Origin of the sequence: Lysinibacillus sp. NPDC059133 (genome assembly GCF_042755925.1) — a bacterium.
Lineage (GTDB): Bacteria > Bacillota > Bacilli > Bacillales_A > Planococcaceae > Lysinibacillus.
In genome coordinates this window covers 1-57,671 of sequence record NZ_JBHZDH010000004.1, presented here as the reverse complement: position 1 = coordinate 57,671, position 57,671 = coordinate 1, and the positions used below count along the sequence as shown (strand labels likewise).

The 57,671-nt window shown below is 35.3% G+C and carries 52 protein-coding genes, 3 pseudogenes and 3 riboswitches (1 of these 58 running past the window's edge); of the genes and pseudogenes, 9 read left to right on the top strand and 46 right to left on the bottom strand.

What is annotated here, in order from left to right; all coding sequences use genetic code 11:
- The 14 genes and pseudogenes from ACFXN8_RS03595 to ACFXN8_RS03530 all read right to left on the bottom strand — a co-directional run.
- Positions 1-306, bottom strand: partial view of a GntR family transcriptional regulator gene (locus tag ACFXN8_RS03595; protein WP_376070266.1) — the 5' portion only. 87 nt of this gene lie to the left of the window's left edge; the window shows 306 of its 393 coding nt (coding positions 1-306); it begins with the start codon at positions 304-306; the stop codon falls past the left edge of the window.
- 1,036 nt (positions 307-1,342) lie between these two features.
- A complete protein-coding gene (locus ACFXN8_RS03590) occupies positions 1,343-1,687 on the bottom strand; it encodes a hypothetical protein (protein ID WP_376070263.1) in 345 nt (114 codons plus the stop codon).
- A 390-nt stretch (positions 1,688-2,077) separates the two neighbouring features.
- Positions 2,078-2,554, bottom strand: a complete 477-nt coding sequence (locus ACFXN8_RS03585) for a GNAT family N-acetyltransferase (protein ID WP_386842845.1) — start codon at positions 2,552-2,554, stop codon at positions 2,078-2,080.
- Between the two features lie 134 nt (positions 2,555-2,688).
- Positions 2,689-2,988: pseudogene (locus tag ACFXN8_RS03580) on the bottom strand (FAD-dependent oxidoreductase); the annotation flags it as partial.
- A 110-nt stretch (positions 2,989-3,098) separates the two neighbouring features.
- Complete coding sequence (locus ACFXN8_RS03575; protein ID WP_386842843.1) at positions 3,099-3,320, bottom strand: hypothetical protein; 222 nt, start codon at positions 3,318-3,320, stop codon at positions 3,099-3,101.
- 11 nt (positions 3,321-3,331) lie between these two features.
- Positions 3,332-4,135, bottom strand: coding sequence for an arsenite methyltransferase (locus ACFXN8_RS03570; protein WP_386842841.1), 804 nt, complete (start codon positions 4,133-4,135; stop codon positions 3,332-3,334).
- A 13-nt stretch (positions 4,136-4,148) separates the two neighbouring features.
- Positions 4,149-4,430, bottom strand: a complete 282-nt coding sequence (locus ACFXN8_RS03565) for a Fe-S cluster assembly protein HesB (protein WP_376070251.1) — start codon at positions 4,428-4,430, stop codon at positions 4,149-4,151.
- A complete protein-coding gene (arsA, locus tag ACFXN8_RS03560; protein ID WP_386842839.1) occupies positions 4,427-6,196 on the bottom strand; it encodes an arsenical pump-driving ATPase in 1,770 nt (589 codons plus the stop codon). The genes ACFXN8_RS03565 and arsA overlap by 4 nt, the downstream gene beginning before the upstream one ends.
- Positions 6,197-6,198: 2 nt before the next feature.
- Positions 6,199-6,558: an arsenite efflux transporter metallochaperone ArsD gene (gene arsD, locus ACFXN8_RS03555; RefSeq protein WP_376070245.1), complete on the bottom strand. Its 360-nt coding sequence runs from the start codon at positions 6,556-6,558 to the stop codon at positions 6,199-6,201.
- Between the two features lies 1 nt (position 6,559).
- Positions 6,560-6,979, bottom strand: coding sequence for an arsenate reductase (thioredoxin) (gene arsC, locus ACFXN8_RS03550; RefSeq protein WP_386842837.1), 420 nt, complete (start codon positions 6,977-6,979; stop codon positions 6,560-6,562).
- A gap of 21 nt (positions 6,980-7,000) precedes the next feature.
- Positions 7,001-8,059: an ACR3 family arsenite efflux transporter gene (gene arsB / locus ACFXN8_RS03545; RefSeq protein WP_386842835.1), complete on the bottom strand. Its 1,059-nt coding sequence runs from the start codon at positions 8,057-8,059 to the stop codon at positions 7,001-7,003.
- Complete coding sequence (locus ACFXN8_RS03540; protein WP_376070240.1) at positions 8,052-8,378, bottom strand: ArsR/SmtB family transcription factor; 327 nt, start codon at positions 8,376-8,378, stop codon at positions 8,052-8,054. Before ACFXN8_RS03540 ends, arsB begins: the two co-directional genes overlap by 8 nt.
- Positions 8,379-9,527: 1,149 nt before the next feature.
- Positions 9,528-11,684: an ATP-dependent helicase gene (locus ACFXN8_RS03535; RefSeq protein WP_386842832.1), complete on the bottom strand. Its 2,157-nt coding sequence runs from the start codon at positions 11,682-11,684 to the stop codon at positions 9,528-9,530.
- A 223-nt stretch (positions 11,685-11,907) separates the two neighbouring features.
- Complete coding sequence (locus ACFXN8_RS03530) at positions 11,908-12,096, bottom strand: GntR family transcriptional regulator (protein ID WP_386842830.1); 189 nt, start codon at positions 12,094-12,096, stop codon at positions 11,908-11,910.
- A 235-nt stretch (positions 12,097-12,331) separates the two neighbouring features.
- Between ACFXN8_RS03530 and ACFXN8_RS03525 the strand changes: the two genes are divergently transcribed.
- Positions 12,332-12,955, top strand: a complete 624-nt coding sequence (locus ACFXN8_RS03525) for an FMN-binding negative transcriptional regulator (protein ID WP_386842828.1) — start codon at positions 12,332-12,334, stop codon at positions 12,953-12,955.
- 52 nt (positions 12,956-13,007) lie between these two features.
- Here the strand turns inward: ACFXN8_RS03525 and paiA are convergent, their stop codons facing one another.
- The 5 genes from paiA to ACFXN8_RS03500 form a co-directional block, all read right to left on the bottom strand.
- Complete coding sequence (paiA, locus tag ACFXN8_RS03520; protein ID WP_386842826.1) at positions 13,008-13,526, bottom strand: spermidine/spermine N(1)-acetyltransferase; 519 nt, start codon at positions 13,524-13,526, stop codon at positions 13,008-13,010.
- An 81-nt stretch (positions 13,527-13,607) separates the two neighbouring features.
- The gene (locus tag ACFXN8_RS03515; protein ID WP_386842824.1) at positions 13,608-14,426 is read right to left on the bottom strand and encodes an SPL family radical SAM protein; all 819 of its coding nucleotides are present in this window, start codon (positions 14,424-14,426) and stop codon (positions 13,608-13,610) included.
- Positions 14,427-14,456: 30 nt separating this feature from the next.
- Entirely contained in the window at positions 14,457-14,990 is a 534-nt protein-coding gene (adaB, locus tag ACFXN8_RS03510) for a methylated-DNA--[protein]-cysteine S-methyltransferase (protein ID WP_386842822.1), read from the bottom strand.
- Positions 14,974-15,609 carry a bifunctional transcriptional activator/DNA repair enzyme AdaA gene (locus tag ACFXN8_RS03505; RefSeq protein WP_386842820.1) on the bottom strand — a complete coding sequence of 212 codons (636 nt, stop codon included), beginning with the start codon at positions 15,607-15,609 and terminating at the stop codon, positions 14,974-14,976. Before ACFXN8_RS03505 ends, adaB begins: the two co-directional genes overlap by 17 nt.
- A gap of 241 nt (positions 15,610-15,850) precedes the next feature.
- Positions 15,851-16,558 carry a 2OG-Fe(II) oxygenase gene (locus ACFXN8_RS03500; RefSeq protein WP_386842818.1) on the bottom strand — a complete coding sequence of 236 codons (708 nt, stop codon included), beginning with the start codon at positions 16,556-16,558 and terminating at the stop codon, positions 15,851-15,853.
- 169 nt (positions 16,559-16,727) lie between these two features.
- On the opposite strand from ACFXN8_RS03500, the gene ACFXN8_RS03495 reads away from it, so the two are divergent.
- Entirely contained in the window at positions 16,728-17,639 is a 912-nt protein-coding gene (locus ACFXN8_RS03495) for a DNA glycosylase (RefSeq protein ID WP_386842816.1), read from the top strand.
- Positions 17,640-17,968: 329 nt separating this feature from the next.
- Here ACFXN8_RS03495 and add read toward each other — a convergent pair whose 3' ends face one another.
- The 5 genes from add to ACFXN8_RS03470 form a co-directional block, all read right to left on the bottom strand.
- Entirely contained in the window at positions 17,969-18,961 is a 993-nt protein-coding gene (add, locus tag ACFXN8_RS03490; protein ID WP_376070214.1) for an adenosine deaminase, read from the bottom strand.
- A gap of 65 nt (positions 18,962-19,026) precedes the next feature.
- Positions 19,027-19,125: riboswitch (purine riboswitch) on the bottom strand.
- A 207-nt stretch (positions 19,126-19,332) separates the two neighbouring features.
- On the bottom strand, positions 19,333-20,703 hold the full coding sequence (locus ACFXN8_RS03485; protein ID WP_386842814.1) for a sensor histidine kinase: 1,371 nt from the start codon (positions 20,701-20,703) through the stop codon (positions 19,333-19,335).
- Entirely contained in the window at positions 20,681-21,388 is a 708-nt protein-coding gene (locus ACFXN8_RS03480) for a response regulator transcription factor (RefSeq protein ID WP_483869450.1), read from the bottom strand. The genes ACFXN8_RS03485 and ACFXN8_RS03480 overlap by 23 nt, the downstream gene beginning before the upstream one ends.
- A 38-nt stretch (positions 21,389-21,426) precedes the next feature.
- Positions 21,427-22,008 (bottom strand): hypothetical protein, encoded by a 582-nt coding sequence (locus tag ACFXN8_RS03475; RefSeq protein ID WP_386842812.1) that lies wholly within the window; start codon positions 22,006-22,008, stop codon positions 21,427-21,429.
- A gap of 193 nt (positions 22,009-22,201) precedes the next feature.
- Positions 22,202-22,711 carry a DedA family protein gene (locus ACFXN8_RS03470; RefSeq protein ID WP_386842810.1) on the bottom strand — a complete coding sequence of 170 codons (510 nt, stop codon included), beginning with the start codon at positions 22,709-22,711 and terminating at the stop codon, positions 22,202-22,204.
- Between the two features lie 466 nt (positions 22,712-23,177).
- Here ACFXN8_RS03470 and ACFXN8_RS03465 point away from each other — a divergent pair, with 466 nt between their 5' ends.
- Positions 23,178-24,401, top strand: coding sequence for a COG4705 family protein (locus ACFXN8_RS03465; protein WP_386842808.1), 1,224 nt, complete (start codon positions 23,178-23,180; stop codon positions 24,399-24,401).
- Between the two features lie 54 nt (positions 24,402-24,455).
- On the opposite strand, the gene ACFXN8_RS03460 is transcribed toward ACFXN8_RS03465, so the two are convergent.
- Both ACFXN8_RS03460 and ACFXN8_RS03455 read right to left on the bottom strand, forming a co-directional pair.
- On the bottom strand, positions 24,456-25,151 hold the full coding sequence (locus ACFXN8_RS03460) for a copper amine oxidase N-terminal domain-containing protein (protein ID WP_376070199.1): 696 nt from the start codon (positions 25,149-25,151) through the stop codon (positions 24,456-24,458).
- Positions 25,152-25,425: 274 nt separating this feature from the next.
- Positions 25,426-25,662, bottom strand: coding sequence for a GNAT family N-acetyltransferase (locus ACFXN8_RS03455; RefSeq protein ID WP_386842805.1), 237 nt, complete (start codon positions 25,660-25,662; stop codon positions 25,426-25,428).
- Positions 25,663-25,762: 100 nt separating this feature from the next.
- Between ACFXN8_RS03455 and ACFXN8_RS03450 the strand changes: the two genes are divergently transcribed.
- Positions 25,763-26,521, top strand: a complete 759-nt coding sequence (locus ACFXN8_RS03450; protein WP_376070195.1) for a DUF3888 domain-containing protein — start codon at positions 25,763-25,765, stop codon at positions 26,519-26,521.
- A 106-nt stretch (positions 26,522-26,627) separates the two neighbouring features.
- Here ACFXN8_RS03450 and ACFXN8_RS03445 read toward each other — a convergent pair.
- From ACFXN8_RS03445 to ACFXN8_RS03430, 4 genes and pseudogenes are all read right to left on the bottom strand, one after another.
- Positions 26,628-26,948, bottom strand: a pseudogene (locus ACFXN8_RS03445) (enoyl-CoA hydratase/isomerase family protein); the annotation flags it as partial.
- 187 nt (positions 26,949-27,135) lie between these two features.
- The gene (locus tag ACFXN8_RS03440; protein WP_386842803.1) at positions 27,136-27,984 is read right to left on the bottom strand and encodes a copper amine oxidase N-terminal domain-containing protein; all 849 of its coding nucleotides are present in this window, start codon (positions 27,982-27,984) and stop codon (positions 27,136-27,138) included.
- A gap of 805 nt (positions 27,985-28,789) precedes the next feature.
- Positions 28,790-29,113, bottom strand: coding sequence for a hypothetical protein (locus ACFXN8_RS03435; protein WP_386842801.1), 324 nt, complete (start codon positions 29,111-29,113; stop codon positions 28,790-28,792).
- Positions 29,110-29,250 carry a hypothetical protein gene (locus ACFXN8_RS03430; protein ID WP_386842799.1) on the bottom strand — a complete coding sequence of 47 codons (141 nt, stop codon included), beginning with the start codon at positions 29,248-29,250 and terminating at the stop codon, positions 29,110-29,112. Before ACFXN8_RS03430 ends, ACFXN8_RS03435 begins: the two co-directional genes overlap by 4 nt.
- A 330-nt stretch (positions 29,251-29,580) precedes the next feature.
- Here ACFXN8_RS03430 and ACFXN8_RS03425 point away from each other — a divergent pair, with 330 nt between their 5' ends.
- A complete protein-coding gene (locus ACFXN8_RS03425) occupies positions 29,581-29,790 on the top strand; it encodes an RNA polymerase subunit sigma (RefSeq protein ID WP_386842797.1) in 210 nt (69 codons plus the stop codon).
- 1,177 nt (positions 29,791-30,967) lie between these two features.
- Here the strand turns inward: ACFXN8_RS03425 and ACFXN8_RS03420 are convergent.
- From ACFXN8_RS03420 to ACFXN8_RS03395, 6 genes are all read right to left on the bottom strand, one after another.
- Positions 30,968-31,687 carry a hypothetical protein gene (locus ACFXN8_RS03420; protein ID WP_386842795.1) on the bottom strand — a complete coding sequence of 240 codons (720 nt, stop codon included), beginning with the start codon at positions 31,685-31,687 and terminating at the stop codon, positions 30,968-30,970.
- Entirely contained in the window at positions 31,684-32,559 is an 876-nt protein-coding gene (locus tag ACFXN8_RS03415; protein ID WP_386842793.1) for an ATP-binding cassette domain-containing protein, read from the bottom strand. The genes ACFXN8_RS03420 and ACFXN8_RS03415 overlap by 4 nt, the downstream gene beginning before the upstream one ends.
- 836 nt (positions 32,560-33,395) lie before the next feature.
- Entirely contained in the window at positions 33,396-34,301 is a 906-nt protein-coding gene (locus tag ACFXN8_RS03410) for a cation diffusion facilitator family transporter (protein ID WP_386842791.1), read from the bottom strand.
- A 468-nt stretch (positions 34,302-34,769) separates the two neighbouring features.
- Positions 34,770-35,141 carry a hypothetical protein gene (locus ACFXN8_RS03405; protein ID WP_376070169.1) on the bottom strand — a complete coding sequence of 124 codons (372 nt, stop codon included), beginning with the start codon at positions 35,139-35,141 and terminating at the stop codon, positions 34,770-34,772.
- Between the two features lie 241 nt (positions 35,142-35,382).
- The gene (locus ACFXN8_RS03400) at positions 35,383-35,838 is read right to left on the bottom strand and encodes a hypothetical protein (protein ID WP_386842789.1); all 456 of its coding nucleotides are present in this window, start codon (positions 35,836-35,838) and stop codon (positions 35,383-35,385) included.
- Positions 35,839-36,133: 295 nt separating this feature from the next.
- Positions 36,134-37,639 (bottom strand): thiol-activated cytolysin family protein, encoded by a 1,506-nt coding sequence (locus ACFXN8_RS03395; protein WP_386842947.1) that lies wholly within the window; start codon positions 37,637-37,639, stop codon positions 36,134-36,136.
- A gap of 210 nt (positions 37,640-37,849) precedes the next feature.
- Between ACFXN8_RS03395 and ACFXN8_RS03390 the strand changes: the two are divergent.
- Both ACFXN8_RS03390 and ACFXN8_RS03385 read left to right on the top strand, forming a co-directional pair.
- Positions 37,850-38,043: pseudogene (locus ACFXN8_RS03390) on the top strand (hypothetical protein).
- A 286-nt stretch (positions 38,044-38,329) separates the two neighbouring features.
- Positions 38,330-39,280, top strand: coding sequence for a LysR family transcriptional regulator (locus ACFXN8_RS03385; RefSeq protein ID WP_376070164.1), 951 nt, complete (start codon positions 38,330-38,332; stop codon positions 39,278-39,280).
- Between the two features lie 93 nt (positions 39,281-39,373).
- Here ACFXN8_RS03385 and scpC read toward each other — a convergent pair whose 3' ends face one another.
- Together scpC and ACFXN8_RS03375 are read right to left on the bottom strand one after the other, a co-directional pair.
- The gene (gene scpC / locus ACFXN8_RS03380; RefSeq protein WP_386842786.1) at positions 39,374-40,879 is read right to left on the bottom strand and encodes a succinyl-CoA:acetate CoA-transferase ScpC; all 1,506 of its coding nucleotides are present in this window, start codon (positions 40,877-40,879) and stop codon (positions 39,374-39,376) included.
- A gap of 32 nt (positions 40,880-40,911) precedes the next feature.
- A complete protein-coding gene (locus tag ACFXN8_RS03375; protein WP_386842784.1) occupies positions 40,912-41,547 on the bottom strand; it encodes an HD domain-containing protein in 636 nt (211 codons plus the stop codon).
- Positions 41,548-42,151: 604 nt separating this feature from the next.
- Here ACFXN8_RS03375 and ACFXN8_RS03370 point away from each other — a divergent pair.
- Entirely contained in the window at positions 42,152-43,057 is a 906-nt protein-coding gene (locus tag ACFXN8_RS03370) for a C40 family peptidase (protein WP_386842782.1), read from the top strand.
- 473 nt (positions 43,058-43,530) lie between these two features.
- On the opposite strand, the gene ACFXN8_RS03365 is transcribed toward ACFXN8_RS03370, so the two are convergent.
- From ACFXN8_RS03365 to metE, 6 genes are all read right to left on the bottom strand, one after another.
- A complete protein-coding gene (locus ACFXN8_RS03365; protein WP_386842780.1) occupies positions 43,531-43,686 on the bottom strand; it encodes a hypothetical protein in 156 nt (51 codons plus the stop codon).
- A 57-nt stretch (positions 43,687-43,743) separates the two neighbouring features.
- Entirely contained in the window at positions 43,744-44,661 is a 918-nt protein-coding gene (prpB, locus tag ACFXN8_RS03360) for a methylisocitrate lyase (protein WP_386842778.1), read from the bottom strand.
- Between the two features lie 22 nt (positions 44,662-44,683).
- The gene (prpD, locus tag ACFXN8_RS03355) at positions 44,684-46,117 is read right to left on the bottom strand and encodes a 2-methylcitrate dehydratase (protein ID WP_386842776.1); all 1,434 of its coding nucleotides are present in this window, start codon (positions 46,115-46,117) and stop codon (positions 44,684-44,686) included.
- A 98-nt stretch (positions 46,118-46,215) separates the two neighbouring features.
- Positions 46,216-47,337, bottom strand: a complete 1,122-nt coding sequence (gene mmgD, locus ACFXN8_RS03350) for a citrate synthase (RefSeq protein ID WP_386842774.1) — start codon at positions 47,335-47,337, stop codon at positions 46,216-46,218.
- Between the two features lie 191 nt (positions 47,338-47,528).
- A riboswitch (cobalamin riboswitch) is annotated at positions 47,529-47,723 on the bottom strand.
- Between the two features lie 1,246 nt (positions 47,724-48,969).
- The gene (locus ACFXN8_RS03345; protein WP_386842772.1) at positions 48,970-49,491 is read right to left on the bottom strand and encodes a GNAT family N-acetyltransferase; all 522 of its coding nucleotides are present in this window, start codon (positions 49,489-49,491) and stop codon (positions 48,970-48,972) included.
- A 300-nt stretch (positions 49,492-49,791) separates the two neighbouring features.
- Positions 49,792-52,089: a 5-methyltetrahydropteroyltriglutamate--homocysteine S-methyltransferase gene (gene metE / locus ACFXN8_RS03340; protein WP_386842770.1), complete on the bottom strand. Its 2,298-nt coding sequence runs from the start codon at positions 52,087-52,089 to the stop codon at positions 49,792-49,794.
- 175 nt (positions 52,090-52,264) lie between these two features.
- Positions 52,265-52,443, bottom strand: a riboswitch (cobalamin riboswitch).
- A 638-nt stretch (positions 52,444-53,081) separates the two neighbouring features.
- On the opposite strand from metE, the gene ACFXN8_RS03335 reads away from it, so the two are divergent.
- Entirely contained in the window at positions 53,082-53,186 is a 105-nt protein-coding gene (locus ACFXN8_RS03335; protein WP_376070147.1) for a YjcZ family sporulation protein, read from the top strand.
- A gap of 296 nt (positions 53,187-53,482) precedes the next feature.
- On the opposite strand, the gene ACFXN8_RS03330 is transcribed toward ACFXN8_RS03335, so the two are convergent.
- Together ACFXN8_RS03330 and ACFXN8_RS03325 are read right to left on the bottom strand one after the other, a co-directional pair.
- Positions 53,483-54,193, bottom strand: coding sequence for a Dph6-related ATP pyrophosphatase (locus tag ACFXN8_RS03330; protein WP_386842767.1), 711 nt, complete (start codon positions 54,191-54,193; stop codon positions 53,483-53,485).
- A 110-nt stretch (positions 54,194-54,303) separates the two neighbouring features.
- Positions 54,304-57,477 carry an ATP-binding cassette domain-containing protein gene (locus tag ACFXN8_RS03325; RefSeq protein ID WP_386842765.1) on the bottom strand — a complete coding sequence of 1,058 codons (3,174 nt, stop codon included), beginning with the start codon at positions 57,475-57,477 and terminating at the stop codon, positions 54,304-54,306.
- Positions 57,478-57,671: the final 194 nt, after the last annotated feature.

Genomic DNA, 57,671 nt, shown 5'->3' with positions numbered 1-57,671 from the left:
CTCTGCAATTAGGGGATGTAATATTTCTTTCATTTCTTCCTGAAAAGATACATCTGCCTTTGGAATTCCCTCTGGATTAACCACAACTCCTTTTTGACGATGATTTATAATAAATCCTTTTTGTTCTAGCTCTTTATACGCTTTGTTCACCGTGTGTAAATTGATTCCTATATCTGCTGCTAATGAACGAACAGATGGTAATCGTTCACCTGGAACAAGCTCCTGCTTTGCAATACCTGCAATAATACGATGGATAAGCTGTATATAAATTGGTATTTTAGACTCAAACTCTAAATGAATAATCAAAGGAATCCGCCCTCCTCTCTGTATAATGTATGTTATATTTGTAATATAACATACATTACCAATATATCAAAGAATTTTAATAAAAAAACCTTAACTGTTTTTATATGACAGTTAAGGGCTCTTTTTCATTGTATTAGGAATCATTATTATTAATATAAACAGTTATTAATAATAAAAGAAAGCTGTCATTTTGATCAATCTTTATTCAAAACGACACCTTTTTATATACAGTAAAGTCAAGGGTTTAGAGTAATTAATAATCAAACTTTTTTCTAAACCAACAGGTATAGGTTAGTATGGCTAGCGAAGAAGGTCGATGAACTATGGCCATAGAGCCCATCCGTTAGTCTGACTCCAACGATATTTACGCCTTTCTATCAAGTAATAGATACTGCTGAATTAAACCTTCCTATTAAACAAAATTCAGGAGAAAAGAGCTTATTAAATTGTGCTGAATTGGTACAGATATTTTACTGGAAGCCTGAAACGATAGGACAGATTATCTTTAACTATTGGAATTAATTGCAGTAGGAACTCCATAATATCTGGAGTTCCTACATTTTACTTAAAAATCAACATTATTATTTAACACAGCCTGTTTTAAAAAAAGTTGATAAGGAGAAATACTCCATATCAACTTTTTATCCTTTGTTAAGATAAGGTATCAACTAGCTTAGTTTGTTCACACTTATGAATAACTTTTATGAATATTGGACAAATCTACATTAAACGATAATTAGCATTATTTAAACGAATAATCCCCTTTTGAACGATAAAATATGGGAAACATCCGATAATTAGAAAGTTGTGACCAATGTATTTATATTATGTAAACTAAAATTATTTTGCGTGGAGGAGGGCTTAGATACATGAAATCCCCCCATAATTTTTCGACTTGTATATGGACAAAAATCTACATACACTTTGGACAAGAATGTCCAGACAACTAAAATTACTATTGAGGAGAGGATAAAAGAAATCAATAAATATCAAAAAGCATAAGCTTTTTACGCCTACGCTTTTTCAAAAATTAATGTTAAGACAACATCGTTATTCTTTTACAAGCTATTTTTGCTGCTGGAATTTCAACACCAGCACCAAGTGCTGCATCTACTGATTCTCCCCAAGAACCACTGCTAGCCTTTATTTCTTTCCCTGCTGTCAAAACTCCCTCTGCTACAATTTCAACACAATCATAATAGTCTGGATTAGGATTACTTTCAAGATACTGTGCAGCTAATTCGTCTGCTTTCTTTTGTATTGAAAGTCGACCTTGTTCAGCCAATGAACTAAAAATACTCTCAGCTTGCCCACCAAAATGTACTATTTCGTCGTTAATGTCTCGACCAGTACGATGTGTTTCTCCCATTTCAGATGACATATTTAGTCCTCCCAATCCTTGAAATCTGAACTTTTTAAGTTCACAAATATTTTATCCAACTGAGATTGATCTTATCCATCAACAACTATTTCTTTTTGTTTAATGACTTTTCGGGTGTCCGTAGATTCATGTCCACGTACAATCTTTTATTTGTTGTGACAAGTTCCTCAATAATTTGTCGTGAACCGTTTATCGATTTTTTGAACGATAATTATCTTCGTTTAAACGAATTATCAATTTTTGTAAATTATCAGAGGTGTTATTTATGTTAATCAATGCTATTATCGATGAGTTTCTTCTGAAATACACTTGTTGACTACGAATATGATCTGAACAGCTTTTGCCTTACTATAGTCGTCACATAATCAATTATTTGACCAAATGATATTACTAAGGCACTTGTTCGTCGGTATCATGCCATTTCCCATGTAACTGAGCAATTTGTTCTTTCATACCAACTATTCTAAAACCCATCTTTTTATGTAATTGAATACTTGAAGCATTGATTGCAAAAATAGATGATTGAAGTGTCCAAAAATCTTGTTTTTCACTATCTTCAATTAGTGATTTAAACAACTTAGAGGCAATGCCTTTTCCTTTACTATTATTCGATAAATGAATACTTACTTCACCAACTCCAGAATACACAGCGCGTGTAGAGACAGGTGAAATGGCAATCCAACCAACCACTCTATTGTGTTCTTCTGCTACAAAGCGCAAAGCAGCATGATGTCCTTCATCCCATACTCGTTCACTTGGAACTTCCGTTTGAAAGGTAGCCATACCAGTATCGATTCCTTCTGGATAGATCTTTAATACCTCTTTTAAATCTTTTTGTGCCATTTTACGAATAAGTAATGTGATCATACAATTTTCCCCTTACTATTTTGAAAAGGACTGTTAGCAAAAGCTAACAGTCGAATAATTAACAACATGTATTTGATTTATTAAGATTACTACTGCATACGCCTGTTTCTGGTAGCTCTAATTCCATACGTTGCGAAATCAGTTTCCCCAAGTAAAGCTTTCGCAGCTTTATTGATGTTATATCGCCACGGAGAAAATAGTGTAACATGACCCCAAGTATGAATATTATGAGCTATTTCACTCCCAGCCTCTAGTAAAATAAAGGACTGATTTTGTTCCACTAAATGAGCAGCTGCAGCTAACCCAATTGGACCACCACCAATTATTACAGTAGGTAGTTCCTTATTTAAATCACTAAAAGTCTCTTGTACCTCATTGTTTTTAGCAGTAGTACAGCAAGAACCATTTTGTTTAATTACGTTAAGTGTTTTCATAAATTAATTCCTTCTTCTCTATAAAATTTTGGAACATAAGCATTTTCTTATATATAGTGTATTTTTTACGTCTAGCATTAAGCTAGACGTAATTTAATTTGATGCAACTATCAAACTTCATTTTCACACAATTTTTTCTCTATTTCTTTTGTAGCTTTTTCGAATTGGAACCATGTTGAATCGTCATAGCGTTCTTTATCTCCTTTAAAGAAGAAATCATAAGCAAATAATTCAGCCTGAGGTAATGTATATTCTCTACTTTTCATAATTAGAGTCAAATAAGAAATGAAATATTCTTTGGTTAACAAACTTGCATGATTAACGGTCATCATTGTTCATCTTTTTATTTAACGGCCTGAATAATAGCTGAGACAATATAATTTTCTAATTCATAATTAGGTTCCCATTCACGGATAAATTCTTTTGAATCATCTTTTGGCTCAATTGAGATATTTGTAAAGCCTGCATCTACTAAAAGCGCTTCGTATTCTTCAATCGAAATTGCCCCAGAGATACAACCAGAATATAAATTCATATCTGTTAAATAACTTTCTGGTAAGGCTGCTGTTAACACAACATCTGAAATCGCTAAACGACCACCTGTTTTTAAAATACGATAGGCTTCTTTAAGTACCTGTTGTTTGTTTGGTGAAAGATTGATCACACAATTTGAAATGATAATATCAGCTGTATGATCCGCAACAGGCATATGTTCAATTTCACCTAAACGAAATTCTACATTTTCAAAACCCGGTTTTTCTGCGTTCCGACGTGCCTTAGAAATCATTTCAGGTGTCATATCAATACCAATTACCTGACCTTCTTTCCCTACCTTTGGTGCAGCTAGGAAGCAATCGAAACCTCCACCAGAACCTAAATCGACAACAGTTTCTCCATGCTTAAAATCCGCGATAGCTTGTGGATTGCCACAGCTAAGCCCCATATTGGCTCCGTCAGGAATAGAAGCTAGCTCTTCCTTTGTATAGCCCATTTTTTGCGAAATTTCTTCAATGGAAATATTTTGATTATCATCTGGATTACAACAGCTAGAGGCTGGTGTACAGCATCCTTGTGTGCTGTTTAATTTCAAGGCTACTTTCGCATAATTTTCACGTACATTTGCACGAATATCATCTTCTCTTTTCATTTAAAACCCCACCTTAGCAAGATTTTGGTGAATATCCTACTAACACTAAACCTAGTTCACCATTTTCTTCTTCTGCATGAATTGTGACTTCTGTTAATTGAGGGGCAATATCAGGATGAATGGCAACTTCGATCCCTTCAATTGTCTCTACAGCATCTTCATTTGTTGGTGCTTCTAAGCCCACACCTAAATTAACACCACAGCATCCTGGGATGCCGAAGAAACGCAGTGTTTTCACCTCAGAATCAGCTAATACTTGCTCTAAATAATTTTTACCTTCTGGACTCATTTTCATTTGATGTTCTCTCCTTTAAGTTCATGTAAACCTTTTGTTCCTACTGGTGGTGTTTTTACCCATGGGATTGCCACGAATTGATTGTTGCTGATGGATTTGATTTCTTCTAACCATTTTGTTTCGGCCTGTTGTTTTTGTATTAATGTTGGACTTGTTGTTTTGATAGATGAAAATGTCTGATTGACAACCCACCAACCAACAGATAAACCAGCTCGCTGTAAATCTTCCTGTAAACGTGTTGCTTCAAAAACAGGTGTTGCTTCAGGCAGTGTTACGATTGCTACACTTGTATAACTTGCATCACGTAATCGTGGTAACAGGTTTGAAACAGCTGGAGGGATGTCACCTTGCGAACGGCTTATTTCACGATGATAAGCTTCTGTCGCATCTAATAACAACAACGTATGACCCGTCGGAGCTGTATCAATAATAATGACTTCATCTTGATGATTTTCTACAACATTGGCAAACGCTCGGAATACTGCGATTTCTTCTGTACAAGGAGAAGCCAAGTCTTCTTTGACAAATGCTAAACCTTCTTCATTCATCGTTTCACTGGCCTTTGCAAGCACTTCTGCCTTATAGTTTGAAACTTCTACTTTCGGATCAATACGACTAACCGTTACATTTTTAACTTTGTCATCTCCGAATGTCCAATTTAGATGAGCGGCTGGATCTGTTGTAGTTAAATGCACATGCACGCCCTCTTCTGCTAATCGTAGGGCAATATACGAAGCAACTGTAGTTTTACCAACACCACCTTTACCCATCGTGAAAATAAGCTTTGGTTTTCGTTCTAAATAATGAGTAATCATTTCCTCTACTTCTGGAATTGTAATACCTTTTTCTGGTTCATTTTCATGTGTGATAACCTGATCTGTCATCCATGCTTGCATACGCTCCATATTTGATAATGAGTAAGGTACAAACGGTAAGTAGTATTGTTCAAATTGTTTTAACTCTTTAGGAATCATCTCTAATGCTTCAGTTTGGCGTGCAATGAATGCTTTCTCCATTTCATCATTTGAATTAAGATCTTTCATATAGCCATTAACTAGTAAGATCTGGTTTTGAATGCCGATTTCGAACAGTTCATGAGATGCACGTGCTGCCTCTTTTAAAGGATTTACATCAGGACGTGTCACAAGCATTAGTGTCGTTTGATCGGCACTTTTTAAACGTTCAACAGCCTCTTTATAGATTTCACGTTGAGGCTCTAGTCCTTTTAATGGACCTAAACACGAAGTACCAGTAGTGTTATCATCTAAAAATGTAGACCATGCAGAAGGTAGTTGTAATAGACGTAATGTATGCCCTGTTGGAGCTGTATCAAACACGATTGTGTCGAAGCTTTCAATCATTGAACTATTTGTCAATAGTGTTGCAAATTCATTAAATGCAGCAATTTCAACTGTACATGCACCTGAAAGTTGTTCCTCCATGTTTTGTATTACAACATCAGGCAGTTTTCCTCGGTACGGGCCAACCATTTGCTCTTTATAATGTTGTGCTGCCTGTTCAGGATCTAAATTTAATGCAAATAAATTGTCTATACCTTCAATTTTTGTTGGGGTATTAGAAAGTGTTTGACCGAAAATATCTTGTAAGTTGGATGCTGGGTCCGTACTAATTAGCAGCACCTTTTTTCCCTCATCTGCAATGGCTATTGATAAACTACAAGCTACAGACGTTTTTCCAACGCCCCCTTTCCCTGTGAAAAAGAGGAAAGGAGTATCCGGGAATTGACTTCTTGTAAAGCGTTCCATTTTTACGCATCTCCTTTTAGTGATATGCGTACTTTTGGTTTTTGTACTAGTTCTTCTTCTGAAAGTCCTGACCACTGTGAAAATTGTTCATTTGTAGGGTATTTCCCTTTACAAAGTAGTTCTCCATCTACAAACGTTGCAGGCAGTGCATCCATTCCTTCTGACATTAGAAGCTGATTGATGGCTTCATTTTCTACAAAGGCATTTGGTTCATTTGTTAAATTAAATCGTTCAGCTTCTATATCTGTTTTCTTTAAATTATTCATTACAAATGACATACGTAATAACTCTGGGTCAATAGATGGTCCACATAATCCTGTAGAACAGCACATTGCTTGCTCATAAATATGAATTTTTTTCATTTTATTTCGACTCCTCTGCTACAAATTGTTCAATACGTTTGCCAATAACATCACGCACGTGTTGGAAAACTGCCCACTTTTCTTCTTCTGTACCTGACGCTTTCGCTGGATCTTCAAAGCCCCAATGCTCACGACGAACGTGAGGTGGCGTCATCGGACATTTATCTGCTGCATCTCCGCAAAGAGTAACGACTAGTGTTGCATTGTTTAATGTCTCAAAATCAATTAGATCCGATGTATGATTCGAAATATCAACTCCTACCTCAGCCATAGCTTTGATAGCTTTCGGATTTACACCATGTGCTTCAATACCAGCACTTTTAACTGTCCAATCTGTAGGCAATAATTTTCTTGCCCACCCTTCAGCCATTTGACTACGGCAAGAGTTCCCTGTACATAAGAAATAAAGTGTGTTTGTCATATTAAGTGCTCCTTATAATTCTTATAATTTAATAGTTTTAAAATATTTCTTTTGCCATCGTAGAGCAACCCATACAAGTCCAATGAGTACCGGTACTTCAACAAGTGGACCAATGACAGCGGCAAAAGCTACTCCACTATGAAGTCCAAAAACACCTACAGCTACAGCAATTGCTAATTCAAAGTTATTACTAGCGGCTGTAAACGACAGGGCGGCTGTGACAGGATAGGACGCCCCTGCTTTACGTGAAGAGAAGAATGAAACAGCAAACATCACAACAAAGTAAATAAATAATGGGATAGCGATTCGTACAACATCGAGTGGTAATTCGACTAATTTTTCACCCTTTAATGCAAACATCATCACAATGGTGAAAAGCAGTGCAATTAAAGTAAGTGGAGAAATCTTAGGTAAGAATTTTTCTTCATACCACTGCTTCCCTTTTGTTTTGATGCCGATCCATCGTGTTAGAATTCCGGCAGCAAATGGTATCCCTAAGTAAATAAGTACGCTTTTCGTAATTTCCCACATTGAAATGGCCACATTGAAATTCTCTAAACCAAACCAACCAGGTAGTACATTTAAGAAAAAGTAGGCAAAAATCGAATACGTTAAGATTTGAAAAATGGAGTTAAATGCAACTAGACCAGCAACATATTCACGATCTCCACGCGCTAAATCATTCCACACGATTACCATTGCAATACATCGAGCTAAACCAATCATAATGAGCCCTGCCATATATTCTGGATAATCTCTTAAGAAGATGATCGCTAAAAAGAACATTAAAAACGGACCCAATAGCCAGTTTTGGAATAGTGACAGTAAGAGAACCTTCCAATCCTTAAATACACGCCACATTTCCTCGTATTTCACTTTTGCCAAAGGTGGATACATCATGACAATTAACCCTAAAGCAATCGGTATAGATGTGGTCCCAATAGACATGGATTCTAATGCTTCGCCAATATTAGGCATTGTAATACTTAATAAAACACCTAGCCCCATCGCTACAAAAATCCATAACGTAAGGTAGCGATCTAGAAAAGAAAGCTGTTTCGTTAAGGATTCATTACTCATTTACATCTCCTCCTATATGGCAACAGTCTGTGCCACAATCGCATCCAGTTACAGGCTGGATTTGTTCTAAAATGCCCTTCATCAACGGCGTTTGCTCCTCAACTAAACGATAATGTTTCCAAGTTCCTACTTTTCGCTCAGTAATAATGCCGGCCTCCTTTAATTTTCGAAGATGCTGACTAACTGCAGGTTGTGATATTCCTAGAACATCCACAAAGTCACATACACAGACCTCCCCATTTTTCATGCATGCAAGTAATTTAATGCGATTCAAGTCAGCTGCTGCCTTTAGTTGTTTTTCAATTAGTGTGTTTTCCATATCTGCTCTCCTTGTATAATCATTTGCTTATATATGGTTTAAAATAAAATCACCGGATAAATACAGGTGACTAAATTAATATATAACTATACACTTATATTATGCGTCCAATTCTTTAATTGCAATAGTTGAATGGAATTAAATTTTAATGCCGTTTAATTAAGTAGATGCTATCTTTTCGAGGATGCCAATATTATAGAGAGGACAGTGCTATTGTTTCCTTTCTACTAATCGTTGTTATTGTAAGGTAAATGAAAAGCACTATAATCGTTGGTTTAGAATAAAGTTTGATTGAATTTAACTTTAAATCCATTATTTCACGACATAACAAAACAAAAGCCATTGTTTTGAAAAAAGATTGATCAAAATAATGGTTCTCTTTAATTTTTAAAACAATTTTTTATAACAAAATTTGATTTTTTTTAAGGCTCCTTATAATTACAATTGCAAATAAATAATACACCCTTTTTCTTCTAATTCACCTAACCACTTTGACATTATCTAAAAAATACCTACTTATACAAAAATTCCTATTTTTTGATTTCTTAAGCCAAGAAATTTTAGATATTCACATTAAAAATAACGCTATGAGGCGTATCGAGATTCAGTCACACGTACCGTTGCCCATCTCGATCACTCTCACAGCGCACAATAAAAGCCTTCCGTGGCTTACGGAAGACACTAAATAAAGATAGTAATTTACAACAACAGGTGTTTTGGAACTTTTTACAAATAGTTCAGTATTTGATGATAATTTAAAAAAAGGTCCCACTATATAATATAACTCAAGAGTAATATTACTGAGGCTCCCTATAAAAACAAAATGCTTCAAATCTTAAACAATTGAGCATTGTATATAGTATCTTCTTTTTATTAGCTATGCCAAATTACTAGTCCTGTTATTTATTGATTGCTGAATTAAGTTCGTTAAGGTTTTAACTTCTCCAGATACTAAATGAACGCCATCAGGTTAAAATATTCCGGATGATTAATCGCTGCGGAATGCCAATCAATTAATGTGATATTAACTAACATTTCTATTTGGCGATAAGAACATGATGAGCAATGGCGTTTATTTTTCCATCAAGGAAACCCCTACAAAATAGCACTACTAAAAGCGTATTCGAAAAAATATCGAATACGCTTCATTTAATCTTCCATCGTTTCTAAATAGCCTTGCTGTAAACATGCATCCGTCAAAAACTTCTTAATCCCCGTAGCAAATGACAATTCAATCGTGCTACTCGTAACGGCTAATATTTCCCCTTCTCCCAAAATCACATGCTTTACTTTTGAGCCAACGATTAACGCTGACTCGGTTGTAATCGTCCGCTCATTACGGTATTGCTTCGGTGCTTTCTTTAGACTTTTCGGCGCTTTCTTTGGCAATTCTTGCGGTGAGACGATTTGTTTTAACACCTTCATGAAAATCGATGGCACCACACTTGTTTTAAAGCGCTTACTATACGAAATTAATTCCAAATGGCGAATCGCGCGCGTGATACCGACATAAAAGAGTCGCGTTTCTTCTTCGATTTCTTCTTCTGCCTCACTAGGTAAAATCCCCTCAATCAAGTCAATCAAATACACATGGTCAAATTCCAAGCCTTTCGAACTGTGCAATGTTGTCAGTGTAATTGCATTCAATTCATTTTTTATATTGGACGAACGTGCTAAATTTTCAAGCTGCTTCAAACGACCTGCAAATTCGGTCATCGTCGGCGTATGACGAGCAATTAAACCAAGTACATCCACAATATCTAGTAAATTTTCATAATTAAATCCGAGGTTCTCACTCATTTTCTTTAAGGTACGCTCATAACCAAAGTCATAACGGATATGCTCTAGCATGGCTGTTGGCGTCGTTTTATCAAATTGAATACTATCATACGTTTTGCGAATCCGCTTAATATATTCAGGCTGATAATCCTTTAACTCAACATGCTCTAACAACTGTGTGAATACACAGCTATCCTCCTGCACTTTCTGTAGCGCCTTCAATTGCGTTGGTGTAATATAAGCATTCATTTTTCTGTAAACTTTTTCAAATACCGTGATATTTTTTGTATTGTACGCTAGACGCATGAAGTTCATAATATCCTCCACGACCCAATGCGTGAAAAAGCGAATCGTGGAATCTTTCATATAGAAAGGCAAACCTGCTCTGTCAAACGCGTCCATAAGCGGAATGGCTGACGTATTATTTCGATATAAAATAGCCGTGGAGCCACGCTTAGACAGATTCTTCAACTGGCCCACTAAATACTTGGCCTGTAAATTGTAATTCTCTAAGATTTTAAACGAGATTGGCTCTGCTGCAGGATTTTCCGTAAACATTTGCTTGTTATAACGCTTTTTATTTCGCTGAATGAATATATTGGCTGGCTCTACAATCGTTGCAGATGAACGATAGTTTTGCGTCATAAGTAAAACATGCGCCTCCGGATATATCTTTCGGAAATTCAACAAATAATCTGGCTCTGCACCACGCCAGCTATAAATGGCCTGATCCTCATCTGCAACGACGCATAAATTTTGATGGACTGCGACGAGCTTCGCGATGATCGCATGTTGAACGGGCGATGTATCCTGACTTTCATCCGTTAAATAATAATCGTAGCGGCGTTGGTATTGCGCCAACACCTCTCGATTTTTCGTGAAAATATCATTCGCCATTAATAGCATATCGTCAAAATCAATTAACAAACGGTCACTACCTGTGCGTTTATATTCCTCATAACGCTGTAAAATCTCGACTTTTCTTGGCACCTTTACTTCTGCAATTGCCCATTCCTGTTCTGGCAGCATTTTATTTTTGATAAACGTTATGTACGTCAGTAGCTCGTCTAACTGGTCTTCGGTAATTTTTGAGCCATTTAATTGTTCAAAAATCTCGCGAAGCACTCGTTTTTTTGAAACAACACCAGGCTTGTCCGATTCTTCAATGATGCCGTACGAAATGCCCTGACGCTCAAGTGTCTGCCGCACAACTTGAAATGCTAAACTATGAATCGTCGAAAAATCAACCGGTGGCAAATGCGGGAAAAACTTTGCAAAACGTGACTTCATATCACCGGCCGATGCCTTACTAAACGTGACAGCCTTTATGCGAGAAGGATTCACACCAAGCGCCTCAATCATATAGCCAATACGCATAATAATCGTCGTCGTTTTTCCTGAACCTGGAGATGCCAATAGTAACAGCGGGCCATTCGTTTGCAACACCGCCTGCGTCTGCACATCATTTAGACGAACACCAAGTGAACGCTCCTTTTCCTCAAAAAACGCTTTTTGCGCTCCATTCATATCAATCGCTCCGTTCCAAAAAATCTATTCTTTATTATACCAAATGATGAGGATTCATCCGCAGCATAATATTATAGCAAAGAAAGAATAAAGGTAAGCGTCAAATAGCACCCACCTGTTGTGTTCAGGGGGCGCTATTGTTATCATAATTTAAATCATTATTTTTTCGACACCTTAAAGTTAGTCAGAATCTTCTCTGATCTGGGCATGAGCTAGAGGACGATTATGATGGTGAGTTTAGATATGCTGGGAAACCAATGCCCGCTAAGTAATCCTTTTCAAGTTCTACAACAAATAGCCCCTCTCTTTCTCTACTTACCACATACCCTTCTACAAGGAGCTGTTGATATGCAGCGTCAACTGTGTTGCGACTAATGTTTAAATGTTTAGCTAAGCTTCGTTGAGATGGCAATTTGGTTTTAGTTCAACTTTTATGAATTTATATAAATTGAAAATATAGTGGTTCTTCATATTGGTGTAATTTCAAGCATATATTATTGGCAAATAACATTCTTGGCACTTTTAACAATACGAGAGGGTTATTATAATAAAATCTACATTGTGGCAGAGAAAATGTAAACACATGTCCGATAATAATTCTTTTTAAAAACCCACAATGATTTCTATTATATAAGGAGAGATTTAACATGTATATTCCTAAGTACTACAAAATAACTGATGTAGAAGAAATCAAAGAATTTATTAAAGACAATTCCTTTGCAACAATTGTTTCCATAAGAAAAGGCAAACCAATAGCCTCCCATGTACCATTATTATTGAATAAAATTAAGGATGAATATTTCCTCACAGGTCACTTTGCATATGGAAATCCTCTATGGAGAACTTTTGAGGACATAGATGAAATATTAGTTATATTTAATGGTCCACATGCGTATATTTCGTCTTCTTGGTATGAAAAAGAAAATGTGCCGACCTGGAATTATCAATCCGTTCATGTTTATGGAAAAGCAAGTCTCATGGAAGGAAATGAGTTAGAACAGGATTTGACTAATTTACTTGAAAAATATGAGAAATTCCGTGAAAATCCTGTATTGTGGGATAAACTTTCTCCTGAAATGTTACAACAAGAGATAAAAGGAATAAAAGGAATAAAAGGATTTAAAATTAAAATAAAAGAAGTTCAAGCTGCCTATAAATTAAGTCAAAATCGTAATGCTGCTGATTACGCAAATATTATAAGCGAGCTTTATAAAGAAGAGGATCCTAATGCTTCTGCAGTGGCAGAAGTCATGAAGAAAAATAGAAAATGACTAAAAAAGAAGGCAGAAATGTTGTTATAGCAACGTTTCTGCCATAAATATTTTATAGAAGTGTTTTTGTCATGATGATATCAATTTGTTCTTCATCACCCATATAAAAAGAGTGAGCCCCAGTTTGGATAAAACCTATTTTCTTGTAAAAACCTAATGCATTATCATTCTTTTCCCAAACACCTAACCAGATGCTTTTTTTGTTTTGTGCCACAGCTATTTCCATCGCTTTGTTGATTAAATGTTTTCCAAGTCCTTTTCCTTGATATTTATTTCTAATGTAAATTCTTTCGATTTCTAGTGATTCATCCCCCATTTGTTCTGATTGAGCCTCATTGACATTTACCTTTAAATAGCCAGCGGTTTCTTCGTCGTAATAGATGAAATAGAATTCCGAATTTAGATTGGACAATTCTTTCTCCAGCTGTATAGTATTAAATGCTTTCTCCAAATAAGTTTTCATATTTTCAGGTGAGTTCTGATCTTTAAATGTGTCATTGAATGTTTCGATACTGACTTCTTGTAGTTTTATTAAATCTCCTATACTACACTTAGCTAATTTTACTGTCATTGATTACACTCCTTTATAGTTAACTCTCTATTAAATTTAAGTTATTTTTATTGTATTTGCAATAAATCACTGCCTGTTTTTTTACGGCTCAAACCCAGCCTGGCTCACATAAACGTGATTTTCCGGAAAGATTTCAATAAATCGGTTATATACTTTTTTAATTACATCTGGTCCATACCATTCTTCTAAACCAAGTTGGGCATATTTTTTCTCAATACCAAGTTTTCTTGTGCGTTTTCCACCACTGCCATCGCCCATGAAGTAGTCATCCATACATATCCGATCGACGAATGGCTTCAATTTCTCAGGAAAATATTCCCCACTCGGTAAGATGGGGGCTATAGCAACTTGGGTCGGTATTCCCGCAGCTGCTAATTTTTCCAATGTCTTAAAGCGCGCCTGGATTGGGGGTGCCTTTGGAGTAAAATGTTTACGTATCGTTTCCGAATCTGTTTCAATAGTCATACTTACTCGAACTTTATCTTTAAAATGTTGCAGCAAATCGATATCTCGACTTACAAGTAGGCTTCTAGTTTGTACTAATAGGAAGTCAGGGGGATCTTCTACCATAACTTCTAGTAAAGATCGCGTCACTTTTTCCTTATGCTCTATTGGTTGATATGGGTCTGTACTTGATGACATAAAAATCGTTACATCCCCTTTGGCTTTGGCGCGATGAAGCTCCTTTTTTAATAAATTCGCAGCTCCGTTTTTCACATCGACCCAATTTCCCCATTCCCCTTCTCGAAAAAGAGATACAGGCATTTCGCGTACATAACAATAGGAACACCCAAATGAACAGCCTGTATAAGGATTTAGTGAATGAGTATAGCCAGAAAGAAAGCCAGTCCCTTTATTCAGAATGGTTTTCGGATTTTTATAGAATAATTCATTTTTCATGACGGTACCTCCATTATTGTGCGGCAATAATTACTCATTGCTAGATGAAGCTAGCTTTTCTAGATCCAGGAGTAGTGTCTTCATTTCTAATCCACCCCGATAGCCAGTTAATGAGCCACTCTTTCCTATTACACGATGGCACGGTACAGTAATTAATACCGGATTAGCCCCAATCGCTGCGCCTACAGCACGAACAGCTGCTGGTTTATTTATAGCATTTGCAATGTCGGAATAGGATTTCGTCTGTCCATAAGGAATTTCACAAAGTGCGTGCCAGACTGCTAGCTGAAATTGCGTACCTACGTACTCAAATGGAACAGTAAAGGTTTTTCGCTTTCCTTCTAGATACTGAATGATTTCAACGACATAGGGTTCAAGCTTTTCATCATCTTCAACAAGAGGACTTCCTGGAAAGCGTTTCTTAGCCCATTCGAACAATTCCGCGAATGGTTTGTTCTGTGAACCTACAAACACAAGCCCCTTTAAAGTTGAAGCAATATAAAAATGCCAATCCTTAAACGTTAGTAAAGACCAATAAAGGGTTGGTTTATTCTTTGTTTCCATTGTACTTTTCCTCCGTTTTACTCATTTGCCGAAATTGTGCTGGTGTCTGTCCAGTTTTCTTTTTAAATAAAGTAATAAAATAAGGCACGTTAGCCATCCCCACACATATGGCGATATCTCCAATCGCTTTATTTGTCTGAATCAAATACTTTTTAGCCGCGTGTACTCTAACTTGTTGTATATACTCAACTGGCGTAATGCCTTTAATCTTTTTAAATGTTCGATGCATATGATACGGACTCCCATGACAAATAATTGCTAACGATTCTAGCGTTAATTTTTCTGTGAAATTTTTATCAATGTATTCAGTAATTACATCAACCCACTCGCTATCAGGCAGATTTTCATTAGTGGGCTTGCACCGTTTACAAGGGCGGAAATTTGCGCGAATAGCTTGTTCTGCGTTTGGAAAAATGCATACATTTTCTTTTTTCGGAACGCGAGATTTACAGGATGGTTTACAGAATATCCCTGTTGACTTTACAGCGTAGAAAAATTGATGATTGTACGCTGCATCATTATTTAGTATTGCTTGCCACTTTTCATCTGTTATCATTTCTACATCATCCGAAATTCTATGATCATGGCTCTCTTTATCGTTATTGATACTATCTGGCATTTATCTCACCTCTTCTTACAATATACTCCCTATAATTTCAGAATGTACAATTCTAGGAATGGAATAGCAAGATATTGAAGTTTAATTTTCATCCCGCATTAACGGGCTGTAAGACTCCCACCTCAAAACTTAGAAAAATCGGAGAAGTTTAGGTGGGAGATGAACAGCCCGTAAAGGCCCGATTGGTTTAACTAATGATCAGTGGGGGATGAAGAAAACCCCTACTGATCAAAGTTTCACTTTATTTAGAATCGTGAAAAATGATTCCAAGACCGTATCGTTCTCCAGAAGTAACCGTGCTTACTCCGTGACGAACCGTATTTTTGTAATATCCTCTTTTACCTAGAACAGGTCTATGGTTAGTCGGAAAGATCAGCGCACTGCCTTGTTCTAAAGTAATGACATGTCCCCTACTCTGAGCACGTGGAATTTGTTCCACTAATAGAGATTCTCCACCGCAAAAGTCTTTCTCTCGTTGATTTAATACAAATACTACTTGAAACGGGAAAAATATGTCGCCATATAAATCTTGATGCAAACAATTAAACCCGCCTGTTTCATACTTTAATAGTAAAGGTGTCGGTCTAGTTTGTTCATATTCTTCACAGGTGTTCAAAAAATCTTGAAGATGATCTGGAAACTGTTCTGTTTTCTTTAAATAACCCAACCATCGATTAGCTGTTTTGGCCAACTCTACATAAAAGGACTCTCTTAAACTTTGGATGATTTCAGGTAATGGATAGGAAAAATATTTGTACTCCCCATTCCCAAAGCGATATCTCGTCATATTGATTGTCGTTCTGTATGACTCTTCCTCACAATACAATTCTATGAAGAATTCACATTCCTCTTTTGTTAAAATCGCTGGAAGCTTTGCAAATCCTTGCTCATCTAAGTCATTTTGAATTGAATCCCAATTTAAGTTTTCGATACGTGTTTTTTGGACCATTTTTATCCACTCCTATTTAGCATTCTTGATAACTAACACTATAACCTCATAAATAGAAAAAAATAAGGTGTTTAGAATGTAATAGCAAGATAACAAAATTAGTAAAGAGTATTATGTGATAAAGTAAAATTGCAAAAGAAAATCGTAATAAGATGAGGAGAATGAAAAAGTGACATGGCATGAAGTCAATGATGTGATTGAAATCACATTACCTGAAAATTTCGATATGAATGCTAACCTAGGCTATCTAACAAGGGAAAAAAATGAATGCATGTATGAAATAGAGAACGATATCATTACAAAAGTTATAGCCATTGGGGAAAATCGGTCCTTAGTACAGGTAAGCGTCATCAATAATAAACAAATGGTTGTTCAATTCCTAAATGATTCTAGACCTATTGAAAAGTGGAAACGGGAAGAGATTGTAAAATATATTCATGAATGGTTTGATCTTGATAATGATTTAACGCCATTTTATGAAATGGCAAAAGCAGACCCATTACTTAAAATGCCTGCCCGGAAATTCTATGGATTGCGAGTTGTCGGCATTCCCGATTTATTTGAGGCTTTATGTTGGGGAGTTTTAGGGCAACAAATTAACTTAGCCTTCGCGTACTCCTTAAAGAAGCAATTTGTAGAAGAATTTGGCGATTCTATCGAATGGAATGGTAAAAAGTATTGGGTGTTCCCATCGTATGAACGAATTGCACAGTTAACACCTACCGACCTAGCAGATATTAAAATGACGGTAAAAAAAAGTGCATATATCATTGGGATTGCCAAATTAATGGCAAGTGGAGAATTATCGAGGGAAAAATTAGTGACAATGAACTTTAAAGATGCTGAAAAAAGCTTAATTAGAATACGAGGAATCGGTCCCTGGACAGCCAACTATGTTCTAATGCGCTGTCTCAGATTCCAGACAGCTTTCCCAATCGATGACGTGGGTCTTATTAATTCGATAAAATTATTACGTAATATGGACCGAAAGCCTACGAAAGAGGAAATCTTAGAACTATCGTTTCCGTGGAAAAACTGGGAATCATACGCTACCTTTTATTTATGGCGTGTCCTTTACTGAATAATTACAACTTATAAAAAGAGAATGAACTTACAAACCTAATCCCTGTAGTTTTGTCATAAAGTTTGATTAAATTAATGATATTAACCTTGATATGAGAACCAATCTAAAGAGCATGTTTTGAAAAAGATTGATCAAAACACGCTCTTATTTGAATGGGGCAGATTAACTAAAAGGAAAAGAGCCAAACTCTCATCATTGTGTATGGAAAATGGTGCATCTGCGTTCCAAAAGAGACTTGCTTAAAAAAAGATATCGAAGCTGGTTATTTTTAAATACATTTCTTCACAATCTGCTAATTTTGTTTTTGTTGCTAAGCCTAATTTTCTTTAATATTGTGCTAAGCACCATTCTTTAGTTTCTTGATCCGCAAAGGATGCTTCTACACTATTTAAATAAATTTGCCGATAATCTTCTTCGCTTAGATTAAATTCATTGTTAACTAAATGGATTTCTTTTGCCATTGTAGTATCTGATACTGTTCGATTATCTGTATTAAATGTCACTTTTATTCCATCTTTATGAAACTTATAAATCGGATGTTCCGAATAATGATGAACAGCTTTCGTCTGGACATTACTTGTTGGACACATTTCAAGCACTACCTGTCTTTCTTTCACAATCTTATAAGCCTCGGCACAATCTTTAATAAATACTCCATGTCCTATTCTTTCAGCACCCAACATTTCAACAGCCTCTAGAACATTTTTACCAATTCCCGTTTCACCGGCATGAATAGTGACTCTGTAGCCATATTTTTTGGCTAATGCGATCGGATCTACGAATTTTTCACAAAAGCCTTCTTCTTCGGATGCACATAGGTCAATTGCCACCACACCTTTTCCAAGGAACTTTTTCCCCTTTTCAACCACCTCAAATGCGCTTTCTACAGACATCGTCCTCATGCAAGACAGGATTATATTTCCCTTTATTTCGTAACAGCTTTCAGCGTCCCTCATCCCCTCTATAACAGATTGAATAACTTCTTCAACACCAAGACCTTGTAATGTGTGAAGTAACGGGGCAAATCTGACTTCTAAATATTTCACATTTTCTCTTGTTGCATTTTCAAATAGCTCAAAAGTAATTCTTCTTAAGTTCTCCTTGGACTGCATGACCAAATTAGGAAGAGAAAATCTTTTTAAATACTCATCAAGAGATTCACATTCTAACGGAGCAATCAGCTCCTTTTGCAGTCCATCCTTATCAAAAGTGGGTAACTGAATGCCTTCCTTCTGTGCAATATCGATAATAGTTTCAACCCTTAGGCTTCCATCCAAATGACAGTGAAGTTCAATTTTGGGCAATGCTAAAAAGTTCATTTTTGACCTCCTGAAATATTTCTTTAGATTAAAATACAAAAAAATTCCTGACTACAAAGAAAATACAAGTTTTGTACTTTCTTCGTAATCAGGAATTTCGGTTCCTGGTAGAGACCCCCAAACCATATTATTGGGGTTATACGAAATTATATTAATTCCTTAACGTTTTTAAAATAATAATAGAAAAATATTAGATTGTCAACATGGTCCCCTAACACTTACAAAATAATAAGTCCCATGTTACAGAAATTTAATTATTAAAACTAAAATTGATTGCAAACTTCATATTTGGCCGGCGTAGTTGGAATAAGTTCTAATAAACACAAATGCCCAGGCTCATAATTAATTGAGCCAGTATTGACGAGACCTGTTTATACTTTATTAATAAATGGTAAATACAATTCTACTGTCGTCCCTGTTCCCTCTTTACTTGTAATTTTAATTTCACCTTTATATAATTTCATAATTCTATTCGCAATGCTTAGTCCTAAACCAGAGCCTTCTGTTTTTCTGGTTCTTGCTTTATCCACTCTGTAAAATCGTTCAAAAATATTACGAAGCTCTTCCTGTGGTATCCCAATTCCATAATCTTTTACACGTATAATGGCATGTTGATGATCCTGTTCAATAAATACATCAATCTTATCATTACTATATTTCATGGCATTATCTAGCAAAATAATCATAAGCTGTTTAATTTTTAATTCATCCGCAAATATAACAATTGGATCCTCATCATAATGTAACGATATTTCACGCCCATAAACTTGTTTCATTTGATTTAAAATACTCTGGCATAAAGACACCAAATTTAGCTCATTCAATTCTAGAGCACTTTCATTCTCTAAGGTAGCTAAGTCTAGAAGTGTCTGTGTCATTTTTTGCATTCTGGTCGCTTCCGAAGTAATGGCATTGATTGCTTCATCTGTAATTTCTTGATTTTCTAATCCATGCCTTCTTAAAAAATCAGTATAGTTCATAATGATAGTTAAAGGTGTTTTTAATTCATGGGACGCATCAGACACAAACTGTTTTTGTTTTTCCATATTTTCTTGAAGTCTGTGAATCATTCGATTAAACGTTCTTGCCATTGTATGGAGTTCATCTTTTGTCTGATTTTGAATGGCGATGGGCTTAGGAACCCCACTTATTTCAATTTCCTCCATAGTTTTAATCATGCTTGAAATGGGCTTCATAATCATATTGGACAACCATTTGCCACCAAGCAAGGAAAAAATCGCAGCTAATAAGGTGCAGAGGCCTAGAATTGCACGAAGTATCTCTTTATCAGTTTCAAAACCTAATAATCGTTCTCCAATTTCTAAACTCCCGGTAATTTGATTACCATTTTTAATTGGAACACGAACAATTAAAACCTGTTCCTCAACTTGTTCTGCCGAAATCAAATGTGTTTGTGCTTGTTTTGTTTCAGCGTATTTACCTTGCAACGTTTTTGAAAGTAATGAATCATTGGTTATTTCGTGAATGACGTTGTTATTCGGATGTATAATTCTTATATAGGAATAGGGAGTTAAAAATTCACCTAATTTTTCGTTAATATTGCTGGATCCATCGAGTGAATCAATAACTTTTATTAAGTCCTCTGCTTTTTGATACAGTTCTACTTCTTCCATATTAGTCGTGAATTTAATAAACGAAAAGTAGACAGCGATATTTACAAGTATCAAAATACACAGCATCCAAGCAGTCGTTAATAGATTAATTTTTGTGGTAATCCTCATTTGTTTTCTCCTTTAGGGTATACCCCACTCCCCAAACGGTCGTGAATAATGGGGAGGAAAATCCTTCGTCTATTTTTTTTCTGAGATGGGCTACAGTAACATCGAGTATGTTGCCTTCACCTTCATATTCCCATCCCCAAACATTCAGTAAAATATTTTCCCGTGTGACCACTTTGTTTTTATTCATGACTAAATAAAGCAAAAAGTCATATTCCTTGGGTGTTAACGTAATGTTTTTTCCATTCCTAGTAACTTCTCTTGCATCTGCATCAATTATTAAATCATTCACCTTCATTACGGAATTCTCATGAATTGCTTTAGATTGATTGCGTAAACAAGCTCGAATTCTGGCCAATAATTCCTCGATTCTGAATGGTTTGGGCACATAGTCATTTGCCCCTTGATCTAAACCTGATACTATATCTAATGTTGTATTTCGAGCTGTTAAAAGAATAACAGGAACATTCCTATTTTCCTTTCTTAGCCTTCTTAATACCTCGATTCCATTTAGCCCAGGCAGCATCACATCTAATAAAATTAAATCAAAGTTTGTTTGTAAGGCTGCTTCAAAACCTGCTCTACCGTCATGTTCTACTGTGACCTGATAACCTTCATATTCCAGCTCCATTTTTACGACACGAGCTATCTGCGTTTCATCCTCAATTAAAAGAACATGTGCTTTCACTTCATACTCATCCTCTCTCCACCTATAAAAGTATTTCTCTATATTTCATTTTTTCCGAGCACAAGTCGAAACAGTTCAAACAACAGGAAGTTAAAAAATATCCAAACTCCACCACAAATATAACCACCTACAATGTCACTGGGAAGAACATTGGTCGATACAATATTCCCAAACGCGAGCCCCATTAATAAGAGTAAACCCAATAAAGGAATAATAATTGTCAAATAATTGTTTTTCAAGTGACGTACAAGTAAAAATATACATGTTCCATAAATGATAAATGTCAAAGTGGCCTTTAAATCAGGAAAATTGGATGAATGAAATTCGCCCCTAAATCCAATCGATTGGAGGAGCGAAAAAACCTCCAAGATGAATGCACGAAACGGAATACCTCCCAATATGGAAACAATGAGTAGAAGATACTCTAGTAACCTGTTCTGTTTCTTAATCCAAATACTTAGGATGGTTACAGCTATAATGCTGCTAAGTGTGATCGACTGTTGGAAAATCAAAAGCTCTCCCAACCAGTTTATATAAAAATTAGAATGAACCACATATTCTGCGATTTGATTAAACTCGGCAACATCATTTTCAAAATAATCTTGTACTATTCCAAACATTAGGATCACCAAACCAATTAGAGCTGACGCTAGGAATATAAGAAAAATTTCTGTCGCTCTTATTGTTCGTAATCGGTTTGTTAACCATGTTATCGAACGAATAAAAAAATTTTTAATTTGAATTTTAAAAAACCTAAATATGAGGAAACTTCCTAAAAAAACAGCCAAAACAATAAGAAAAATAATTAAATATTTACCTGCTGCTTGATGGAAAGTATCCCATTTTGGACCTAATACTTTTCCAAGGGTAATAAAACAAATTCCCCATAAAAAAAGCACCTGTATATGCCGGTATGATGAATTTTCGGAAAGGAATTTTTGAAACACCTGAAACATAGCCAGTAAAATGCCTTACCCCAGGGATAAAATAAGCAAAAACTAATAATTTACTGCCTGATCGTTCAAACCAAGCAGCTGTTTTTTTATATCTTTCAGGTCCAAGGTGTACATATTTACCATACTTCTCGATTAGTTTATAGCCTCCTGCCTTCCCTATCCAATAAGTTAACGTAATTCCTGCACCAGCAGATAAAAAGACTGTGAGAATGGCCAAAAAATAATTCATTTCCCCTTGATAAACAAAGAATCCTGCATAGCTCATTAAAAATTCCCCAGATATAGGAAGAGCCATGAGCTCTAAAAAGATCCCTATAAATAAAATCAAGTAGCTATGTTGTTCAAATAAAGTAATTAAATATGACATAAAAGCCTCCAAAATTATTAACAATATTTATTCAAAAAAGAAGGAAGCACCTTAACTTTATCTACAATTTATCATTATTTTAAAAGTAATGGTGCCAATTAAGGAATTTTTAAGTTTTTATATAGGAAATGTACAGTTTTGTTTTATAAACTAAGGATGCCTTATTTTAGAATGCATAAAAATTTTTAGATTTCATGAATGAAACTATTTGAAGGGAATTATTAAAGCATTCAAAGTTTTTGAGATTTTAAAATCATTTTGGGAGGTAAAAAAAGGAATATGCTTTCATTTAAAACATCGGTTGCTTAGCCGCCTATACTTAATTAACAATTAAGTATATTTTAATCAATTCATAATAAATAGTCCCCAAATTTCGAATAAAGCAGGGACTGGCTTCATCTCAAATGAAAATAGAGATGGAAATTGCTTAGTAACAATGACTACTTACAAAAAGGAGATGAATTCTTTGAAAGGAAACTTATCCTATTCTGAACAAACTGAAATAGCCCAACCTTCAAGTTGGCAATTGTTAAATAAGGTACCGGAAGTTACTATTTTCTTCTGGATCATCAAGGTTTTATGTACAACTGTAGGGGAAACGTTTGCTGATTTTTTGAATTTGAATCTTGGATTTGGGTTAATGAATACGACCATTATAATGGGATTCACCTTTTTTATTGTTTTGTATCTTCAGTTTAGAGTAAATAAATATGTTCCAGGCATTTATTGGTTAACAGTTGTACTTATAAGTGTATTTGGTACATTGGTAACAGATAACATGACCGATAATATGGGAATACGCCTTGAGGTTAGTATAATAATTTTCTCAGTACTTCTTGGATTCACTTTTCTATTTTGGTATCTTAGTGAAAAAACATTGTCAATCCACTCGATCTATACAAGAAAAAGAGAAGTTTTCTATTGGCTTACCATTCTTTTCACCTTTGCACTTGGAACAGCAGTTGGCGATTTATATTCTGAACAATTAGGTTTTGGCTATCTTAAAACAGGATTAACAGTCATTGTCATCATTGCTTGTATATTCTTGGCATGGAAAATGAAATTGGATGGAATATTAGCATTTTGGATTGCGTATATTTTGACTCGTCCGCTTGGTGCATCAATCGGAGATTACTTATCTCAACCCAAAGCTAATGGAGGGTTAGGTTTAGGGACAACTGTTACAAGTGTCATTTTTCTTGTAGCTATATTAGCCATCATCATCTATCTTGCTGTTTCAAAAATTGATATAACAGCAAAAAATGAAACAGTAATGACAAACGGAAACAAGAAAAATGTTATGGTACAAACCATTGTGGTATTGTGTATTTTCTTCGTTTTTGGAGTAGGTAGTTATATTTGGCGCAGTAACCAAATTGCATCACAATCTAATGCATCGCAAACGACATTAGCTGGACAGTTTTCAGATTTTATCAAAATTGAAAATGACATACTAAAAGCTGTTAACTCAAATGACTTTTCCTCAGCGAAAAAAGTTGCGGATGATCTGGAACATCAATGGGATACACAGGAGCCTAGACTTAGGGCAATTGATGGCAACACATGGACAGATATTGATGGAACGATTGATGTTGTATTAGCATCCGTTCGTTCATCAAACCCTGATGCCCACAAGTGCAAGTCTGCTCTTAACAATTCACTTAGTGTAATAAACAGTGCAAATAAATAAAAATTTAGGGAATCGCAATTGTGGTTCCCTTTTTGCATTGAAGTTAATGTCTTATTATCGAATTTTAGTTCCTTGTCTTGTCATTTCAGTTAATAGTGCTATCATTCTATTGTTTACTTGTATTTTAAGTTTGGCCATCAGTATCTCTTTATCTAATATATTACGATAATCTTGAGAATAAGTAGGGTATAATGATTCTTGCCTCACTAAATTTTGATATACACGTGAAAGGTTATTTTGTAAATGCACCAATTGATTATACTTATTAACATTAGAATTCTTATCTGTGTTTATTGTAGGATCATTAACATATATATAAATATTTTTCCCTTCTGTGTTTATATTAACTAATCTTAGTGTTGAATCCCATTCAACTGGTAAATTTAAGGATTCACCAATAAATCTTACTGGTACCATTGTAGTTGAGTTAATAATTATGGCTGGGCTATCTAGAAAAGATTCTTTACCATTAACTATTGCCTTTTTAGAACCTACCTTTAATTTAATAGTTGTATTACCTCTACTCGCTGTTACGGTTTGGCTAGAGGCATCCCAAGCAATCGTTGCATTTAATGATTCAAATATACTTCTCATTGGTAACATAGTTCTGCCATTTATGGCTTTACCACTATCTGAAAATACTACTTCATTAAAGTATGCATTATTTGCATGTGCGTAGTTACCACCTCCTATATACATTAAAGAACATAGATAAAATAGAAAACTTACAAAGAATAATCGTTTTAACATAACATTTCTCTCCAATTCTATAATCTAAAATAACTATATTATTATATCACTAATGTAAATCGAAATACTTAATTTTCTATTTTTGTTTTTTTCTTAAAAAAGGCAGTTGATATGGTAAATAAAACGATTCGAATTGATGGAAAAGGAGAAATTTTACGATTTTTGTAAATGTAAATAAAGCTGTCGAGTGGCCCCGTTTTTGAAGGACCTCATTTTGAAAAATTAATCAAAATGAGGTCCTTCATGTCGTATTATAAAATTTTCAGCAGTAACTTTAACTCATATGAAAGTCTATTCCAAACTGATGTAATTTCAGTTTCTTTGCCACAGATTGGGATGCGAAATTATCCCACGAGGTACTATATAGAGCAATTCGACCTCTTTTTTGTACCTCTGCTGCCCAAGCATTTGTAATATCTATTCCGTACCCTTTACCACGGTAATCTTCATGTGTGAATACGCTTGCTTCCTCTGCTTGTTGGGACCTCCTTGCACTACAACAAGTTCTCAACTCAGGATCGTTTACTTCAATTTCTTAAAAAACTTTAGATAATTTGCTCTTATTAACACATGTTATTTATAAAATGTATTTTAGTGAGGCTTAATATCCCGTGAAAAAATTAACTTATATTTTAATGGCTACAGTAACTATTTTGATTATTCCCAGTACGATTTATGCCCAAAATGAAAAAGCTGATTATAAGCTTATGTATGATACATTGATTACAATCCTTAACCCATCTATAGAAAAGGAAATTATTCATTACTATGGCTATCTTAAGCAATATGGTTTATATGATGCTAAGATCCTCAGTATCAACAGAGAGCATGAAGGTCAGTTTAGCTTTCTTACCGAAGTTCAAGTCACAACATTTGAACATGCACATGACCCTCCTTATGGTACAGAAACAATGACTTTTGAAGTAAGCCCTAACGTGTTGAAAACAATTAGTTTTCAACACGTGGGAGATAAAGTAGAAAAGGATTTAATTGCATTCTATAGTGCATCACTTTCTGATATAAAACAGACTTTTAATCTGAACTTAGCGACTTACCATTCCTACACATATAATCAATTGCAATACCAAGCAGAAATAAATAATGAATTTAAACCCCTTTTTAAACTTGTAGAAGAAATAGGTACCAACATTTTGCTACCCCAGCGAAAGATACCCTACAAAAATGTTATAGACCCTGTAACTTATATAAAAGGCAATACAGGTTATATACTCTTTAAACAGTCAGATGGTACAAATGTAAGTTATCAAGTACAAAAGAAAGATGGTAATTGGATAGTGAAGGATAAAATTAGTAAACAAGGTGAGAAAATGGATTATAAATTGCCATGGTATCTATGGAAAAATGAATGAAGCCTACTGAATAGCTAGGCTTCATTGTGTCGCAAAAAACTAACTTCGCAACAAATATTGAATTATCAGGCTTACTGCCCCTTCAAACAGGATTTTTTAACTAAAACTAAAATTTTACACTGTTATCATGAAAAAACTTCTTCTTATCCTCATCTGTATATTCAGCTAATGTTTTATAGGTATACTGTGGAGTTTGATCCTTATCTATGACGACAGAGCGTACACCTTCAAAGAAATCTTCATGTTTTAAAAAGTTTTTTGCCAAGATTATATCTGTCGCAAAACATTCTTCTAATGTTTTATCTCGCGCATCTATAAGCTGCTTTAACGTAATTTTTAACAAAGAAGGAGATTCAGACAGAAGTAACTGCTTTGTTTCATGTGAAAATTTACTTGGATTATTGTCTAAGGACTCTACTATCTTTTTATTTTGAAGGCAATATTACGGATGTTGCCGAACAAATTAAGAATTGTCGTCAATCTTCACTTGGATACAGTAAATCGAAAGGTTGTTGTTCTATTCAAGCTTCTGATTATTGTCAATAAAGCACTATCCTTCATTACTCTTTTTAAAAGCACCCTTTAATGGCAACAGAAAAACACTTTAGTCTACCTCATGGAACTGTATTTTCGATAATTGTCAGAAAACCGTTCTTAGCAGCGGTATCAGTTAACTGAAAAATAGATTGTTTTGATGCATCGTTAAACAAATACCATTGATCGTCAGTAGCATCATAAATCAAAACTTTTGGGTCAGGCAAAGTTTCATCGAAAGATTGAACTAAAGTATAGAGATCAAACTGTTTTATACTGTTCCCTTTTTGGTCTATAAAATCATATTGACCACCTTTATAGTAACCACCAATTATAGTGCTGTGAACAGACCAAGTGTAATTTGAAGGTTCTTTGACCTTACTTCCTTTGTTTTTCACAAAAATATTATGCATTTCTTTTACATAAGCATTCCCTTTTATTTGCTCTACTACTCCGCCCATAGTCATGTGGTATTCATGAAGCATTGCTTTCACTTCTACACCATTAATAACCAGTGGCTTTGTAATGACATTTACTGTCAAATCCTTATAATCGACATTACAATCAAATGTTTCTGCAAGAAATCGAAGTGGAACGAAGATGCGCCCATTTTTTAAATATGGTTTTACATCAAGTGACACCTTTTGACCGTTTTTCACCACTGTGTTACTGTTCAGTTTTAAGATTACTCGTATATCGCTTTTAGTGAGTGTCACTTGGGAATCCGACCAATTGACCGTAGCTCCTAAATTTTCACTGATCACACGTAAAGGTACCATTGTACGATTGTTTTTAGTTTCGGGATTCACATCGGTTGCAACTATTACACCGTCAACCTTTATTTTAATGTTTGCTTTTGCTGCATAAGCAGGTGACGATGTTATGATTAGAATCAATGCAAGGAAAACACCTGTGAAGACTTTTTTCATTTTTGATAGCTCCTTTTTAAATTTTTTTTGTAGATACTTACATCCTTAAAAAATAACAAAAAACTTTATGAATGATTTACTTATTCAATAAGGGTTTAATAATTCTTCTTCTTATCGATAGGTTTTTGTAAAACAATCTCAAAAACTTCTACATTTGATTAAAATGTAGATATAAATAGATACCCAAATAAAAGAGTAGAATTTAAGTTACATCTACTGCCTCCAATCGCTTAAGACGTTCAGAACTTGTTTCATTCACATGGGAACAAGTTGATTTGGTAAATGAAACGAACTAACGGAAAAGAGAAAAAGAACGGATATTATCCCATTCATCTAAAACAGTCTAAGAAGTAACTTGCAGTGAATTTTTTCACAAGGAACTAATTCATAATCAATTCACCATTTCTTGCTATTCAGAATAATTTTACAGTATTTTCTTGAAAATACATAGTTTTCACAAATATTTTTTCTATTACAACTTCAGAAATAGAACCTGTTTTCTTCAACTAACCTGCTGCCTAGTACAATAAACTCAACATAAGGCTCTACGTCCTTCTTCGGTCAAGAGAGTAACAGCATTATTCGAGAAAACAGACTTATTTTTTACGTAAGAGCAACTGAAAACGCCAAGATCAATGTCTTACCAATGATCCTGGCGTTTCGATTTATTTATTGAAATATGCACAATTTTAAAATGTAAAGTAGAGTAATTTAACTTTCAAACTTCATTCCAGCGTAACGGTACGGGTTAATTAGGACAATATAACAACATAAATTTTTAGGTAGTCTCTCGTTATATAAAATCCTATAATCTTATCCCATTATTTTTTGATTGAATTATGAAGTGATGATTCGATTCTTCCGTATAATGACCTACATTAAACTCATTTAGATTTATTAAATCCTTGTATTGTTTTGGAATAGGATAATCCCACTCTATATTTTCTAACTTAAGTGGGAAGTTGTTATCATTAGGGTTAGAGGTATGGATATAAACCCCATCTAATCCTGCGTCTTCATCAACTAATTCTATCCAAGATTGATAAGGTTTTTCAAATACTTGAAGATTTTCTAATAAGCGATTGTATAACATTATATGAGCCTTTATATGCGCTCTTCTTAACTTCAAACTACTATCTCCAAGTCCATAAAAATCAAGATGGGTATGCCCCATCCTTCCTCCCAAAAATCTAAATCATAGTGTGCTACGTCTAGTTCCCTTGATAAATTATGAAAATAACGCTTTTTCCCACGAAATTTTTTCAATGATAATTTGCTCCTTTATGTTACTTACTTTGAACAATTATATATGAAACAAATTTGATAGTAAAAAACTCTATTTTCAAAACTTTATTAGAAAGGCTTCAATCCATTCTGAGCTGTAGCGTTTGACGACGTTGTGGCTTTTTTATGTATAGAAAATAATAATTTGTACAAATTATTATTGAGTGTATCGCACGCACATAGGTTGTGGCGTTAGTTGACCGTCACGGCCTCCCCCATTTGTTACTTAGGGTCCTTCCAGTGACCCTTTAAACATTATTTTCTACAGCTTTATATTTTAATTTACTTATATTACATATCGAGGTGCTTAAATTGACTACATTCGGAAAATGTTTATATATCGCTTTCGTTGTAACACTGTTTTTATTTACAACGGTTTGGGATTATTTCAAAGATAATAATATGGCTTTGCTTGAAAATTTTTTCTTTTCCTTTTGGGTAGCAAGTTTTTTATTCATTGCATTGCTCCTTAGAGGTAAAAAAGATGAAATGGAAAAAGCTAAAAACGAGAAGCAGATTTGAATAGTCTAATCTGCTTTTTTTGTTCTTTTGATTGATGTGAGATTCCCACCCCTAAAGGGACAAGCTGACTAATGTCAGTGGGATTCCTGAGTAACTAAGCGTTCGCAGTCCATTTCTGTTTTGAACAGTTCTCAAGATTGGGGTATCCCATTACCCCTCCCTATCCAGTGCATATAGCAGATAGGGCTACACTACTGTTACCATAGCGTATAGTTGGTTTCGTCCGATGTGTTTTAGCGTCTTTTTCGTGACGACACATATTGTTTTACCGATAGCATGAATTAGGCTATCGAACCATATACAATATCCAATTTTCAATGAACGAGCGTGTTTTATAGACTTTTACTTGTCTATAGATGAAGTATAACACCCTTTCAGACAATTAAGGTAGCAAATGTTACCTCTTGTCTGACCTCACTTTCATCCCATGTCTAAAGACGGGCTACACCCGGCATGGGCTTTCTCGTTCGGAAAATCTGTAAGTGGTTTAACAATTAAGGATGCTAATATTATTCCCCAACAAGAGCTGCTTGATTGTTTAAATGCCATTTCGAAAGATAAGGAAATTATTGTTTACTGCTGGGATGTCTGATGTAACAAAGCACCAAAGTAGCTACATTAAAATATCGTAACCGTTCAAATTCGTTGGATAAATAGGCTGATAATGATTAGCTGTTAACGGCGGTTGATTAGGAGGATTCTTATTAGTTAACGGCATTGTAAATCCTTCTTATTGAAACCTGAATTGCTGACGCTAAGAATATGGGTTTACTCCAGTTGTCTGATTTATTGGTGGACTAGAAAATAGTACAGCATTATTTAAATATGGACATGTATTCGATAACATTTCGTCCTCCATTTTTGAAAAAGTAATACGAATTAGTTGATCCTTAAACTCCATTAATAATAGCTTAAATACTCAAATGTAATATTCGTGTTTAATTCAATTAACGCAGTATCCAGCCGATAGACGAATCGCACTTTCAACGCTTAAATACGAACATTCAGAAATGTTTAATGTGAAGTTGTTCGTTATTTAACTTTTGTTGGCTAAAAATATATATCCAAAAGAGGTTTATTCAAACCACCTCCACAAGGTTACATTTGGCTTTATCATAAAGAGTAACCAATGTTCTCCAGCAGAAGTACTGAAGAACATTGGTTGCTTAGGCTTTTTCTAATCCTTTTTTGACTTAGCCGTTAACGGTGCATTGCGCATGATGGGATATGTGATGAACAATGCAATCAGACTAATAGTGATCACAAAAGAAAATATCACCATGACATGAACGTTCTGAGTCATTAACCATTCCCCTATTGAAAAATCGATCAAACCACTGTAGTTTAATAGCGTACCGATGATCACTAACACCATCAACCAGATCACACTTTTCTTGAAACCAAGTCTATAATATATGGTAAAAAACAAAAAAGCGAAGGAGAAGGTGAAAATACCTAACATCAAATCTATTAAATAATAGGATAGGAAGGTATACTCCTGATTTAAAAAGGTTGCTGGATGCAATATATGAGCCGCTACGTTCCATCGCTCATAAAATGTTAAGAGAATCCATTGAAAGGCGTTTAAAATAAAGGTGACAATCAGTACACTTGCTAAACCTACCGCATAAAAGGTTTTCAACAAATGGATCCTTGTACTTCCCATTCCGATTGCGACGGGGAAAATCGTACTAAATCCATTAATTGCAAACAGAGGGATAAAAAAATACGTTGGTCCTGAGATGGCGGCGATTACCTCTTCACCCAAGTGAAAGAAATAGCCAATGAATAACCATAACAACAGTAAAGGGAACGTTATATAGAGTAAAAGCATCTTTCCTAAGGCAAATAATGCCCCTTCATAAACCATCCTAAATGTTCCACTGTTCAAGTTCATATGTTCACCCCATTTCGTTCCTCCGTTCTATTTAATAAATAATCATGTAGAGAGGCTGGTTCAATTGATAACCCATGGGCCTGAGCAAAATGCTTCCATTCGTTCGTATAAGGTTCATCGAGCATGACTTTCATTTTCGTATCCAATTCTTGTTGCTCCAACACAGTGTGCGATTGGATGAGATTTAAAAAGGAAGTCTTCTCTCCACTTAACCAAATGCCTTTATCCCGCATCGTTTCCATTGTTTCATGGAGAAATACTCTACCATCATGAATCACTACCAACGCTTCACATAGAGTTTGAATTTCTTCGATATGATGGGAGGATAAAAGAATGAGCCTTGGGTTTTCTTCATAACTTTCCAATAATACTTTGTGTAATTTCTTTCGCATAGCTAGATCTAAACCATTGGTCGGTTCATCAAGTATTGTTATATCAGCATTACTGGCAATACCGATAATAAATTGCAGTGCTGATTTCATACCTTTAGAGAGCCTGCTCACATTTTTGTTTTCGTCCAAATTAAAAACTGCTAAAAGCTCTTTAGCAAAATCTATATCAAAATTTGAATTGTAATAATCACCGAAGCGTAACGCATCTTTTACCTTCCAAATCTTACTGAATGGATGATCTTCTTGCATATAACATAAATGATTATTTGTTCGATCATGGTTATAAGGATTAAATCCCAATATGTTTATCTCACCATGATTAGGTTTTAAATGACCAGCTAACAACTTCATAAAGGTAGTTTTCCCAGTTCCGTTTCGGCCCCAAAGTCCAACAATGATTTTCTCACTCACTAACAAATTAAAGTCATGCAATATTTTGGTTGTATCATAACTATAGTGAACCTGATTGACTTCTATCATGACCTGCCTCCTTTTTAATCGGATAACCTTTTGGACAACTACCCCTAAACGGGCCCCTTCATTTCTTCATAAAAACATCTGCAATTTTTATGATTCGAGCGTCTGTATGCTTTCGAATGTAATTAGCAACACGAAGATAATAAGGGGAATCTTCCTTACCTTTTGATGGCCGGTGATTACGGTCAAATTAACTTAACAGTAGGCCATTCAATTATTCTATTCATATGGTAAAGGAGCGTTTGAAGCGGTAATTTCATTGAGGACTCACCGTTACTATATGATATGATGGGTCACTGAGCAAAAGTTCAGGTAGTAGGGGCCGCTTCATGAATCTTCTTCATACACCGTGAGGAGAAATACAGGATGACCATGTCCCTTTGTCATACAAATTCATTAAAATCCTTACACTAATATTTTCATTAGAACACCCGATCAGATGAACAAAAAATAATAAATGAAAAAGTTTTCACACATCCTTCCCTAATTCTTCGCAATACAAATTTTACCACGAAAACGACAAAAATACGCTGAATTTTCAGATAAATAATCCTTTTATTTAACTATCTTACTATCTTCTTTAATCCAAATAGATTACGCCAATATATGGCCAAAAGTGGATAGTAGATAAATAATCAGGTACCGAAATGGATACTTTCATAATTGAACAGGACTTCTAAGCACTCTACAATTGCATCACTATCAGGGTTAGCCAAGAAAAAACCAAGAAACCTTTTTTTCGAAGGCTTCTTGGTTTTTTCAAAATACATGATTCAATTTGCACAATAATTGTATCGATATATTAGCGCCGCCAGTTCAAGCTGCGTAAAATGGTACTACTACTCTTGATTAGGTTCTATATAGTAAGGATTTACATGGATAAGAACTTCCTCTACATCTGGGTATTTATTTAATAGTTCATTTTTTATCTCACGTGCTATATCATGGCCTTGTTTAATTGTTAAATCATGATTAAGTGAAAGCCGAATGTCTAAAAGCTTATAGTGACCGTGTTCTCTTGCGCGAATTTTGTCTATTCGTTGCACTTGATTAAATTCATGAATAGTAGCTTCATAGTCGTCTAAAAGTTCCTGGTCTACACTTTTTTCCATTAACACATCCACAGAAGGTTTAACTAATTCCATTGCAATCCTAAAAATAAAACAAGCTACTAAAGCACTTGCAATAGCGTCAGCGTATAGCAAAAATGTCCACCCAATTGCATTTCCTATAATCGCTAAGAGGACACCAATAAATGCGGCAAGGGAAGCAACGATATCACCTTTATGATCTAACGCAATCGCTATAATAGCCTTACTATTCCACTTTTTCCCCTGTTTTATGGAGTATCTATATAATATTTCTTTTGCTATGTAAGAAATTATAGCTACAATTAATGCACTGTATTGTGGTACGCTAGGTTCTTCAAAAAATGCTAAAATTGCTTCTACTAAAATATATAGTGAAACTATTATTAAAATAATTCCAACGATTGCTTCACTAATAACCTCTGCCTTACCATGCCCAAAGGGATGATCCTTATCAGGTGGTTTATTAGAGATTCCAACTACTGCTAGCACAGCAATCGAAGCTACTACATCTGCTCCAGAGTGAATCCCATCTGCAAAAACAGCCTCACTATTCCCAAAAAGACCAAAGAAGATTTTACCGATCATTAAAATTAGGTTGGATAGAAGTGCAATCCATGCAACTTTTTTGCTAATCTGTTCTCTCTCACTAACCATTTATTTCTCCTCCGAGTAAGAGTTTTATCAATAAAAAATGTGGGAAGAATTCTCCTCAAATACCCTTTACTCTTCTTCCTTCAATTCACACTCAACTATGATAGCAGACGAATATTGAGTGGGTCTACAGCAATCTTTTTTACCATTACTAAATAAAATTCGAGAGTAAAAATAAGTTGCCTCAGACCAAAATTAATCGAATGTAAGGGTTTCCCGAAAAAAGACGTTTCACGCTAACTAGATGAACCTTTAAAGTTGTTCGCAAACGAAACAAAATTATTATTTTCTTTGCCTACAGTCCCCCTTATAAATGTTTATTGTTTTCCAAAAGATTTTTGCTGTTAAAATTAAAAGGCAGATTTAATCTACAAAACGTGTAGAATAAATCTGCTTTTTTTTTTTTGATATTTCGTGCATTGAAACTTAACTAAAGTCCCCTGTTAGTTGAATAAGGGTATATGGAATTATTTACATCTTTGATATTCCATAGCTAAAAATACAAAGTAATAAACTGATAATGGTTAAGCCAGCAACTGGAATAGCAAAAGCTTTATTGTTTTTAAATTCATAGATTGCTGTGATTGCACCTGCGAGGCATAATGCTAACCATACGGGTATAAACACAGCATCCGCAATATTTGTTGGTAACAGAGCGTAACCACTAACTAAGTAAAATACCCAGTGGAAAACCAACAGTCCTACTAATACATAAGAGATTTTTCGAGGTGGGTTTCCTTTCTTGTCTTTTCTAACAGCTATAAATACTGGAATGATAAACGTTAAAAATGCAAGAATGCCAACAACCATTAAAATTATTAATGAAATTCCAATGATGAACACTCCCTTTCACAATACCTCATTGTTTAATCTGACTAATTTCACAATAAAAAGGTTGCTTTTACCGATTGTTGAACACAAGTTAAACAATATTCTTTAACTAACCCGCTTCGTTAGTTGAATAGCAACATTCTTTTCGAAAACAGCCAAATAAAAAGATTCCATTTGAAAAAAAGCTTGATTCCAAATAGATTCTTTCTCAGTTATTTAGTTTGTAAGTTTAATCGTTCTTTTAATAGGATAGCTAATCTACTTCTAAAACGAAAGCATAGAAAGCGTCGCCATGAGATACATTCGCTTCCTTTTCATCCATCCACCATACGCCATAAGAATAATAATAAACGCCACGTTGTGTAGGTGCAGTAAAACGATTGTCTTTGACCATGACCTCAGTTTCTTTGTTATCACTTATTTGTGCAACATGAAATTCATTCGGTTTTGATTCGTAGTCCATTACAAGTGTTATTTTTTCACCTGATTTAACTTTTATAGGCTTTTTGCCTTCTAACATTTCAACTGGTCCAACAGTATCAACGCATCCATTTTGCCAACAGTATGTACCGAGTGTCGTTTCAAATTTTTTATTTTCAATCTCTATAAAGACTTGAGGAGGCTTTTCTCCTGACAATCCAATAGAATTTGAACACCCCGTTATCGTAAGGCCTAAAAGAGCAACTACATATAAAAAACATTTCTTCATGCACATCCCCCTCGTAATAGTCGACGAACTCGTTTAAACTAAGTTACAAATTAGTTACCATATTATGCCGTAACCCTTCGAAGTAATTTTTTCTTCCTTAACTTCAACGCTACTATGTACGGTGGCATGACTTGGTGGTGTTCTTTTGTTCATTTATCAGGCTAGATGTTTGAGAAAATAGAAACGGCTGAGGTTCTTGTGTAACAAGAGTCTCAGCCGTTTCTTTTTCCAGGATGGGTGATCGTGTTTTGATCTTTATTTTAATTAATCCGCTTCAAACCCTCTTGAGAAATACCTAATTAATAGTACCTGTTGGATATAATGTAGTTCCTCCAATTGAAACTTTTATTTCTTTAGATAAAGGAACATTGTATTCATCAATAATTGTTCGCCACCAATCCCAGGCAAGACCTGTACATTCTCTTGCATAAATTCTAATATTTTTTGAATTAGGCGGAAGTGGTATGACTGTAGAGAAATGAGCTGTTTTGTCTTTCCAGTTTCCATTCCAAGTTTTATGAGATAGCACTTCTTCTCCATTTTCATCATATGAAAATTCATCCCAGGCTACTTCAAATTGAGCAACATATGCCCCGTAATGATCAAGGATGATGCTGCCTTTAGAGTATTCTGTAGATGTCGTCTCGATATAATCTGTATTGTTATGAACCGCAGCAATTGAATTATCCTTTAAGAAAACACTTGTATATGAAATTGGGTATGCTGGATTTTTAAGACTAAATTCTGCATTATCTTTAATTATTTTTCTAATATCATTAAAATCTTTTGAGACAACCTGATTATGCTGTTGGGAATCTCCGCCTAATACTACAGCAGTAAAGGAACTTTCTTCAAAAATATCTTTATACTGTCCACTAGTTTCTACATTCGTATTAACATTGTTCAGTAAGGCTTTAAATGCAGCTTGTACATCCTTGCTCTTAGAACTTGTTTCTAATTTCACATAAATTGTTCTACCATAAGCTACATTTGACACCATAACGGGAGGAGCCTCATTACTTACCCCTTTACGAGTTAACTCTTCAAACGAAACACTATCATCAAAAAGGTCTGATGGATTGTTAGGTAGTTCTGCACTTACGGTATAAAATATTTGTTTATACGCCGCAACCATCACTTTTTTCTCGCCATTTGCAATTGCATTAAAGTCAATTCCCAGTGAATTGTCCAGAACTTTGGCATTCACATTTAGCGTGCTTGCTATTTGAGATTTGCTATAAACCATAGATTCTGAATATTGTAGTCTTGCAGGTAAAGTATGAGTTGTTGAATATTTTTCATTCCATGTAGATACTAGCTCATCTACTGCACCAGATACATTACCATATGTAGGATTATCCACGGTCGTTGTATTTTCTCTTTTCATGCCAGGTAAATCTATGCTTAGATTTAGTGGTTTTCTTTTGGCCACCAATAAACTAGGTTGATTGTCTACAAAAGCTTGATTTGCAAGTTGTAAAGCTCCTGGATAGGTACGATTCGCCATTGAATCGATAATTGAAATATCCACTGGTGAAGTTGTAAGTGATTTTTTGTTCCGTTCAACTACTATAAATTTATCTTTTGAGTTAATACCTTCTCTTGGAACAAAACGATCAATCCTATCTCCTTTCACCGCTAAAACTTCGTTGCTATTGTAGTTCAAGTCTGCTATTCCCGTATCAATGTCAGTAGAATTGCTTTTTTCACTAGTTAAATGGGTATCAAGTGTTTCGGCGGAGGAAATAATTGGATAATTCATGATACATAAACTAACGGATAAACAAACTAGAAATTTCATGACTTTAAAATAATTTCGATTTCCCAAAAAAACCACTCCTTTTTAGGGATATTATACCACGAAAATATTTCGTTCGAGTATAGTAATTTAGTTACACGATTGCTTGTTAAATAACCAATGGTTCGTGAATTTAGCATATTTCAGTTGTCGATTTTAATGTTTAAATATGTATTCAAATAATTCTCCCCTACAAGCTTAAAGAAATCTACTTTGTCTTCAAGTTTTTTTCAGATAAATGCAAACAAATGGACAATAGAGCACGAAAGAAAAAAACTGGACTTTACCTTTCCGCTAATAGACAAAAAACGCTAAAGCCTATCGCCAAGGAACTGAAAAATTATAAAGGAATCGCGCTAGTAGATGTCAAAGCTAAGGACGGTACTGAGGTTAATGTTCGACTATAATTTATAATAGAATCGACCGAACACTGACTGGCATTTTCAAGGAAAAGCCTGATTTCTCACTTATAATACCGAGAAAATTGTAAAATAACGAGATCAAAAAATAGAAATGGTTATTTCACTAAGCAATTTATTCAAATTGAGTTCAGTATTGTACATGACTCCTTTCATATTTCCTTTTTTCTTTGCACATTACTAAATTTGATAATAATTCTCTGATGAAATATACGGGTCTCTATAAGAATAATGTTATAATATAAGAAATATTTTTAATAAAGAAGGTACGTATATGGAGATACGACAGCTTGAATACTTTTTAGTACTGTGCAATGAACTTCATTTTACAAAGGCTGCCGAAAAATTGAATATTACTCAACCAACGCTTAGCCATCAAATTAAAGTATTGGAAAATGAACTGGGCATTCCACTATTCGATCGTCTAGGGAAAAAAATAGCGATTACAGATGCAGGTAAAATATTGCATGAACAATGTACCCATATATTTCGAGCAATAGATAATACAAGCAATCAAATAATTGAACTGAAAGAATTAAAAGCAGGGAAATTAGTGATCGGTACTTTACCTGGTGAATTAACTAATTTAGTGTCGGACTATTTGTTAGATTATCATCTTGAATACCCAGATTTACAAATCTGCATAAATAGCTCGGATGATTTATTAAAACAGTTCAAAGACAATAAAATAGATTTTGCGATTTCCTATAAACAAGAGTACTTTGATTATGAGCATGAGCAGCTTCAACTAATTCCATTGTTTACTGAAGAATTGCTATTCGTTGCGCATAGCGAGCATCCCCTATTAGCATCTGAAAAAATAGCATTTCAAGATGTTTTAGAGCTTCCACTTATATTATTCCCAACGATCCATCAATGTAGGAAAGTAATTGATAGTGCAGCTCGCAAAGAAAAGCTTCATGTGAAACCTAAAATAGAGACAGCTAGTGTTCAAGCCATTTTTAATCTAGTTGAACAAAATGTCGGGGCAACAATTATCTCGAAAACTCTATGCCACCTATATAGAACGAATACTATTTGCGAGCAAACGATCTATAATCCACCATTAACGCGAGAAATTGTACTTCTATATAGAAAAGATAAATTCATTAATTTTGCGGCGAAAGCTTTTATTCGTTTAATGGTTGAGGGACTTGAAAAAGTTGGTTTTTCAATTTCAGAAAAGAGTCGACAATTGATTCAATCATTAATAAAATCTCAATAACAATAAGAAATCCACTAATCACAGAAATACTATTGCTGTAATTAGTGGATTCTATTTTCTAATGACTAAACACGATGCCTAGTCAACATCGCCTTATTTTTTCATTGTCTTAGCTTTCTCTAGATGAACATGCCAAGACAGCGCCTCTTCTAATAAATGAGGTGTGTGATGATTACCAGTTTTCTCTACCGCAGCATTATAATATGCCCACAATTGCTGACGGTAATCAGGATGTGCACAATTATTAATTAATAGAGGCACCCGTTCTTTTGGTGCTAAACCACGTAAATCGGCTACCCCAAACTCTGTAACAATGACGTCCACATCATGCTCTGTATGGTCCACATGAGATACCATAGGGACGATACTTGAGATATTACCACCCTTCGCATAGGATTTTGTGACGAATATTCCTAAACGCGCATTACGGGCGAAATCACCTGAACCTCCAATGCCATTCATCATTTTAGAACCTGAAACATGTGTTGAATTTACATTTCCATAAATATCAACCTCGAGTGCTGTATTAACGGAAATTAATCCTAAACGTCGAATAATTTCAGGATGATTGGATATTTCTTGAGGTCGTAAAATTAAACAATCTCTATAATTTTCAAGCTGACTATAAACCTGCTCACCACGTTCCTGTGATAATGTAATGGACGTACCGGAAGCGGATTTAACTTTACCTGCATCTATTAATTCAAATACGGCGTCCTGTAACACCTCTGAATAAATTTCTAAATCCTCAAACTCTGATTCTAAAAAACCATTTAAAACCGCATTAGCTACGGATCCTACGCCTGATTGAATAGGTGCTAATGTTTTTGTTAAACGACCAGCTTTAACTTCATCACGTAAAAAATTGAGTAAATGCTCTGCCATTTTAGCGGTTTCCTCATCTGGCTGTACAATTGTTGATGGAGCATCTGTTTTTTCAGATAGCACTATGCCACGTACCTTACTAGTATCTAATGGGATACCAACTGTTCCAATTCGCTCCCCTGCACTATTTAAAGGAATAGGACTTCTCTTCCCTTGTACATCTGGAATATAAATATCATGGATCCCCTCTAGAGAGTCAGGATGCGAAACATTTAGTTCAATAATAATTTCATTTGCCATTTGCATAATAATTGGAGAGTTTCCTACAGAGGTTGTAGGTATCAACAAACCACCTTCGGTAATTGCAGTAGCTTCAATTATGGTAAAGTCAATAGGCCCTACAATTCCTTGTCGAATTAATTCTGCATTATGTGAAACATGCGCATCCGTGTACAGTACTTCTCCATTATTTATCATTCGACGAATTGCTGGATCGCCTTGATAGGGTGCTCGCTTCCGAATAATACCAGCTTCAGCCATCTGTTGATCTACCTCTGGACCAAGTGAGGCTCCTGTGTAAACATCAACTTGGAATTTTTCCCCTTTTGCTTTTTCTACAAGCGCTAGTGGTACTATTTTTGCATCGCCAGCCCTTGTAAAGCCACTCATTCCTAATAACATGCCATCTTTGATCCAAGAGGCTGCTTCTTGAGCAGATACAATTTTATCTTGTAATGTAACATGACGAATTTTCTTATGTGCTAGTTTTAACATATTATATGAATCCCCTTACCTATAATTAATTTTTATTCAGACCAAGGTGAGTGCAAGACGCAATCACAAAAGTTTTTAGATTTATAATTTGGAATGAACAATGCACAAACATCAGATTTTATATTGCCAAATGTCGTTTCGGGTTTATGCTTGAATCCCTCAAAAAATGCTGGCAAAATTTTTTGTTTAAATTGATTACGTGGGAATGCATTTATAATTTCATTTCGCTCTTCATTCGTCAAATCATGATAACCGTCTCCCATTACATCAAGACCTACGCCGGCATATAGCAATGCGACTTCATTTTCTTTATGCTCTGCTACGCCGATTGTAGTATGTAGTGCGATTGCATCCCATACGAGTTGTATTGAGGCATCATCAATATGATGGTGTGCTAAAAAATGACGTGCTGCATTTGCACCATCCACCTCAAAGCGTTTATCTATGCTGCTAAATTGTTTTGTTAAACCTAAATCATGAAACAAAGCACTTACATATAGGAGCTCTTCATCATATTTTCGCTGAGCTTTTTTACCTTGTAGAGCCCCAAACAAATAAACACGATTTGAATGATTCCAAAGCAATTCAGAACCATGCTCTTTTAAAATATCCTGAGCTTCTAATGCCAAACGGCTATCAGGTATCTTAATACCAGCAATATTTGTCATCAGTATTACCTCCCTTTATTAAAATAACTATTGCTTATAAAGAATTATAAGAATCGAATTACTATATATCAATTCTATAATTTCTATAATAACCATAGATTTTTTCTATGATCACTCCTTCGATCTATACTCACTTTAACCTTCTCCGTAAGGAAAACCGTGAGAAAAAGTGAAACTTCAATCACTTCTACACCATTATTTTTTAATGATTTATGTGTATATTCAAGGTCTGGACAATTCAAAGTGAACGTTTGAAACAGATGACCATCACGTGAAAAATTTGGCCAACAGCTTTATGAATGGCATAAAGAGATAGGTAGGATTGGATATGGAAAACAAGGAATCACTTAAATAACGGTTTTTCAATTGGATGAAACCTCTAAATTAACCCTTTAAACCCTCTCTATCCAATTATTTAAACTTTTTTTAGTAAAATTGCCCACGATTATTGCAGCAATTTTACACAGGTAAAATTAAGGTTTCAATTTTGCTGTTTAACGGTAATCGGTAATATGTCGGTAATATGATTGAAAAATAACTCATGCCTGTTTCATGCTATTCTTACTTTATTAAAAGGCGAAAGCTTTTGAAAGGAGTAAGTTTAATGAAGAAAAAATGGTTACTACCCATTTTCGCATCGTTTATGTTCTTCACAGGCATGGGTGTTCATGAAGCGAAAGCGGCAACAATAGCAGATATAACAAATACAGCAAAAGCATATATAGGTGTTCCTTATCAATATGGAGGGACAGATATTAAGACAGGTATAGATTGCTCAGCATATACACAAATCGTATTTTCTAAGTTAGGGATTTCACTACAACGTACATCTACAGCTCAATATCAGCAAGGTACTTCGATAACGAAAGCTCAGTTGAAGACTGGGGATCTTGTATTTTTCAATACTTCGGGAAGCGGTGTTTCCCATGTTGGCATATACATAGGTGACAGCAATTTTATTTCAGCTACTACAAGTTCTGGTGTTAAAATCGACAAACTCGATGATCCTTATTACTGGGGATCTCGTTACGTAGGGGCAAAACGCATTGCAAACTTCACTGAAGGAGAAGTAAAAGATGCTGAAATCGACTTTAGCGTTTATGCATCGCGTGGAGAGGTAGCTCTTAAACTGGCCAAGCAGTTAAATTTAGATACTAGTAACACCAATTCAAGTTTTCCTGATGTAACACCAACGTCTAAATATGCGGGTGCTGCGGAAGCACTAAAAAAAATCGGCGTTTTTACGGGTGATGAAAACGGAAAATTCAATCCAGGTTCTCCCATGACACGTGGTCAATTATCGAAAGTTTTAGTGGAAGCATTCCATTTAAAACAACAAGGAACAACTGTACAATTTGCTGATGTTCTAAGTACACATTGGGCTTACAATTATGTATCCATTCTCGCTTCCAATAAAATTACGGTTGGTAAAGGTGACAATACTTTCGGGGTGAGCGACAATGTCACACTAGTACAATTAGAGGCCTTTATCCAACGAGTAGCTCAATAACTTCAAGAAAAGGTATTTCATCTATGGATGAGATGCCTTTTTTGCTTCTAGGCAATATCATTTCACACTCCCTACTTCCAATCACTATACGTATAAAAAAGCCAGTACTAATTTGTACTGACTTTAAAACTATTCTGTTTGTTTTGATTCCACTCACTTGAATGATGATTTTTGATCTAACTAAAACTCATAGCGCAATAAATCTCCTGGAAGAACTCTAGATAATCTGTAACAACCCGCTCCGTTAGTTCGGTATCAAACAACAAAATAGAAAGCATATTTATTTTCGAAAATAGATTGTTCAAAATAACAGTTTTCTGTTTGATTAATGAATATTTCTTCTTGTACTAAAAGCGCCTATTTGTAATCACCTAATCCCATACAGACCAAGCAGCCTCAATCCAGATGGGTCGGTCAAAACAAAGTATTTAGCATTTTCTCCACGCATAACAATTTCAGTAACTTCGACACCATTATTCATGTGTGTATTCAAGGTCCGGACAATTCAAAGTAATCGATTGATACGGGCAACCATCGCGTGAAAAATCCGCTGTTGTAGGATCCTTTGTTTCTACAAGGAGTAATAGAACATTTCCTTCTGGTGGTGTTATTACGGCTACATAACCCATATTATCCTCCTATTCGTTAAATAAATATAATAGGTAGTTGCTGCGTTTAAATGCGGGTTATCCCTTTATTTCCTCTTTAGGTAAGATGGTTTTAGCTAGCTCAGTATCTAAATCTTCGAATCTATAATAAGAAATAGCTTCATATAATTCTTTTCTAGATTGCATATCCTCAATAGCATCTTTTTGGGTTCCTGTATTTTTTATCAAATCAAATACACGTTCATATGCTTTTGCTGCTACTCTCATTGATGTAACAGGATAAATGACCATAGCATAGCCCATTTTTTCAAACTCTTTCGCTGTATAATAAGGCGTTTGACCAAATTCGGTCATATTTGCTAATAACGGAGCTTCTACATCACTTGCAAATTGTTTAAACTCTTTTTCATTTTGTAGGGCTTCTGGAAAAATAGCATCCGCCCCAGCGTTTACATAGGCTTTTGCTCGTGTAATCCCCTGTTCTAAACTTTCTACAGATCTTGCATCTGTACGAGCTATAATTACTAATGAGGGTGCAATTTGTTTAATCATTTTTATTTTTTGAACCATCTCATCAAGAAAAATAAGTGTTTTTCCATTCAAATGTCCACATTTTTTCGGTAAATTTTGATCTTCTAACTGCACGGCAGCAACCCCTGCCTCTACCATTTCGCGAGCTGTACGTGCAACATTTAATACACCACCAAAACCAGTATCAATATCTACTAGCATAGGCAAATTTGTAGCTCGAATAATGTCTTTAGCACGATTTGCTACTTCATTCGAATAAATCATACCTAAATCAGGTAAGCCTCTACTCGCTGTGTAGGCAGCTCCGGATAAATATAGTGCCTCAAAGCCTACTTTTTTGGCCATTATGCCAGCCATTGCATCGTGTGCACCTGGTATTTGTAAAATATCTTTACGAACAATAAAAGCTCTAAATTGTTCAGCTAATTTTTCTTGTGAAATAGCTTCATTGACAATCCATGCCATCTATAAAACCTCCCATCTATTATTAAACGAATAAATCTACAAATTCATGAACATAGCTATTTTCAATAAGCTCTTTATTAGAACAGATTTGATTTATTTTATTTAATTGTTTTTGTGAAAAATGTGTACTCATATTTTGTTGGAATTTATCAATGATTTTAGGGAATGCTTCATCACGACGGAAACGATGTCCTAATGGATATTCACACTCTACTAATTCTGATGATGTCCCATCTTTATAATAAACTTGAACAGCGTTGGCGATAGAGCGCTTCTCTGGATCTAAGTAATCGATTGTATATTGTGATTCTTCAACAACAACCATTTTATTTCTTAGGTCATCTATGCGTGGATCTGCTGCCACGTCATCTTCATAATGGTCTGCAATAATATCACCATAGATCAGCCCAATTGCTGTAATGTATTGAATACAATGATCACGGTCAGCTGGATTATTCAGTGGGCCCTCTTTATCGATGATGCGAATAGCTGATTCATGTGTCGTAATGACAACTTTTTCAATATCATCTAAACGATTTTTCACTTCATGATGTAAATGCACTGCGCATTCTGCAGCAGTTTGCGCATGAAATTCAGCTGGGAAAGAAACTTTGAAAAGAACATTCTCCATAACATAAGAAGCAAGCGGCCTTGCCAGCTTTAATTCTTTTTTATTAAAGAGCACGTCTTGGAAGCCCCAGCCTGGTGCTGATAAGGCAGTTGCATAACCCATTTCACCTTTTACAGCCATCATGGCTAATTGCACGGCCCTACTTGTCGCATCTCCTGCTGCCCATGATTTTCTTGATCCTGTATTCGGGGCATGGCGGTATGTTCGTAAACTTGAATTATCAATCCAAGCATTTGATAATGCATTGATAATTTCTTGACGCGTTCCACCTAATGCCTTTGTCACAACCGCTGTTGTCGCAATTTTGACATATAATACGTGATCTAAACCAACCCGATTCAGACTATTTTCTAGTGCTAGTACACCTTGAATTTCATGGGCTTTAATCATCATTTCTAAAACCTCTTTTATTTTAAGAGGCTCTTTACCTTCAGCAATACGTACACGACTCAAGTAATCCGCTACTGCTAATATGCCACCTAGATTATCAGAAGGGTGTCCCCATTCAGCCGCAAGCCATGTGTCATTGTAATCTAACCAGCGAATCATACAACCAATATTGAAAGCGCCTTTCACTGGATCGAGGACATAGGAAGTTCCTGGAACACGTGTACCATTTGGAACAACCGTACCCGGTACAACTGGTCCAAGAAGTTTCGTACATTCTGGATACTGTAAAGCCAAAATGCCACAGCCTAAAGTATCTAATAAAACATAGCGTGCCGTTTCGTATGCTTCTTCACTTGTAATCGTTGTATTTAATACGTATTCGGCAATATCAGTTAGTAATTGATCTGTTTTAGATAGTTCATTTGTTTTAATCATCTATATCTTCCTTTCAATGCATGAATTTGCTATACTAGTACGCTGATGGACATTGGTCAGAATGCCCATCAGCTCTATGGCGAGTTGTTAAAATTTGATTATACCGATAATTCTTCAAGGTTATGACGCTCGCCAATATAATTGACACGAGGTCTAAATAATCTATTATTGTCATGCTGCTCAATTACATGAGCACATAAGCCGATCGTTCGTGAGCCAAAGAAGATTGGTGTATATATTTCAATCGGCAAACCAAGCTTGTAGTACACTGGTGCCGCATAATAATCTAAATTTGGATACAATCCTTTTTCCTGTACCACCACTTTTTCACCAGCTTCACACATGTGATATAAGCGATCATCTCCTTGCTCCAAACATAATTTGTATAAAGCCTCTTTCATAATTTGCGCTCTTGGGTCCATCTTTTTCATATATACACGATGGCCAAAGCCCATAATCTTTTCTTTATTTTGTAGTTTATTTTTCAGCAATGTTTCAAAGCCTTCTACTGTTTTGGCTTCAAGAAGCATATACATCACTGCCTCGTTTGCACCACCATGTAAATTACCTTTCAATGATGCGACAGCCCCAGTTAAAGCACCATACAAATCAGATTGTGTAGAGGCAATAACACGAGCCGTAAAAGTTGAATTTGGCATCTCATGTTCACTATATAAAACAAGTGATTGATCAAAAATTTCTTCTTCTAACGCAGTTGGTTTTCTTCCAGTAATCATGTAATAAAAATTGGCACTATAGGAAAGCTTGTTATCAGGCTCCACAGCATCTTGACCATTTAATACACGATAACTATTCGCTACAATATTTGGCATACCACCTAAAAGTCTATATGCTCTCGCCAAATTCATTTCAGTAGAACGATCATTAATATGCTGATCATAGCCTGCTAAAACAGAAATCCCTGTTCTAAGTCCATCCATAGCATGTGTCCCATTGGGTAATAACTTGAAAATTTGAAAAATTTCAAGTGGAACCTGATAATTAGATTTCAACTTGTCCTGTAAGTCATTTCGTTGCTCGGTAATTGGTATTTCCCCTTGTAACAATAAGTAGACAATGTCTAAATACGAATATCTCTGTGATAATTCAATCAAATCATACCCTCGAATAACAATTTGACTTCCTACAGTGTCTAAAAAAGATAGCTTTGTTTCAGCAGCAATGATTCCGTCAAGACCTGGTGAATAATTTAACTCCATTCATTACAACCCCTTTGTTTAATTATTCTTGTAAGCGTTACCATTCAAACACGAAAGAACAACAAAAAAACAACTTCTACCCCTTTAGAAGTTGTTAATCTACAAAAGCATGACAGAGCAAAGAAACAGTGAATTACATGAATTCACAAAGATCATGCAGTAGCTAACACCTCCCTATCCTCGTAGGTCAATTGATGCTTACATTAGTGGCAGGTCTCCTGACTTATGATCAACGCTACAATAACACCTTCCCATTTTGACAACCAAAACAGTGGCCTTGTTATTGAACTCCTAAATACAGTTGCGGGACAGTGTTGGACTCTCACCAACTTCCCTTTTAATCAAATGGAACCAAATCCATTTGAACCGCCAAAATTTAGCGTATTCAATTTGTCTATTAACCTTATCATAGTGATTCAAAAACAATCAATATAGGTGAAATTCAGAAAAGACAAATTACAAGAAACTATTTTTCGTTTTTAATGAACTATTCTACAGTTTTTAGCACTATTTCGCATAAAAAAAGATTGTAAAACGGAAAAGGTAATTATTCACATGAAGAGAAAAGGTTTTATTTAGTAGGGGCGAACTCTTTTTATGAAAAACTTTAATAGGAATAGGATATATGTTGTGCAGAAAATCTATAACATTTATATGAGCCAACAACTGCGTTGGAAACGGTCAATCGAAAACAAGTATGAAAGAGCCAACTATTATTCTTGTTACCTATGATTTAGGTGATTCATAGACCATTTCTTGTGTTATCATTTGATTTGGTAACTCCCTTTACATAATCAGCGCTTGTATAACCTGTAAATAAACGGAAAGTCAAAATAAGCATGAAGAAAGGAATAAAATAGTTTGTTAATCTCATTATCTGTCATTCGTGATACAAAATAAAAAATCTACAGACAGATTGAAAGAAAGCATAAGAAAACCTTATTCTAAAAGAATAAAGAAAGAAAACTTATAATAAATATTCATCCCTCTCCTTCCCAAGTATGGTATTTGAAACAAAACTCCTCGCAACGGCTACGGGACAGCTTGGAACTACCCCCATTTTCCTTTTAATTGAGTGAAAGACCTTTCACTCAAACTTGAAAAGAATGCTATGAAAATAGACTAAGATTAACATGCTCAATTGATCAAGCCAGTTTTATTTTTGGAATATAATAATGTTACGTAAAATAATGATAAATATAAAAAGGCCAGGGAGCTATAGCCCTGGCCATTCGTTTAACTTCTTTCAGTGGATGCCAAAGAATCGGCTTTATGCAAGCGCAAAGCCGATCCGAGGCATAATTGATTTTCTTTTTTATTTTTCTGAGATGTTGGTTTGGAATAAAGTTTGATCTAAAATATCCCCAAAATCCATATTTAAAGTTAAATGATAAGAACTCGCTTTGAAAAATGATTGATCAAAACGGGTTAATTCTTTGTGAAATACTATGCGATTTTTATAATAAAGTTTGATCATTTTCTACCTAGTAATTCTAAAACAATCGCGCCCGATTGCGGTATAAATATTATATTTTTGCTAAGACAGAGTTAACAAAATCGTTTTTTTCTTCTGGATATTTGTGTTTATTATGGGTCGAGACGTTGAAAGCTTACATTTCTTTTAGAGAGATCCTATTCTACTATGGATTCTGTTATTTTCTCATCTAGATTTTTAATCGCCAACATCGAATTATCCTGAATGATGCCTGTATCTACAAAACCAAATGAAGCGTATAATGTTTTAGCTTTGACATTACTTGTTCTATAAAAGAGGGCTACATATTCTGCTTCCCCATATGGCATATTTTCAATATCCATCAACATTTTTTCAAAGGCAAGTTTGCCATATCCTTTCCCCTGGTAACTCTTTTCAATCATAATATGCCATATAAAATAGCTCTTCTTCCCGTAAAAAATTTCGTTTTCAAATGATTCATGATCCAACGTATCATAAATATACATCAAAAATCCAACCGCAACTCCATCGGCATAAACGGCAATGGGAGTCGCTGGTATCCCATCTGCGTTCAACATATGAGCGTCTGCAAAGCTTCTGAGATTAGTAGTTTCTATAAAGTCTTTCTGGTTTTCTCCAACTTCAAGTGCTATTACTTCATCTATGTTATCCCCGGTTATTTTTCGTAATTCAATCATTTTTTTATCTCCTCTCCTAAGACAAGCCACTTTCACACATGACCTAAAACATTCCAAATATCATTTCCATAATTCCCGAAATAGGGTACACAAAATATTCACCAATGCTAACTCTTTTTCCCCTGTGATTTCTAATCCTTGTTCCGCAAAATGGCCCGTTTGTTGAATTGTCATAATTCATCTTGTCAATGCAATTGTATAAAACCTTTTTACAAATTATCGGACTTTATTACAAATGATCAATCTTTATTTTAAATCTACAGGAGAGAAGATGTAGTAAATGTACAAAATAATTTATCGTTATCTTGTTATTGATTGCTTAACTTCCTTGCGCAAAGATTTAGTTGCTTCCACCATGTTTGCCAAAGCGGCAATTGTTTCAGTTTCTTTTCTCGTTTTTAAGCCGCAGTCAGGATTTACCCAAAATTGATTGCTTTCAAGAACTTGTAAACTATCTCTCATAATACCGAGTATTTCTTCCTCACCCGGTACACGAGGACTATGAATGTCATATACGCCTAATCCAATTCCTTTTTTATAAGGGTTTACTTGAAGTGAAGAGATAAGCTCACCATGGCTTCGAGATGTTTCAATTGAAATAACGTCCGCATCTAGTGCACTAATTGGTTCTATGAAATCGTTAAATTCACAGTAACACATATGTGTATGGATTTGTGTTTCATTTTTCACACTAGATGTGGCAAGTTTAAAGGCATTTACTGCCCAATCTAAGTATGCCCCCCAGTCTTCTTTTCGGAGCGGTAAACCTTCTCGCAGGGCTGGCTCATCCACTTGAACAATGGAAATACCTGCGTTTTCCAGTGCTTCAACCTCTTTGCGAAGTGCTAGTGCAATTTGATAAGCAACATCTTTTCGTGAAAGATCGTCTCGCACAAATGACCAATTTAAAATGGTCACAGGGCCTGTCAGCATTCCCTTCACAAAACGCTTTGTTAAACTTTGAGCATAAGCCGACTCTTTCACTGTTATTGGTGCTGCCCAAGCGACATCTCCATAAATAATAGGAGGCTTCACGCAACGTGAACCATAGGATACAACCCACGCTTTTTCCGTAAATGCAAAACCGGTAAGTTTTTCACCGAAATATTCTACCATGTCAGTGCGTTCAAATTCACCATGGACAAGTACATCAATATCTAGTTCTTCTTGAATGTCAATCCAGCGTTTTGTTTCCAGTTCAATAAATGCTTCGTATGCTTCGTTCGATAATTGTTTTTTTCTCCATGCATTTCGATTCCTTTTGACCTCATCAGATTGAGGGAAACTTCCTATTGTTGTCGTTGGGAATAGCGGTAACCCTAAAGCTTGCTGTTGAATCTTTTGGCGGTGACTAAAATCACTATGTCGTTCAAAATCTTGAATTGTCACTGTTTGAACTGCCTGATGGATCACCTGGTTTTGACGAATTGGATGATTTTTTAGGGCTTCAATCGCCTTCATACTTTCTGATAAGTTATGAATCGTGCTACCATCTTTGTCTCGTCTAAATTTAGTTACCTCAACGATTTCTACGATTTTTTCATCAGCGAAGGAAAGTGCATTTTTTAGAACAGGATCGAGCTTATTTTCAAGAGAGGTCGTTATTGGTACGTGTTGTAGGTTGCTAGATGGTTGAATCCATAATGCTACAGCATTACTTAGTGTTTCAATTGCCTGAATCGTAGAGTTTACCTCTGCTAGGTTTGAACGCCAAATATCACGGCCATTAACAACACCAATCGCTAATACTTTATCTTTAGGAAAACCAAATTGACGAAGCGATCCCATATTCCCTTTATAGCCATGGACGAAATCTAAACCAAAACCTTGAACAGGGAGTGCCATTATTGCTTCATAAGAGGTTAATGCTTCAAAGTATGTTTGAAGCATTATTTTCGCCTCTGGCACTGCTCCAGCTAGTTGTGCGTATATTTCTTGTACAAGCTTTATTTCTGTCTCATCTAATGTAGTTACAAGGGATGGCTCTTCTAGTTGAATCCAATTGGCACCTGCATTCACTAATTCTTTCAACACTTGGGCATAGAGTGGTAGTATGGCCAGTAAATATTCAACTTGTGTTACCTTGTTATAACCTTTCGTTAGTTTGCAAAATGTATAAGGACCAATTAATGTCGGCTTTGCGATAATGCCGTATGCTTCTTTAGCCTCTAAAAAATCTGCTAAAACTTTGTTTTCCGTTATTTGTAATGTTTGTTCTTCAAATTCTGGCACAATATAATGATAGTTTGTATTAAACCATTTTGTCATTTCACTGGCCACTGCTGTTTTGTTCCCACGTGCTATGCTGTAATAGGTATGTAAATCTACCTTTCCACCTTGCCAGTTAAAACGCTTAGGTACTAAACCAAACATCACGGCTGTATCTAACATTCTATCGTAATAAGTGAAGTCTCCAACTGTTACCATATCTATGCCCAGTTGAAGCTGTTTTTCTAACCTAGATAATCGGATATTCTTTATTTTTACTTGAAAATCTACTTCAGAAAGTTCATGTCGCCAAAATGCTTCTAATGCTTTTTTCCATTCACGATCTTCCCCAATGTATGGGTAGCCAATTAGTGTACTTGTATAAGTCATTTCAATCACCCTTTCAGAAATAATAAAAAGCCATTCTCCTTCTAGGAAAATGGCTGCATGTTAAATTTGTCAATGAAAAAACAATACGAAGAAGTGTATACTTCCGCATAGGTCATTCGTTGTCGCACAGTGCCTGAATGGTCACATTTCACCACCTATTTCCACGTAGGTATTTGGTGTGTACTAGAAATTGGCAGGTCTCCTGGCTTTTCATCAACACGTCTCACTGCCTTCCCAGTTTCCCAGTGGCATTTGTGATTTGCTCCGAATTACAGTTGCGGGACAGCGTCGGATTTACACCGACTTCCCTTTTAAGCCAAACTATCATTTGGCACCAACTCTTACACAATATTCAATTATGCTCCTACTATAACATATAGTTCAGAATAGTAGAAATTTTTTCTTAAAAATTTAAAGGATTATACTAGTCATGTTTTAATCAAAAGTCCAATACTTTCTCGATATTTACTTCGTACCTCTATATTTGAGCATAGATAGTATTCCAAGAATCGATCCAATCGCTAATATGGTAAAGACCCATTCCCAACTAATGATTCTCTGAATAATAGGGATGAGATTGATAGAAATTATAGTAACTAGGAAACCAATACACATTTGAAAAGTAAGGGCTGTACGTACATACTCAACTTCAGCTATTTCTGAGACTGCTGCAGAAAACCTTGCATCATAGTATCCCCCTTTAAAATAAGATTGAATAATGTCATTATACAAAAAAAATAGAAAACGAATCCACCTCTTGTTCATATAAAGAGATTAAAAGCGCTGATGCAAACACTATAGTTCCAATCCAGTCGACTTTCGGCGCACCTTTTTGTATTCAATGAATAACTGCCTACCACAACTTTTTCAAAGTTACCCCTTTTATTAAATCTCCGGATATTTAATTTTATTTTTATTTTTTTAGTAGATAAATATCGCAAATCCTTTTAATAACAATTCATATTATAGATATTGAAAGGAGGGAAATTACTATGTCTGAATATTACGGCAGTGGTTCTGGTTCAGCATTTGCGTTAATCGTTGTTCTATTCATTCTATTAATTATTGTCGGCACTAGCTTTATAGGTTTTTATTAATACCAAATACCACCTTTCATGCTCATAACGTATAGGATCATACAAACTAATCCTATACACCTCCCATTGTTAAGGGTCACTTTCCTCCGATGACCCTTTTCATCATTTTCTTATTCTGCGTTATTCCAGACAGTAAGACAATGCATTTATACAGTCGGTAAACGAGATGGCTGGCAACTAAAATGTTCGTCGATAGTACTTAGAACAATGAAGATTTCTTTAAAAACTAAAAACATGGAAGGAACATGCATGCTCATCTCATCATCGTCTGCACTTTAGCGATTGAATTGAATCGATTAACTATCTGAAAGATTTACCTTTTGATCTAGTTCCAAAGGCAAAAAAGCATATTCTCCGCTTCTAATAACATCACATTTACGAACTGGAATAGGTTGTTTAAAGATGGGTCCATCTAATACTGTAGTATGGAATTCTCCACCTTCTCCGCATGGGTCAATCCCTCGGGCTTCAAGCTCTTGCACGTATTCGTGGGTTAACGTTCGCCCTAAATCGTCCTCCCGCATACCTAAAGATAAATTAACAGTAACAATGATTGTAACAAATCCTAGGTTTATGAATTCATCGACAACTTTACGATGATTCATTTCCCATAAAGGCATGCCTAGTTTTAAACGAGCATTCTTTGTAACCTTGTCGTGCCAGCAGCCATGTTCAGGCATATCTAAGTCACCTGTTACTAAAACTTCTGCACCTTGTTTTTTAGCTTTTTCTAAAAGGCTCATAAATACTTTTTCATAATCTGTCCAGCTTGCTGCTGCAGTATAAACTGGTAAACCTATAGAATTAGCTTGAGCACGTATGAGTTCCGGTGGCATTCCGTGAGATCTGGAACGATTCCCTTCTTCCTCCATCATGACAATTAGTCCTATCGCCTCTCCAACCTGCATTGCTTTATATAAAGCTAAGACACTATCTTTTCCTCCGCTAAATGAAGCGATAAATGGATGCCCTTGAGCATTATTTTTCCAGTCCACTAATTCTGTCATTCCTATCTTTCCCCTTTTATTCTACTAACTTTTTTCAAGCTCTTTCTCAGGATAACATAAAAACTCATTTGCATTGATTTTTGCAAATGAGTTTTTGAGGTAGCTTTCTTTTAATAACTATTTGCCACAAGACATTGGTATATCGCCATCATCTCTCGTTTATTTAACTCACGAATTCGATTGAAGATGGGAATATCGGCAACAGCCTCCGTTCGTAAGCTTTCAGCCACAACATCACTTACGTTGCCAGTTAGCCATGTTTGCACATCTACGCCATCGACCATTTCCTTACGCCCTTCATCATTGATGCCACTTTCATAGCAACTTACACATGGTACTGATAATTTATAGACGCCATCATGGAGATTATCTTCTGAAATGACTTTCTTCCCATTACAGAATGGACATTTATGACTTGCTTTTATTTTATTAATTTGTGTAACAATTTTTTTGTAGCCAAATGCTTCATAAACGTACGTTAATTTTTTGTATTTTCCATTCGTGAAATACTGATCAATAATGGCTTCTCTCGTTTCGTCAATATGGGCGAAATCACAGATTGTAATTAGATTTTTGCTGCTTATGGCTTCGATATTATCTTTTATTTTGTCCCAGAATGGTAAAACATTTTGTAGGACGATTTCATATCCAGCAAAGCTTGCGAGTTCTAATTCCAGCATTTTCAACGACACTTGTGTTTCTCTAGGAAGTAAGGAGACATCTTCCGTAAGAGTCATATCGCCGCCTACAATAGCTTTTAATTTTTCAAGCTCTGGTAAGTTCCCTACCGTTTTTATGACCTGATCGATCGGTTGATGAATAATTTCGCGAATATCAGTGTCTCCAAACGTTAGTTTTTTCTTATGGTTTAGCACCGCTCCATGACATATTGGACAGGCAATCATTTCTTTTGATTCTTTCATTTGCTCTTTAATAATTGATTTCGAAATAACGATATAACGTCCAAGGATAAAATTAAAACCTTCCCATTTTTTTGAGGACTTACTTGCTTTATCATAAAATGCTTTTTCCCAATAACCATATAGGAATGTATGTCTTTCTTCTGCTGTCATGTCCTTGTAGCTTTTACTAATATCTTGACCCAGTTCATTTTTAATCTCATCAAACAGGAATTGCAATTTAGGATATTGATAATATTTTAAGACTTCCATCACGTCTGGATGTAATAAGCCATCCCAGAATGGCACTGTTTTGTCTTGAATGACCAAATCAAAATCAAATTTTTCAATTTGCAGGCGGCCAGAACAGCTTGGGCAATGATTTTCTTGACTAAAGAAATCGAAGCTTCTTGTATCTTTATTCTTCGGATGTGCCGCCACCATATGGTTGATGAGGCCACCAATTTCGTATAAAAAACTATACTGACTATACAAATGTCTTTCTAAATCAATAGCGACAACAGGTGCAATTGTTGCGGATTCGTATTCACCATAAATTAAACGAGCCATGGATGATAAGCTTTTTAAAATACCACCTTTATAGATGTTTTCGGCATTTTTAAAATAGCTAATATGATTTCCCTCTAAGTAATGAATGCCATTTTTTGAAGCTAGTGTTGAAGATATATGCAATGAAACATCATTATTTGTACTATTAAGCTGACTAAAATAATCATCATGGCCGACAATATCAAGGTGTCGAACTGGTTCCTGCTGTCTTTTCCCAAAATCAACGATAAAATCAGAGCTATTTATCATATAAGCATTATGTTCAATCATCATAATAGAGACGGATTCATCTTGCAGAATGTCCCTGACACTATCTATGAATTGGTTTAAAATATTTTGCGATAAACCTTTTGAAGGTTCATCAAAAATGAACAGTGTATGAGGGTTTCTAGAGTTCGAAAACAGCTCAGAAACTAAATGAACACATTGAAATTCACCTGTCGATAAGGTTTGTGTTTTTCTTTCCAACGTTAAATAACCGAGCCCAAGTTTGATTAGTAAACTTAAGCGTTTATGAGCGATGTCTTCATTTGGAAGCTCCTCAATAATGTCTTCAATGGAACGTTGGAAAATATCGTCGATTTCGTCGCTGTATTTCGTCATTTTCTTTTTAATATCAAGAAACGTTGCAACCGTTGATCGGCTAGTAATCGATTGGTTGCGGTCTTGTCCTACCATAACTAGTTTATCTTTTGGATAGTGTTTTTGAAAATCCTTAGAGATACACTCATTGACAAGGGTTGATTTCCCACAACCAGACTCACCTGTAACGGTTACGAGTCTATTTTTAGGAATCTGAATGTCAGCCATTTCAATATTACGACAGTAAAGATCATGAAATTGATAATAGTCTGTAGGCATTGCCTGATTTCGTTCCCAATAGACTGGTTCTGGACGTGGTGATACTTCGACAATTTTACCGCCGTATTTCCCACTGCCAGGTCCAAAAAACAGCTGCTCATCTGCTGTATCTAGCACCGTATCAGAATGATCAATAAGCCAAATTTGGTTTTTATAGCCCAATTGTTTAATCTGCTCTAAAATTTTCAACAGCGTTTGGTGATCAAGACCAACAGAAATTTCATCTATAATAATCACCGTATTTTCACTAGCTGCCATAAATTCTGCCAAGTACAGTCGTGTTAATTCCCCACCAGACAAAGTCCCCATAATTCGATTTAACGTTAAGTAACCAATATTCATTTGGATAATATTTGTAAGAATACGTTGTCTTTCTTCGCTAATATTTAATTCCTTTGAAAGGGAGTAAATCGCTTCCATACTTAAATTGTTAATATCGGAAATGCTATGTGGTTGATTCCATAATTCAAGTTTATATTGCCCAACTTCTGGATTATAGCGCTTACCCTCACACTTTTTACATTCGACATTTTTAGTCGTACCACGCCCTTTACAAGCAGGACACCAGCCTAATGCATTATTAAAGGAAAAAACTTCTGGCGAAAGATCAAACCTATCTGCCAGCTTTTCACGAATCTCTTTAAAAACACCTGTATGAGTACCAACCGTTGAACGTGGATTGGTAGAAATGGATGATTTCCCGAGAAAAAGGACTAAAGGCATTTCTTCCATCTTGATGGCACTGAAATTCGTTTCCATAATATTGGGGAATAAATACTGATATTCAGCCTTTGGCAATAAAGAAACGAGCCGCTTCTTGGATTCTTCACCAATTGTTTGACAAAAGGTTGTTTTACCAGATCCGGACAATCCAGCAATTCCTATAGATTGATCTTCCGGTAAGCCGACATCTAAACGGTTTATATTGTTAGCAATTAATTGATTTATTTTCATCGGATATTCTCTCCATTCCATCTAGTATTGTCATGTTAGCACAACTACAACTGGATTTGTTGTGTTTATGACATGCCAATCAATTATGCCTCGGCATAATTGCGTCCGGAATCGGGTGTTTTTTTAGCCACAAAAAAAAATATATGATAACTGTTACAAAACAGCATAGAGTCAGATTAGTATAATAATATATA

Bases quoted from the DNA above. Each gene is read 5' to 3' on its own strand.
- ACFXN8_RS03590 (WP_376070263.1), bottom strand. From the start codon at position 1,687: ATGTCATCTGAAATGGGAGAAACACATCGTACTGGTCGAGACATTAAC.
- ACFXN8_RS03585 (WP_386842845.1), bottom strand. From the start codon at position 2,554: ATGATCACATTACTTATTCGTAAAATGGCACAAAAAGATTTAAAAGAG.
- ACFXN8_RS03575 (WP_386842843.1), bottom strand. From the start codon at position 3,320: ATGATGACCGTTAATCATGCAAGTTTGTTAACCAAAGAATATTTCATT.
- ACFXN8_RS03570 (WP_386842841.1), bottom strand. From the start codon at position 4,135: ATGAAAAGAGAAGATGATATTCGTGCAAATGTACGTGAAAATTATGCG.
- ACFXN8_RS03565 (WP_376070251.1), bottom strand. From the start codon at position 4,430: ATGAAAATGAGTCCAGAAGGTAAAAATTATTTAGAGCAAGTATTAGCT.
- arsA (WP_386842839.1), bottom strand. From the start codon at position 6,196: ATGGAACGCTTTACAAGAAGTCAATTCCCGGATACTCCTTTCCTCTTT.
- arsD (WP_376070245.1), bottom strand. From the start codon at position 6,558: ATGAAAAAAATTCATATTTATGAGCAAGCAATGTGCTGTTCTACAGGA.
- arsC (WP_386842837.1), bottom strand. From the start codon at position 6,979: ATGACAAACACACTTTATTTCTTATGTACAGGGAACTCTTGCCGTAGT.
- arsB (WP_386842835.1), bottom strand. From the start codon at position 8,059: ATGAGTAATGAATCCTTAACGAAACAGCTTTCTTTTCTAGATCGCTAC.
- ACFXN8_RS03540 (WP_376070240.1), bottom strand. From the start codon at position 8,378: ATGGAAAACACACTAATTGAAAAACAACTAAAGGCAGCAGCTGACTTG.
- ACFXN8_RS03535 (WP_386842832.1), bottom strand. From the start codon at position 11,684: ATGAATGGAGCGCAAAAAGCGTTTTTTGAGGAAAAGGAGCGTTCACTT.
- ACFXN8_RS03525 (WP_386842828.1), top strand. From the start codon at position 12,332: ATGTATATTCCTAAGTACTACAAAATAACTGATGTAGAAGAAATCAAA.
- paiA (WP_386842826.1), bottom strand. From the start codon at position 13,526: ATGACAGTAAAATTAGCTAAGTGTAGTATAGGAGATTTAATAAAACTA.
- ACFXN8_RS03515 (WP_386842824.1), bottom strand. From the start codon at position 14,426: ATGAAAAATGAATTATTCTATAAAAATCCGAAAACCATTCTGAATAAA.
- adaB (WP_386842822.1), bottom strand. From the start codon at position 14,990: ATGGAAACAAAGAATAAACCAACCCTTTATTGGTCTTTACTAACGTTT.
- ACFXN8_RS03505 (WP_386842820.1), bottom strand. From the start codon at position 15,609: ATGCCAGATAGTATCAATAACGATAAAGAGAGCCATGATCATAGAATT.
- ACFXN8_RS03500 (WP_386842818.1), bottom strand. From the start codon at position 16,558: ATGGTCCAAAAAACACGTATCGAAAACTTAAATTGGGATTCAATTCAA.
- add (WP_376070214.1), bottom strand. From the start codon at position 18,961: ATGAACTTTTTAGCATTGCCCAAAATTGAACTTCACTGTCATTTGGAT.
- ACFXN8_RS03485 (WP_386842814.1), bottom strand. From the start codon at position 20,703: ATGAGGATTACCACAAAAATTAATCTATTAACGACTGCTTGGATGCTG.
- ACFXN8_RS03475 (WP_386842812.1), bottom strand. From the start codon at position 22,008: ATGTTTGGAATAGTACAAGATTATTTTGAAAATGATGTTGCCGAGTTT.
- ACFXN8_RS03470 (WP_386842810.1), bottom strand. From the start codon at position 22,711: ATGTCATATTTAATTACTTTATTTGAACAACATAGCTACTTGATTTTA.
- ACFXN8_RS03460 (WP_376070199.1), bottom strand. From the start codon at position 25,151: ATGTTAAAACGATTATTCTTTGTAAGTTTTCTATTTTATCTATGTTCT.
- ACFXN8_RS03440 (WP_386842803.1), bottom strand. From the start codon at position 27,984: ATGAAAAAAGTCTTCACAGGTGTTTTCCTTGCATTGATTCTAATCATA.
- ACFXN8_RS03420 (WP_386842795.1), bottom strand. From the start codon at position 31,687: ATGAACTTGAACAGTGGAACATTTAGGATGGTTTATGAAGGGGCATTA.
- ACFXN8_RS03415 (WP_386842793.1), bottom strand. From the start codon at position 32,559: ATGATAGAAGTCAATCAGGTTCACTATAGTTATGATACAACCAAAATA.
- ACFXN8_RS03410 (WP_386842791.1), bottom strand. From the start codon at position 34,301: ATGGTTAGTGAGAGAGAACAGATTAGCAAAAAAGTTGCATGGATTGCA.
- ACFXN8_RS03400 (WP_386842789.1), bottom strand. From the start codon at position 35,838: ATGAAGAAATGTTTTTTATATGTAGTTGCTCTTTTAGGCCTTACGATA.
- ACFXN8_RS03395 (WP_386842947.1), bottom strand. From the start codon at position 37,639: ATGAAATTTCTAGTTTGTTTATCCGTTAGTTTATGTATCATGAATTAT.
- ACFXN8_RS03385 (WP_376070164.1), top strand. From the start codon at position 38,330: ATGGAGATACGACAGCTTGAATACTTTTTAGTACTGTGCAATGAACTT.
- scpC (WP_386842786.1), bottom strand. From the start codon at position 40,879: ATGTTAAAACTAGCACATAAGAAAATTCGTCATGTTACATTACAAGAT.
- ACFXN8_RS03375 (WP_386842784.1), bottom strand. From the start codon at position 41,547: ATGACAAATATTGCTGGTATTAAGATACCTGATAGCCGTTTGGCATTA.
- ACFXN8_RS03370 (WP_386842782.1), top strand. From the start codon at position 42,152: ATGAAGAAAAAATGGTTACTACCCATTTTCGCATCGTTTATGTTCTTC.
- ACFXN8_RS03365 (WP_386842780.1), bottom strand. From the start codon at position 43,686: ATGGGTTATGTAGCCGTAATAACACCACCAGAAGGAAATGTTCTATTA.
- prpB (WP_386842778.1), bottom strand. From the start codon at position 44,661: ATGGCATGGATTGTCAATGAAGCTATTTCACAAGAAAAATTAGCTGAA.
- prpD (WP_386842776.1), bottom strand. From the start codon at position 46,117: ATGATTAAAACAAATGAACTATCTAAAACAGATCAATTACTAACTGAT.
- mmgD (WP_386842774.1), bottom strand. From the start codon at position 47,337: ATGGAGTTAAATTATTCACCAGGTCTTGACGGAATCATTGCTGCTGAA.
- ACFXN8_RS03345 (WP_386842772.1), bottom strand. From the start codon at position 49,491: ATGATTGAATTACGAAAAATAACCGGGGATAACATAGATGAAGTAATA.
- metE (WP_386842770.1), bottom strand. From the start codon at position 52,089: ATGACTTATACAAGTACACTAATTGGCTACCCATACATTGGGGAAGAT.
- ACFXN8_RS03335 (WP_376070147.1), top strand. From the start codon at position 53,082: ATGTCTGAATATTACGGCAGTGGTTCTGGTTCAGCATTTGCGTTAATC.
- ACFXN8_RS03330 (WP_386842767.1), bottom strand. From the start codon at position 54,193: ATGACAGAATTAGTGGACTGGAAAAATAATGCTCAAGGGCATCCATTT.
- ACFXN8_RS03325 (WP_386842765.1), bottom strand. From the start codon at position 57,477: ATGAAAATAAATCAATTAATTGCTAACAATATAAACCGTTTAGATGTC.